Origin of the sequence: uncultured Rothia sp., assembly GCF_963544205.1 — a bacterium.
Classification (GTDB): Bacteria; Actinomycetota; Actinomycetes; order Actinomycetales; family Micrococcaceae; genus Rothia.
In genome coordinates this window covers 230,687-288,357 of sequence record NZ_CAUUDY010000001.1, presented here as the reverse complement: position 1 = coordinate 288,357, position 57,671 = coordinate 230,687, and the positions used below count along the sequence as shown (strand labels likewise).

The following is a 57,671-nucleotide window of genomic DNA, read 5'->3' as shown; positions in this document are numbered from 1 at the left end:
CTGGATTAACGCATACCTGGTGCGCGGCGATCACCCGCTGTACATCGTCCTCTACTTCTTCATGATTATTGGCTTCGCGTACTTCTACGTGGCGGTCACCTTCGACCCGGTGGAAGTAGCGGACAATATGAAGAAGTACGGTGGCTTCATCCCCGGTATTCGTGCCGGTAAGCCGACCGAGCGTTACCTCAGCTACGTACTCAACCGAATTACGTTGCCTGGCGCACTTTACCTGGGTGTAATTTCCATGATTCCCCTGGTAGCGCTTATCCTATTCAACGCAAACCAGAATTTCCCGTTCGGCGGCGCCTCGCTGCTGATTGTGGTGGGTGTTGGTCTTGATACTCTCAAGCAGATCAACGCTCAGCTCCAACAACGAAACTACGAAGGATTGCTCCGATGAACCGTCTGCTCATCGTCGGCCCTCCCGGTGCAGGTAAGGGCACCCAGGCCGTCAAGATCGCTGAAGCGCTGAAGATTCCCGCGATTTCCACCGGTGATATCTTCCGCAAGAACATCAAGGAAGAGACCGAGCTGGGCAAGGAAGCGAAGTCGTACATCGACTCCGGCAACCTGGTTCCCGACTCCGTCACCAACAACATGGTGCGCGCACGCCTGGAGGAGGGCGACGTCGTCAACGGCTTCCTGCTCGACGGCTACCCCCGCAACACCTCCCAGGTGCACGAGCTGGACTCCATCCTCGAAGCCAAGGGCGAGAAGATTGACCGCGTTCTCCTGCTGGTTGCAGACAACGACGAACTCGTCGAGCGTCTGCTCAACCGCGCAGCAGAGCAGGGTCGTACCGATGACAACGAAGAGGTCATCCGTCACCGCCTGAAGGTTTACGAAGAAGAGACCGCACCGCTGATCGCAATCTACCGCGAACGCGGCATCGTCAAGGAAGTTAACGGCCTCGGCGAGATTGCTGAAGTCACCGAGCGCATCCTCGACGCTCTGAAGTAATCTTCTGCTGTACCCCCGCAATTTGAGGTGCATGATGCATCACAAAGACTTGCGGGGGTACAGTGCTGTCTGTAGAGTTCTAAGCTTGGGCGCACCGCCCCTATACCTAAGGAGCCAGAATGGCACGAGTCGAAATCAAAACCAATGCACAGCTTCAGCAGATGGCTCGTGCAGGTGTTATCACCAGCCGCGCACTTGACGCGGCCGTAGCGGCAGCCCGCCCCGGCGTAACTACCGCAGAGGTGAATGCCGCCTTTGAACGCACCATGCTGGAACTGGGCGGTACCTCCAACTTCTACGGCTACTACGACTACCCGGCAACCGTATGCACCTCCGTCAACCACGAAGTTGTTCACGGTATCCCCGGTGACTACGTTCTGAAGGACGGCGACATCCTCTCTATCGATGGTGGCGCGTACGTTATTGACCCCGCCACTAACCGCCAGTGGCACGGCGACTCGGCACGCACCGTTCTGGTTGGTAACAACGTGAGCGAAGCCCGCGCGGAGCTCTCCGCCGTCACTCGCGAGGCAATGTGGCACGGCATCGCTGCCCTGGCAACCGCAAAGAAGGTCGGCGAAATCGGTCTTGCCATCGAGGCGTACGTGACCGAAGAATACGGCGATAAGTACGGCATCATTGAGGACTATGTGGGCCACGGCATCGGCTCGCAGATGCACATGGCACCGGACGTGCTGAACTACGCAGTGCGCGACATGGGTCCGAAGATCAAGCCCGGCATGGCATTCGCCATTGAACCGATGCTCGTCACCGGTTCTATCGAGACCAAGGTGCTTTCCGACGACTGGACAGTTGTGACCGTTGACGGCTCCGACGCCTGCCAGTGGGAACACTCGGTCGCCGTGCACAGCGAAGGTATCTGGGTCCTGACCGCAGAAGACGGCGGCGCAAGCGAACTTGCTCGCTTTGGCGTAACTCCTGTGCCCATCCCCGCCTAGATTCCACTCCGAGGCGTAGGGGAGGGGCATCTACCTCTACAGTAAGAAACCGGCGAATCCGGTCCGGTGCGTGATAGCGCACCCGAAAGCATCCATATCACAAGGAAGAAGCTCTATGAGCGAAACTCTCAACAGCTGCGAGGCAGCCGCACCCGCCGCGACCAAGGTGCCGGTTGAAATCTCGAATGTTCGCCCCGCCCCCGGGCAGATTGCGCTGAAGGCGCCGCGCCGCGCGAAGCCGCCCAAGCACATCGCTGACTTCGACATGGCTGGCCGCCGCGAATTTCTGAAGGAACTGGGCTACCAGTCGTTCCGTGCATCCCAGCTGTCTAAGCACTATTTTGAGCGTCTGGTCACTGACCCGGCTGAGATGACTGACCTGCCGGCTAAGGACCGTGAACAGATGGTTGCCCAGGCTATGCCGCAGCTTCTGACTCCGGTGCGTACTCTTGAAGCTGATGGTGGCGACACCCTGAAGGTTGTACACCGCCTCTTTGATGGCGCGCTCATTGAGTCCGTCATTATGCGCTATGACAACCGCGTGACCATGTGCATCTCTTCGCAGGCTGGCTGCGGCATGAACTGCCCCTTCTGCGCGACCGGTCAGCAGGGTTTGACCCGTAACCTGTCCACCGCTGAAATTGTGGAGCAGGTTGTAGCCGGTGCCCGCTACCTGAAGCAGATGAAGGGTCTGGAAGAAGCAGAAGGCGGCTCTGAGGATACTCGTCCGCTGCGTGTTTCCAACATTGTGTTCATGGGTATGGGCGAGGCGCTCGCTAACTACAAGGCAACTATGGGTGCTGTGCATCGCCTGATTGATCCGGCGCCGGAGGGTCTGGGTATTTCTGCTCGAGGTCTGACCATGTCGACGGTGGGTCTGGTTCCGGGCATCCGCAAGTTTGAGCTGGAAAAGCTGCCCATTACTTTGGCGCTGTCTCTGCACGCTCCGGACGACGAGCTGCGTGATGAGCTGATTCCGATTAACCAGCGCTGGAAGGTCGACGAGACTCTGGATGCTGCGTACGACTACTACCGTACGACTGGCCGCCGCGTTTCCATTGAGTATGCGCTGATTCGCGATATTAACGATCAGGGGTGGCGTGCGGACCTGCTGGGCAAGAAGCTGGCTCAGCGTGGCCGTGGCTGGGTGCACGTGAATCCGATTCCGCTGAACCCGACTCCGGGATCAAAGTGGACTGCATCCCGTAAGGGCGTAGAACAGAACTTTGTGGAGCGTCTGCGTGCTCACGGTATTCCGACGACTATTCGTGATACTCGCGGTTCTGATATTGACGGTGCATGCGGTCAGCTTGCCGCTAAGGAAGACTAGGCAACTGAGCTTTGACCGATAAACGGTGCCCCTTTCCCACGCGAGGAAGTCCTTAAGGCTTTCTCAAAAGTGGGGGAGGGGCTTCTTCCTTTTAAACCTTAAGTGCCTGATGTCATAAATATCACGGTTGTTTTTCCCTGCTCTTTGCCGTAGAGTTAACAGTTGGTTGTTTGTGCCAGTGTTAAGTGCGCCTTAAAACGCCCCAGCACCTCACCGCGGTGAGCTCACAAACAGAAGATACATTTGCCCGCCGCACCTGCGACGGGCACCGACGTTAGCGGAGGATATGGCTAAGAAAGACGGCGTCATCGAGATTGAAGGCTCTGTGGTTGAAGCTCTGCCCAACGCGATGTTCCGTGTTGAGCTGGATAACGGCCACAAGGTTCTCGCACACATCTCGGGCAAGATGCGTCAGCACTACATTCGCATCCTGCCTGAGGACCGAGTAGTAGTGGAACTGAGCCCCTACGACCTTTCCCGAGGTCGTATCGTCTACCGTTACAAGTAAACCCGAGATAAACGTCGCCCCTGGCGGCGTTTAAATCGTGTTCAAAGGGATAACGCAGTTCCCCAACGTAAGTGAGGGAACCTCTTATCTCGCCAGTAATCAAGTTGCAATCAAAAGGAATGCGATGAAGGTCAAGCCGAGCGTTAAGCCGATCTGCGATAAGTGCAAGGTGATCCGCCGTCACGGTGTGGTCATGGTGATCTGCGAAAACCCGCGCCACAAGCAGCGCCAGGGCTAATCCCTAGCAGCTGACTTCATAGTCGCCCCGGTAAGAGGGCGGAATTGTCATAGGCACCGCTCCGAAGCAACGCCCGCGAGGCGCCTTCGGATACCTCCGGACTCAGAGGCCGGGGACCGGGTCAGAACAACCCGGGCAGTGATGCTATAGACCTCTGGAAAACAACAAGGAGAAGCCAGTATGGCACGTCTCGCTGGAGTTGATATTCCCCGCGAAAAGCGCGTGGAAGTTGCTCTCACTTACATCTACGGCGTGGGTAAGACCCGTGCACACGAAACCCTCGCTGCTACCGGCGTCAACCCTGACACCCGCGTCAAGGACCTGACCGACCAGGAGCTCGTGGCACTTCGTGACTTCATCGAAGGCAACTACAAGGTTGAAGGTGATCTTCGCCGCGAGGTTGCAGCTGACATCCGCCGTAAGGTTGAAATCGGTTCCTACCAGGGCCTGCGCCACCGCCGCGGCCTGCCGGTTCACGGTCAGCGCACCAAGACCAACGCACGTACCCGTAAGGGCCCGAAGCGTACCGTCGCAGGTAAGAAGAAGTAAGACACGTTGCTCTGTTGGATATCTCTATCCGACCAACGTATAAGTAAACCTTTGTAGGAGAATCAAAAATGCCTCCCAAGACTCGCGCTGCGGCAGCTCGTAAGACCAACCGCCGCAAGGTTAGCAAGAACATCGTTGCTGGTCAGGCTCACATCAAGTCGACCTTCAACAACACCATCGTCTCCATCACCGATCCCACCGGTGCAGTGATCTCCTGGTCCTCCGCTGGCGACATGGGCTTCAAGGGCTCCCGTAAGTCCACCCCCTACGCCGCACAGCTGGCTGCTGAGGCTGCTGCAAACCGCGCCAAGGAGCACGGCGTCCGCAAGGTTGACGTGTTCGTCAAGGGCCCCGGTTCCGGTCGCGAAACCGCAATCCGCTCCCTGCAGGCTGCAGGCCTCGAGGTCGGTTCGATCCAGGACGTTACCCCCGTTGCACACAACGGTTGCCGTCCCCCGAAGCGCCGCCGCGTCTAATTAGGTTCCTGACCTAATCCCTCGACGGGTACGCTCCACGGAGTTGTGCCCGGAGAGTACAGACACCCGTCTGCTTCCTAAGATATGTTTTCCCCAACCTGTGGGCTCATATAGCGGAGCTCACCGAAAGGAAACAAAGTGCTTATTGCACAGCGCCCCACTCTGACTGAAGAGGTCGTAGCGCCCAACCGCTCGCGCTTCACCATCGAGCCTCTGGAGCCCGGTTTCGGCTACACCATGGGTAACTCCCTCCGCCGTACTCTGCTGTCCTCCATCCCCGGCGCCGCTGTTACTAGCGTCCGCATTGATGGTGTGCTGCACGAGTTCAGCACCGTTCCCGGCGTGACCGAGGACGTCACTGAGATCATCTTGAACATCAAGAAGCTCTCCATCTCTTCTGAGAACGACGAGCCCGTCGTGGCCTACCTGCGCAAGCAGGGCGAAGGTGAACTGACCGCAGGCGACATCGAGGTTCCCGCTGGCGTGGAGATCCACAACCCGGAACTGCACCTGGCAACCCTGAACGCCTCGGCAAACTTCAACGCTGAGCTGGTTATCGAGCGCGGTCGCGGCTACGTGACTGCAGCTCAGAACAAGGTCGGCGATGGCGAGATTGGCCGTATCCCGGTTGACTCCATCTACTCCCCGGTTCTGAAGGTTACCTTCAGCGTGAACGCGACCCGTGTTGAGCAGCGCACCGACTTCGACAGCCTGACCCTGGACGTCGAAACCAAGGAAGCCATCGCACCGCGTGACGCCGTTGCTTCTGCAGGCAGCACCCTGGTCGAGCTCTTCGGCCTGGCACGTGAGCTGAACATTGCAGCTGAGGGTATTGAAGTTGGCCCGTCGCCCGCCGACGAGTCCATGGCCGCTGATCTGGCACTGCCGATCGAGGACCTGAACATGTCCGTCCGCTCCTACAACTGCCTCAAGCGCGAGGGCATCCACACCGTGGGTGAGCTCGTGACCCGCAGTGAAGCTGACCTGATGGACATCCGTAACTTCGGTGCTAAGTCCATTGACGAGGTCAAGGCAAAGCTCATCGAGCTCGGCCTGGCTCTGAAGGACTCCCCTCCCGGTTTCGAGCCTGCTGCACGCCCGCTTGATGACGAAGACGGTTCCGGCGAATAATTTCGACCGAATAGTTCACCCGGTTCCACCGGGATCAGTCAAACTTGATTCCCTAAGAGGCTCCGCTGCTGGGGCGTTAGGGAACGCAACTATGGAGATTTAACTATGCCTACTCCCACTAAGGGTCCCCGCCTCGGCGGTTCCCCGACCCACGAGCGCCACATGCTCAACAACCTGTCGGCGCAGCTGTTCCAGCACAAGCGCATCACCACCACCCTGACCAAGGCAAAGCGCCTGCGTCCGGTGGCTGAGCGCTTCATCACCTTCGGTAAGAAGGGCGACCTGGCTGCTCGCCGTCGCGTGCTGCGTTCGATTGCCGACAAGTCCGTCGTGCACGAGCTCTTCACCGTCATTGCTCCCGCAATGGCAGAGCGCCCCGGTGGTTACACCCGCATCATCAAGATCGGTAACCGCAAGGGTGACAACGCTCCCATGGCAGTCATCGAGCTCGTCATGGAGCCCGTTGCAACCAAGGGTGCAGTTGCTGAGGCAACCAAGGTTGCTGAGAAGGCAGCTGAGGCTCCCAAGGCTGAAGCAGCTGAGGGCCTGCCCGCAGGTTCCCACGCACCCCTGGAGTCCGGCGAGGCTCCCGAGGGCTTCGAGGTTAAGGGTAACGCCGATTCCATGAAGTACCACGTGCCCGGTTCCCGCTGGTACTCCAGCACCAAGGCTGAAATCTGGTTCGACTCCGCTGAGTCGGCAGAGGCTGCAGGTTACGCCCCCGCAGGTGGCGCAGCAGCACAGAAGGTTTCCGAGTAATACGGATCCCAGCTGATTTAGGCTAAGCCTAAAATATGTCAATCCGCCGTCCACTGCTGTGGGCGGCGGATTGGTGTATCTGCATACTTAACAAGGAGACGGTTCTTTGCGTATTCGCTAATACAAGAGCCAATCCGTATTCTTCAACCGTCCTTTACCGCTGAAAGGCACACCAATGCATAACGCTACTGCTTTAGAGAACCGTGAAGAACAGCCCTTCACTGCTACGCACCGCGTGCGAATTGATTGTGCCTACGACGGTTCTCTTTTTAGCGGGTGGGCTGCCCAACCGAACCTGGTTACCGTGCAGGGGGTCATTGAGAACGCCCTTGAACTGATTTTGCGGGCGCCTCACCGCGTGGTGGTCGCGGGCCGAACCGATGCCGGTGTGCATGCGGAAGCCCAGACCCTGCATTGCGATTTGAACGATGAGGATTGGACTCGCCTGCAAGGTCGAACGGGGGAGGACGACCCGACGGCTGCCCTGGGCCGCCGCCTCACCGGTGCTCTTCAGCGTTGTCTTTACGATGCGGAAGAGCAGTTGAACTTGCCGAAGAACGTTCGCGGTATTCTGCAGGGCGCTATTCAGATTCACCGCGTGAGTGAAGTTTCTTTTGAATTTGATGCGCGTTTCTCGGCTACCGGTCGCCGCTACGTATATCGCATTGCAGATGGCGCGGCGGACGGTCTTAACCCTCTGCACCGTACCTACACCTGGGCGGTACCTGAGCACCTGGATTGTGCTGATCTTAACCAGTCAGCGCAGCGGCTACTCGGTCTGCGTGATTTTCTCTCCTTCTGCAAGCCGCGTGAAGGCGCAACCACGATTCGTGAGCTACGAGAACTCAGCTTCACTCGTACTGAAAGTGGCCTTATTGAGGTGCGTGTGGTGGCTGATGCCTTCTGTCATCACATGGTGCGTTCACTCGTGGGTGCGTTGGTGCTCTACGGCACGGGTAAACGTGACGCCGCCTGGTTGCGTGAGCGGATCGAGAACCCGGGACGCGAAGCTTCGCTGACTCTGGCGCCTCCGCATGCTCTGGCACTAGCTGAGATCTACTACCCTGCTCCGGGGTTGTATGGGGAGCAGGCGGAACGTGCTCGAGCAAAGCGCGAGGGACACGAAGCACAGAGCGCTTAACGCCCTGTATATATTGAGCCCTGTCACGTTGCTCATGCGCCGTGAAGCGTCGCGGGGGAGCGCAACTACCTCAGGTGAATTACACAGATGGAATTTAAAATGTGTTTAAGGCAAAAAAAGCCCTATTTTTAAGGCTTTGGCGGTGGATTAAGCACTCGACGTCCTGTATAGTCTTGATATGTTGTGCGTGTTCTACCCGAGCGCGCTCTAAATCGCTGTCTAGTTGCAGGACGTTAAGGCGGTCTAGAGTACGGGCAGAACGGGCGGCAGCTCGGTCCTCACCCGGGTGTTCGTCATGCACGTAAGTAAAAGGCGCGATACCCAACTAAGCGCCGTATGTACATTTCGAGACAAAGGCCAATATTTTGCGCACTTATACTCCCAAGCCCGGCGAAGTCGAGCGCCAGTGGCACGTCATTGACGCCACCGACGTTGTTCTCGGCCGCCTCGCAAGCCAGACCGCTATCCTGCTGCGCGGTAAGCACAAGCCGACTTTTGCTCCCCACGTTGACACCGGTGACTTCGTTATCATCGTGAACGCTGAGAAGGTCGCCCTGACCGGTGCAAAGCTCGAGCAGAAGCGTGCATACCGCCACTCGGGTTACCCCGGCGGTCTGAAGTCCGTGAACTACGCAGAGCTGCTTGAGACCAACCCCGTTCGCGCGGTTGAGAAGGCTGTTAAGGGCATGCTGCCCAAGAACAAGCTTGCTGCACAGCAGCTCAAGAAGCTGAAGGTCTACGCTGGCCCCGAGCACCCGCACGCGGCACAGCAGCCCAAGACCTACGAATTCAACCAGGTCGCCCAGTAATTCGGGCCTACGAAGAAACAATAGGAGAAATCGTGGCTCAGAACGAAGAGCAGATCGTAGTCGAGGAAGAGCTGACCAGCTACACCTCGGAGTCCGCTGCCCCCGCAGCGGCTAAGGCAGCACGTCCGGCACTGACCGTTGCAGGCGCAGCAGTTGGTCGCCGCAAGGAAGCAGTGGCACGCGTTCGCGTTGTGCCCGGTTCCGGTAACTGGACCATCAACGGTCGTAGCCTGGAAGACTACTTCCCCAACAAGCTGCACCAGCAGGACGTCAACCAGCCCTTCAAGCTCCTCGAGCTTGAGGGTGCATACGACGTCATCGCACGCATCAACGGTGGTGGCCCCTCCGGTCAGGCAGGTGCTCTGCGCCTGGGTATCGCTCGTGCACTGAACGAGATCGACCGCGAGAACAACCGCCCCGCACTGAAGAAGGCTGGCTACCTGACCCGTGACGCACGCGTCATCGAGCGTAAGAAGGCTGGTCTTAAGAAGGCACGCAAGGCTTCGCAGTTCTCCAAGCGTTAATCGCTGGTTTTCACGAAGCGTTACGCCCCGTCTCTCCCTAGAGAGCGGGGCGTTTTGCGTATCTACTCACCGTGAACGTTACAAGGTTATAGGGTGCATGTAACTGTTACGTTTGTTCATCGAAGAGCACACCGGTAGAGTTAAAGAGTCAAAGCAGACAGGAAGAAAAGAGTACTCATGGCAGAGCAGAATCCCTCCACCCAGCCCGAAGAGAAGGCTGTGGAGGCTCCTCAGACTGAAGCCCACCAGCACACCGCTGAAGGCGCACACGCACACACCGGTTCTGAGAAGAAACAAGCCATTAAGGAAGCCCTGAAGCCCCAGGCACGCCGCACCTCCGTTGTTGAAGACTACTCGGCAGAGCTGGACGAAATGGCTTCCCTCACCCGTGCCCTCGGCAAGGACAAGAAGGACGACGAGATTTCTCAGGCTTGGAAGAAGGGTTACCCCTACGACACCAAGCTCAGCCGCAAGGCATACGAGAAGGAAAAGCGTGCCCTGCAGATCGAGCTGCTGAAGCTACAGCTCTGGGCTAAGTCCACCGGTCAGAAGATCCTCATCATCTTTGAGGGCCGTGACGCAGCAGGTAAGGGTGGCTCCATTAAGCGCTTCACCGAGCACCTGAACCCCCGTGGCGCTCGCGTTGTCGCACTGGAGAAGCCGACCGATATCGAGCAGACCCAGTGGTACTTCCAGCGCTACATCAAGCACCTGCCCTCCGGCGGCGAAATCGTCCTGATGGACCGCTCCTGGTACAACCGTGCCGGTGTTGAGCGCGTTATGGGCTACTGCACCCAGGCACAGTACTTCGAGTTCATGCGCGAAGTTCCGGACCTGGAGCGCATGCTGGTGAACTCCGGTATTCACATCATCAAGTTCTGGTTCTCCGTCACCCGCGAAGAGCAGCTCGCACGCTTCACCTCCCGCCGTACCGACCCGGTCCGTCAGTGGAAGCTTTCCCCCACCGACCTGGCATCCCTGGACAAGTGGGACGACTACACCGCGGCAAAGGAAGCAATGTTCTTCTACACCCACACCGGTGACGCCCCCTGGACCGTTATCAAGTCCAACGACAAGAAGCGCGCACGTCTGGAAGCAATGCGTTACGTGCTCTCCCAGTTCGACTACCCCGCCAAGGACGAGGCCGTTGTCGGCGAGCTCGATTCGCTGATCGTTCGCTCCGCCTCCGACGTCTTCGAGGACGAGTCCGGCGACTCTCCCGACGGTTTCCCGGTCGTCAAGTAATCGTTGTGAACGGTGCATGAGCCTCGGCTCACCCTACGCGGTATAGCCGCGTAAACAGCTTGCGCTATAAAGGTGCCTGTCTCTCTTTTCCCAACCTCGGGAACGGAGAGCAGGCGCCTTTGCGTGTCTGCAGAAACATTAGCTATGAAGCACATATGTAGCCGCTGAAAATCACTTTCTGATTCTGAAGAAAATGCGGTGTATACGCCTGAGGAGAGTTATGCGCATCGTAAAATAAAAGGGTGACTGAACGACTTTTTGGAACCGACGGCGTACGCGGTCTGGCAAACGATGTAATTACTCCCGCCCTGGCTATGGAGCTCGCGCAGGCGGCCTCTATTGTGCTGGGCTTTGACACGGTAGAAGAGGGCGTACGCCCCCGTGCCGTGATCGCAAATGACTCCCGATCCTCTGCAGACTTTATTGTCTCTGCGATGAAGGCTGGCTTCGCTAGCTCAGGCGTTGACGTGCTGGACGCAGGTATCGTCCCCACCCCCGCAGCAGCGTACCTGGTGGCGCACACCGGAGCTGACTTCGGCGTGATGATTTCTGCATCGCACAACCCCGCAGCGGACAACGGTATTAAGTTCTTGGCACGTGGCGGCCAGAAGCTGGAAGACTCCGTCGAGGACGCTATTGAGCGCGTCTACCGTGAGAAGTCCTTCCGCTACCCGACCGGTGGCGCTGTGGGTACCGTCAAGCCTCTGGAGAACGGTACCGAAGCTTACGTGAAGCACCTGGTTTCCACTCTGCCCGAGGGCAAGCCCCTCACCGGCAAGAAGATTGTTCTGGACTGCGCAAACGGTGCAGCATACGCGGCATCTCCCGCAGCTTTCGAGGCGCTGGGTGCAGAGGTCATCGCACTGGCTGTAGAGCCCAACGGCACCAACATCAACGACGGCGTGGGCTCCACCCACCCCGAGAAGCTGCAGGCAGCAGTGGTTGAGCACGGTGCAGACCTCGGTATCGCACACGACGGCGACTCTGACCGCTGCCAGGCAGTTGACGAGAAGGGCAACCTGGTAGACGGCGACCAGATTATGGCTATCCTGGCTGTTGCCGCTAAGCGCGAAGGCAAGCTCGCCAAGGACACCCTCGTCGCAACTGTGATGAGCAGCCTGGGCCTGGAGCTGTACCTGCGCGAGCACGGCATTACCCTCGGCCGCACCGCTGTGGGCGACCGCTACGTCCTCGAGTCTATGCGTGAGCACGGCTACAACCTCGGCGGCGAGCAGTCCGGCCACGTCATCATGAGCGACTACGCAACCACCGGTGACGGCGTTCTGACCGGCATCCAGCTGGCTGCAGAGGTGGCACGTAGCGGTCAGCCCCTCTCGGAGCTGGCATCCCGCATGCAGCCCACCCCGCAGCGCCTAATTAACGTCAAGGGCGTTGACCGTGGGGCGGTCAAGACCAACGAGGCGCTCGCTACCGCCGTGAGCGAGGCTGAAGGCGTACTGGGTGAGAGCGGCCGCGTGTTGCTGCGTGCATCCGGCACTGAGCCTCTGGTCCGCGTGATGGTTGAAGCTGCAACCCAGGAGCAGGCCGATGAGGTTGCTCAGCAGCTGGCAGACGTTGTGGCTAAGGAACTGGCACTCTAAACGTATTCTCTTCCGGTGCGAAGACCGGAATGGAGGATAGAGAAAGGGCTGGGAAGGTGTTACCTTCCCAGCCCTTCTTCGTTATCTTGGGCGGGTGTAGGGGATAAGGATACGGAAAACCCCCGTATCCACAGGGGATACGGGGGTTTGAAAGTTAGTGTTAGAGAGCAGAGAAATTACTTCTTTGCCAGAGCGTCGCGGATCTCCTTCAGGAGGTCAAGCTCGGTCTCTTCCTTTTCAATAGCCTCGTCTTCAGCCTTCTTCTTAGCCAGCGCGAGTTCAGTCAGCTTCTGAGTGGGCACAACAACTGCGAAGTACACAGCAGCTGCAATCAGGATGAAGTTGACAATAGCGGTCAGGAACACGCCAACCTTGATCTGGCCGAAGACCAGGAAGTTGTCGAAGTTGGGGGAGCCAACCAGCATGGAGATAGCCGGCATCAGGACGGCCTGGACAAGCGAGGTCACCACAGCGGTGAAGGCGGTACCCATAATCAGACCAACTGCGAGGTCGATGACGTTACCGCGGATTACAAAATCTTTAAAACCCTTAAGCATGAGATATAGAATAGCGCCTTTCAGGTGTTCAAAATGCCATATTCTGAGAAAATTTTCACCGTAAAGCATGTGTTTTTCTTCACAATGGTTCTATGGTGCCCAATACTTAAGGTCTATGTCACATGAAGTTGAGTAAAAATCTCTGTAGACCCTGTAAAACCGCGGATTTACGGGTGATATACGCAAGAAAATATGCATATGCTGTGCCTATTTATTTCTGACATGGAAGCTAGAAATACGATACACATCACCGCTCAACGCGCCTGGCGGTACCGCGCGGTTAGCTCAGAGGCTAGTTTGCACTTGCATAATCGGGTGCCGCGCCCGTACCGATAAACTCCTCAAAAGTCTTCGCGCCCGAAGACACATATTCTTGAGCAGTCTGCACACCCACATACCGGTAATGCCACGGCTCAAAACGATAGCCAGTCACTGACTGACGGCCATCAGGGAAACGCAAAATATATCCGTAACGCGGAGCATTCTTCGCCAACCACTGGCCAGCCAGCGTATCGCGGTAACACTCCTCCAGCCGGCACCCCTCAGGAGAAGCGAAATCAATCGCCAAACCTGTCTGATGCTCCGAATATCCGGGACGCGCCGACAACTGATCTGCCACCTGCTGACCGTTCACTGAAACCCAATACTGATAGGTCTGCTGCTGCACCGCATATGAACGATACGCGCTAGAAACAAGCAGGGTCACACCATCAGCAGCAGCCGCATCAATCATCGTGTCCGCTGCCTTAGCCGCCTCGGCACGCAACTGCTGACCATAGAAATCCACCAGGTCACTCGGCTCCCAATCCAGCTGCGCAAAGGGACGCATCTTATTCACAAGACAACGCAGCGAATCCGGCTGAGCCTCAACACTCGGCTGCGCTGGAGCGAGCGTGGCGGATCCCGATGCGCTCGCAGAAGCGGTGGGGGAGGGAATAGTTGAAGAGGCAACACCGGTGGGAGAAGGGATGCCAGAAGCCGAAGCGCTTGCCGCCGAGGGCGAAGATGCAGCAGAGGAAGAGGCTGCAGAAGATGCAGAAGAAGATGCAGAAGAAGATGCAGAAGAAGCTGACGAAGAAGCGCCCTGACCCTGCGAACCGCATGCTGCCAGTAACGCGGTGCCACCAACGCCCAAAGCCGCACCCAGAAGAGTGCGACGGTTCATCACAGAACTTTCAAAAGACCGCTGAGAATCGGATGTGCGGCGCGGGGAATTCACAATAACTCCTAATCATGGTGCGTAACGGTGCATACAAAAAGCGCCGGAAGCCTAAACCCACCCCGCGAGGGAGTGGAGCCTCCGGCGCCTTCTTCTAGAATGCACCACAAATGCATGACACGAGTGGCAAAAGCCGCACAAGAACACTAAAAGCCCAAAAAGCCTCTAATTCTTACGCAGAAGAACCTGCTCCACGGTATGCTCAGCACCCTTCTGCAGAATCAAATGCGCACGAGCACGAGTCGGCAAAACATTCTGCACCAGGTTCGGCTCATTCACGCTCTTCCAAATGCCGGTTGCTACCTCGACCGCCTGCTCATCGCTCAGCTCCGCATAACGCTTGAAATACGACTCAGGATTCGTAAAAGCCGAAGAACGCAGCGTCAAGAAACGATTCACATACCAGCGCTCAATATCCTCAGTGCGGGCATCCACATAAATAGAGAAATCAAAGAAATCACTCAGCGTCAAATCGGAAGTCTCCGGACCCTCAGCCTGCGAAGGCGCCAAAACATTCAGGCCCTCAAGAATCAGCACATCCGGTGCCGTAACCTCAATGTGCTCATCCGGCATGATGTCGTAATACAAATGCGAATACTTCGGTGCCACCACGCGCTCCGCACCAGACTTCACCTGCGACACAAAATTCAATAGAGCGCGGCGATCATATGACTCAGGAAAACCCTTACGGTGCATAATGCCGCGACGCTGCAGCTCCGCATTCGGATACAAGAAACCATCCGTAGTCACCAGCTGAACCTTCGGGGTAGAAGGCCAACGGCTCAATAACGCCTGCAAAATACGCGCCGTCGTCGACTTGCCCACAGCAACAGAACCCGCCACACCAATAATGAACGGGACACGCCGCTGAGACACATGCAGAAAATCATTTGTCATATGGTTCAGTGAAGACGCAGCCGTCACATACAGATTCAGAAGACGAGAAACAGGCAGATAAATACGCTGCACCTCTTCAAGGTCGACAGTTTCACCCAGACCTCGAAGAGACTCAATCTCCTCAGCACTGAGGGGGACAGAAATCTCATCGGCTAGGTGCGACCAACGGGAACGGTCAAGACGCATGAAACGGTCATCGCCAGAAAAATACGGTGCGGTGCTCATTTATCTAAGTGTACGAACTTTCAGCCCGCGGGGAAAATACCTACTCTCACGGTTTGTCCGAAGAAATAAATTTATGGAAAGAAAAGGATAAAACCCGAAAAGCTAGGAAAGCCACAATAAACGTGATGTGTAACGGTATTTCACCGTGCGCATATTCGGATACTTGTGGGATAAACTTATAGCATGTGTGGAATCGTAGGATATGTAGGTCTGGACACTGCTCCGGACGGTAACAAGTTTGATCACAACGCATACGATGTGGTCCTCGAAGGTCTGCGCCGCCAGGAATACCGCGGCTATGACTCTGCTGGCGTGGCACTGGTGTGCCCCGACGGCATCGTATTCCGTAAGAAGGCAGGCAAGCTCCTGAACCTCGAAAACGAGGTCAAGGAAAACCCCCTGCCGGACTCCCAGATTGGTATCGGTCACACCCGTTGGGCAACCCACGGTGGACCCACTGACAACAACGCTCACCCCCACGTTGTCGACAACGGCCGCCTCGCCGTCGTTCACAACGGTATTATCGAAAACTTCGCAGAACTGCGCGCTGAACTGATCTCTGAAGGCGTAGAGTTCGCATCCCAGACCGACACCGAGGTAGCTGCAGCAACCATCGCAAGCATCTACAACAAGCTCGGTACCGGTGACCTCACCGAGGCAGTACGCGTTGCATCCAACCGTATGGAAGGTGCTTTCACCATCCTGGCTGTTCACGCCGACCACCCGGACCGCGTTGTGGCAACCCGCCGCAACTCCCCGCTGGTTATCGGCCTGGGTGAGAACGAGAACTTCCTCGGCTCTGACGTCTCCGCGTTCATTGATTACACCAAGGAAGCCGTCGAGATGGGTCAGGATCAGATCGTGACCATCACCGGCACCGACTACTCCATCATCGACTTCGAAGGCAACCCCGCAGAGGGCAAGCCCTTCCACATCGAGTGGGACGCAGCAGCAGCCGAAAAGGGCGGCTACAACTCCTTCATGGAGAAGGAAATCCACGAGCAGCCCACCGCAGTTGAGCAGACCCTCATGGGCCGCCTCGACGAGAACGGCAACCTGACCCTCGACGAACTGAACATTGACGACTCGGTGCTGCGCTCGATCGACAAGATCATCGTCGTTGCATGTGGTACCGCAGCATACGCAGGCCAGGTGGCACGCTACGCCATCGAGCACTGGTGCCGCATCCCCACCGAGGTTGAGCTCGCACACGAGTTCCGCTACCGCGACCCCATCGTGAACGAGAAGACCCTCATCGTGGCACTCTCGCAGTCCGGTGAAACCATGGACACCCTGATGGCTGTGCGTCACGCACGCGAACAGGGCGCAAAGGTTATCTCCATCTGCAACACCCACGGATCGACCCTGCCCCGCGAATCCGACGCTGCGCTGTACACCCACGCAGGCCCCGAAATCGCAGTGGCATCCACCAAGGCATTCCTGGCACAGATCACCGCAGCATACCTGCTCGGCCTGTACCTGGCACAGCTGCGCGGCAACAAGTACAAGGACGAAATCGCATCGATCCTCGCCGAGCTGCAGAACATGCCCGCAAAGATCCAGAAGGTCATCGACAACGACACCCAGGTCAAGGAACTGGGCGTCGAAATGAAGGATGCTTCCTCCGTGATCTTCCTCGGTCGCCACGTGGGCTTCCCCGTCGCAATGGAAGGCGCGCTCAAGCTCAAGGAAATCACCTACATCCACGCTGAAGGCTTCGCAGCAGGCGAGCTCAAGCACGGCCCCATCGCACTGATCGATGAAGGCCAGCCGGTCATCGTAGTGGTTCCCTCCGCAAACGGTCGCGACTCCCTGCACGGCAAGGTCGTCTCCAACATCCAGGAAGTGCGCGCACGCGGCGCCTTCACCATCGTCATCGCCGAGGAAGGCGACGAGGCAGTCAAGCCCTACGCAGACCGCCTCATCACCGTCCCGGCATGCCCCTCGCTGCTGCAGCCCCTGCTGGCAACCGTGCCCCTGCAGATCTTCGCATGCGCACTGGCAGAAGCTAAGGGCCTGGACGTTGACCAGCCGCGTAACCTCGCAAAGTCCGTGACCGTGGAGTAATCCTCGGAAATTGCCTCAGCGATAACGAAAGGGCGGTGGTTGAGTTCTTAGAGAACTCAACCACCGCCCTTGTCGTTTAACCAGACCCTCAACGAGGGCAGCACCCCAACCAAAATAGAAGCAACGAAATAGGCCGCATCAAGGCGTCATATTTGACGCTAAACCGCCCAAAAGACGCGAACCTCGCTAGACTTAAAACAAGAGAAACCGCAAACAGGACGCGGCCACCACCCCTACCGCAGAAGGTGAAGCTCATGATTATGGGAATCGGCGTAGATACCGTCAACATCGAACGATTCGAACGAATCGTGACCGAAACACCCGCCTTCGTCCGCCGCGTCTTCACCCCCAACGAACGCACCCGGAACGTGCGCTCCCAAGCCGTACGATTTGCCGCCAAAGAAGCCGTCGCAAAAGTACTCGGAGCACCCGCAGGACTCAACTGGCAAGACTGCGAAGTAGCCACCGCCGAAAGTGGCCAGCCCTACCTCATCATTCAGGGCACCATCGCCCGCCGAGCCAAAGAACTCGGCATCAACCGCATCCACCTCTCGCTGACCCACGACGAACCCATGGCTATCGCCATCGCAACCGCCGAATACCTCAGCGACGCAGAACTGGCGCACCTGCAAAAGTTCAACCCCGAAAGCTACCGACTCAGCGTCATCGCCGGAGATGACACCGACGACTAACGCAGAGCCACACCAACACCACACCAGGTGACCCCTAAGGCCCGCACGGTGCCACCCAAGGAGACAGCAATGAAGCTCATCTACACTGCTTCCCAGGTACGCGAAGCAGAAAAGCCCTACATCGAAGCCGCCGACTACGACGGCTACCTCATGCAACGCGCCGCAGACGCCGTCGCAGCCGAAGCGCAGGACCTGCTCCGCGGCAAGGAGAAAGCAAAAATCCTGCTGCTCATCGGCCCGGGCAACAACGGCGCAGACACCATCTACGCCGGTGCCCGCCTCAGCGCCAAGGGCCACCGCGTTGACGCAGTCATCTTCGACTCCAGCGAAAAGAACCTCGAACTCATCGCCCGCGAAGGCGGCGAAGGCACCCGCGTACTCGACCCCGAACACACCCTCGAACACCTTATCGGCTACGACCTGACCATTGACGGCATCCTGGGTACCGGCTCCAGCGGCGCCGTACGCGGTAGCGCCGGCGAATACCTGAGCACCCTGCGCGAAGCCCAGAAGAACGGCAAGCTCGGCGCAGTCCTCGCCGTAGACACCCCCTCCGGAGTCGACAACAACCGCGGAACCGTGCACGAACCCTCCCTGCGCGCCGATCGCACCGTCACCTTCATCGGCCACAAGCTACCGGCAGGCACCTGCCACAGCGTCCACTCCGGAGACATCAAACTCTACGACCTGGGCGTTCCCGAAGCCCTCAACGCCCACAAGCCCGCCCTGCGCGTCCTCGACCGCGAAGACTACCGCGAACTCATCGAAGTACCCGACGAGCACTCCCACAAGTACACCCGCGGCGTACTGGGCATGCTCACCGGAAGCCTCGAATACCCCGGTGCAGCCCTCATGAGCGTACGCGCAGCCCTCAACACCGGCGTGGGCATGGTCCGCTTCAACGCCAACTCTCACGAGCTACGCCAGCTCATGATTGCTCACAACCCCGAAACCGTCTACTTCAGCGGCGCCCCCGCCTTGCAGAGGGTCACCGTCTGGGCCGGCGGATCTGGCTCTAGCCACGACTCGCTGGATAAGAACCGCTACCTGCTCCACTCGCCCGAACCCGCCATCCTCGACGCTGGCGCCTGCGACCTGGCGGCAGAATACCTGGCAACCGGCAAGCACCTCGGCTCCCACAAGATCCTCACCCCGCACGCCGCAGAGCTCGAACGCTTCCTGCGCATCGTGCACGAGCTCGCCCCCGAAACCTGGAAGAAGCACCTGGGTGACGCCATCGTACCCAGCCGCAAGGATATCGACGCAGAGCCCTTCCGCTGGGTGCGTGCCGCCTCCGAGCTTTCCGGTGCCACCGTCATGCTCAAGGGCGGCTACACGCTCATTGCGGCACCCAACGGCGCCACCTACAGCGTTGCCGGAGGAAGCCCCTGGCTCGCCACCGCAGGCAGCGGCGACACCCTCACCGGCATCTACGGCGCCCTGCTCGCCCAAACCGTAGCCGCCTTCGACGCCCGCGGAGAAGCCCTAGAAGGGTGCACCTTCGCCTCCATCGGCGCGCTCGCAGTCTACCTGCACGGTGAAGCAGCACGCGCCAGCGCCACCGGAAGCGTCAAGGACGCTCTGCCCGGCCCGGCACCCGCAACCCGCGTCGCGCAGATGCTCCCCGAAGTCATCGCGCGCCTCATCGCCGAATAGGGGAACAGAACTAGCGCCCTGATGTTCTGACGCTTGTCTAGAAGCGAAGAGCTGACCAGACACCCTGGGCACACAGAAGGGGCGTGAATCCACCGGAATTGGATTCACGCCCCTTCAACGCGCTTATATCAATACACGATGCCGAGCTGCCTGTGCCGGGACAGCATCACTAAAAACCGGCATACGAACCAGCGGGAGAAACTCCCACCATCCTTCTTAGTACGCGCCTTCCTTAGCGAAAACCGCACGGACAGTACGCAGAAGAATAATGAAGTCACCGGTAAGCGACCAGTTCTCAACATAGTAGAGATCCAGACGAACCGACTCTTCCCAGGAGAGATCACTACGACCCGAAACCTGCCACAGGCCGGTAATACCCGGCTTCACCAGCAGACGGCGGTACGCAATGTCCTCGTACTGCTCAACTTCCTCAACCAGCGGAGGACGCGGACCCACCAGCGACATATCGCCAATGAACACGTTCCACAGCTGAGGCAGCTCATCAATCGAGTACTTACGGATGAACTTACCAATGGGGGTAATACGCGGGTCGTCCTTCATCTTGAAGAGCACGCCGTTACCCTCGTTCTGCTCCATGAGGCGCTTCTTGACCTCTTCAGCGTCAGTACGCATCGAACGGAACTTCACCATCTTGAAAAGCTCACCGTTCAGACCCACACGGTTCTGAAGGAAGAAGACCGGGCCGCCATCACGCTTAACCAGCAGAGCAACCACCAGGAACAGCGGAGAGAGCAGAATCAAACCCAGACCCGAGGACACAACGTCCACGGCGCGCTTGAAGAACGCCGACAGACCGGTAATACGCGGAGTCGACACGTGCACCAGCGGCAGACCGTTCAGCGGCTGCATGTGCATACGCGGACCAGCAATATCGGTCGTAGCCGGAGCCATAATCAGCGAAATATGCGCATCCGCCAGCTTCCAACCCAGCAGACGAACCTGATCCGGGCTCAAGTGATGGCCATTCGTAACAGCGACCATGTGAATATCATTCTCGCGGATAGCTTCCATAATGTCAGCCGGAGAAGTGCTGTAACCAAGCACCGGAATCGGCGCACCAGCAACAGTAGTACCGGGAGTGAAACCGGGCAGGTAGAACGCAGCGGGGGACAGGCCGGAAGCAACCACATCCTTCAAGTTCTTATACAGGTGCTGACCGGTCGTCACATCAGAAATAATCATGACGCGAGTCAGCGCGCGACCGCGAGTACGCGAACGCACCAGACCCTGACGAATAACCCAACGCTCCATCAGCAGGAAGAACAGACCCAGCGGATAAGCAATCAGCAGGTACATGCGGGTGACGTCAACCTTGAGGAAGAACGCCACAATAATCAGCAGGCAGAAGAAATAAGTACTGCCGCGAGTAATGAGGCGGTACTCCTCAGTGCCGAAACCCATAATGCGCAGGCTACGGGAGCCGTTCACCTGGAGAATAAACCACCAGCCAACGGTCAGGCCAATACCCAAGAAGATATAGTCCATCGCGGGTACGCGGCCATCGAGAACATTAATAGGCCAAACGTTCACATAGGGCAGGTCAGCATTCTCCCACCCGAAACGAATCAGATGCGCAGCGATAACCGCAACAGCAATGGCGAGAAAATCGCCAAAGTAAAGGGCACGCTGAACCTTGGGATGCCAGCTTCGCTTGATAACGAAGTCTGAACCCCACATTTTTTTAAGACGATCTTGTACTTTCAACGGTGTAATCTTCCCCGGAAATTTGTCCTGTGTCGTGGACTGAGAGCGGCGAATAGGCACATTTACCCCTAATTATCGGTGAATAGGGAAATCGTGTCCTAATCTTTGTTCTGAATGAATGAGTGAACCCTTAATCTTGCTGAGTGAATAATGGCAGAGATTACGGTAAAGGCACTGGTTAGGCGCCTAGTGGAGCGTTATATGAGCCCACAGAGCGCATAAACGTGTTCCGTAAACTATTCTACGGGGTCGGGGGTCTCACGTCTCGAAGAATGAAGAGGCAAAGCCGCTCCGGTGTGATGAAATCAATCACAGAAAAAGAAGAGAATAAGAGCCTCCGGGAAGAATGCCTAGTGGAGCTAAGAAACTCCAAAAACTATCGGTATGTTTCACGCACCTGCAGGAAAACAATAACCGGCATATAAAAAGACAAATCCCGGAGGCTCAATAACAAGCCCTACGCACACGGCGTAAAAGGGACATTAAGGGCGCTCAAGCCCCGCACGATCCAAAATGAAATCAATCATCGGTTCATAGCGACGCGGCGGAACGTTATCATCCATCGGCACACACACCGGCAAATCTCCCTGCTCAGCCGCAACAAACAGACCCGGATCATTACAATCCGCAATGCCAATCGTCAGCAGCTTACGAGTAGACGCCGCATAACCACCCATACCGTGATCCGAAACCACCAGATCCGGGGTCACGCCGCGCGCCTCCAGCTGATTCAAAGCGATGCGCATCGGACCGGGGAAATGCGTATGCTGCAGGTTGCCGTACTGCTCAAACATCACGACATCCATAATCTGGCGGATGTCACCGTCAAGGAAACGCTCGCCCTCCTCAATCTGAAGAACCTCCGCGCCAGCAGCCTTCGCTGCCGCAGCCATCACCGCGTAAATGGGGAACAGACCCGCCGGGTGACCGGTCGCAAACAGAATGCGGGAGCCAGCACGCACTGCCTCACCGAAAATGCGGGCGTACTCCTCCAGGGCGCTGATGCACTGCTCGGCACCAATCGTGTCCTGGCCGTGAGTGTGCGAACGGTCCGGGTTCAGACCCGCGCGGCGGACCATCACCTCAAATACCGAATCGTAATCCCACTCGCGGGTCCACTGAACACCAAACTCAAGGTGCTCATTGCCATCCAGGAAACCCTGAATATGGTCCAGATTATTCTCACGCGGGGTCGCCACCTCGCCGGTAATGCGCACCGAATCCAGGTATGCGGCGAACTCATCGCGGCTCATGGAGAAAGACATCAAAACTCCTCACAACGTCAAAAATAAATTACTGCGAGATACCCTGACGTACCTCGGCATAAGCTTCAAGGGTCCTGCGTGCTGTCTGATCCCAACCCATCGTGCGGGCACGCGCCGCAGCGTTCGCACCCAACGAATGACGCAGATACGGCGCACGGACCAGGCGTTCAATAGCAGCCGCCCAACGCTCCGGAGTACGAGGCGCCACCAGCAGGCCCGTACGGTGGTTCTCCACCGCATAGCGCAGACCGTCAGCATCCGTAGCGAGCACCGCAGCGCCACACGCCTGCGCCTCCAACGCCACCAGACCGAACGTTTCAGAAGAGGATGGGGATGCCACAATATCGGCAGCACGGAAAATATTCGCCAACTCAGACGCCGGAACCGGGTCCTTCAAATGCACCCGATCTGCCACACCCAGCTGCTTCGCGCGTGCCAGCAGACAGCGCTCATAATCCGAATCGGAACGACCAATAATATCCACATCCACCTGCAAATCCTCGGGGAGCAGCGCGAGCGCCTCCACCAGCAGATGCGGACCCTTCAACGGCTGAGGCCTGCCGGCAAAAACAATGCGGCAACGAGTCTCCGAGGTGTCATTGAGCGGATGCACGCCCGGAATCGTATGGAAAATCGAAGTGTCGACACCCGGCGGGATAGTGGCAAGCTTCTGCGCGTCCGTACCGTAGTACTCGCTCATCTGCTGCGCCTCCAGGGGAGTGTTCACAATGACCCGGCTCGCGTAGCTACTCATCAGCCGCTCGGCGCGGTAGCGTTCCTCGGGTTCGGGCGCCTCGCCTTCGCCGCGGCGCGCGTCCTTGGCGGCAGCCGTCGTGTGGGGAGTAAAAAGAACAGGAACGGGGGAGCCGGCACCCTTCGCCGACCACAGCTCGGATGCGCGAGCGGCAGCCTGACCCGACAGCCAATAGTGGGCGTGAATAATATCCGGGGTGTACAGCGCCTGCTCCACGCATGCCTGCGCAAAATCATCGGTGACCGTAGCCAGCTCATTCTTAGAAAGACCACGGGCGGAAGGAAGATCAAGGCTGTGGCGCACAAGGCGCTCGCCGGGCTGAGGCGGCTGACGGAACGGCGAATCAGCCGGAAGCGCCTCACCGCGGTCCAGGGTGAAAACCTCAACCCGTAGCTCCGGGTCCAGCTCCAGCATGGCATGCACCGACCGGGCAATATAGACGTTCATGCCGCCTGCATCTCCGCTACCGGGCTGCGCAAAAGGGTCGGTGTGCATGGAATACATGTGAACCGTCCGAACCGGCGGCAGAGTGCTCATCGATGCTTTCCTCTCTAAAGGGGTACCTGACCTAGTGTAGCGCGACAGGACTTTCGCACAGCGGGAGGTCTAGAATTTACTAGAAGAGAGGCTGCTCAAGTACAGCCTGTAGTACCCGCCCGTCAGAAACGAAGGACCATGACTCACCCTCAGCAGCCTGCCGAACCGCTTTACTGCCCGCCCTGCACTCCCGGCCAGGTGGAACGTAGCGCCACGATTGATCTTGACGCGCTGGAACATAACGTGCGCCGCCTCAAGGAACTCATTGGTGACCGCGTGCTCATCGCTGTGATTAAGGCGGATGCGTACGGTCACGGCGCGTACCCGGTGGCACGTTCGGCTATTGCCGCCGGTGCCGACCTGCTGGGCGTGGTGCACGTGAATGAGGCGCTGGAACTGCGCGCTGACGGTATTGATGCGCCGCTCATGGCGTGGCTGCACACCCCCTCTACCGACTTTGACGCAGCACTGCAGGAGAAGATTCGTCTGGGTGTTTCCGGTTGGGATCTGGAGGCGGTTGCCGCCGCCGCTGAACGCACCGGCGAGCGCGCTATCGTGCATCTGAAGGCTGATACCGGTCTGGGTCGTAACGGCGCCACCGCGGCGGATTGGCCTGCGCTGGTGGCTCGCGCCGCATCTCTGGAGGATGCCGGTCTGATTACGGTTGAGGGTATTTTCAGCCACCTGGCGGTTGCGGATGAGCCGACCCGCGCTGAGACTGCCCAACAGCTCGACACCCTGGATACTTTTGTGGCTCAGGCACGCGAAGCTGGCCTGGACCCGAAGATTGTGCATCTGGCGAATTCACCGGCGACCCTGACCGCCTCCCTGGAGGGTTGGGATACGGAGGAGCGTCTGCTCGGTGACGGTGTGCGTTGCGGCCTTGCTCTGTACGGTCTCTCTCCGCTGCCGGAGGTGACCTCCAAGGAATTGGGCTTGAAGCCCGTCATGACGGTGGGTAGCTACATTGCCGCCGTGAAGGAAGTTCCTGCAGGCCAGGGCGTTTCCTACGGTCTGCGCTACCACACTCCCAAGGCAACCACCCTGGCGCTGGTGCCGCTCGGCTACGCTGACGGCGTGCCGCGCATTGCGGAGAACGCGCCGGTGCGCATCTACCCGGGTGCGCAGAATACGGAGAGCGGCGCCGTGCCCAATAACGCGGAGGGTACGACCTACCGTGTAGTCGGTCGCGTCGCCATGGACCAGATGGTCGTTGACCTGGGCGAACCCGGCCTGAGCGACCCCGCCCTGGGCTACCTGGGTGCCCCCGCCGTCCTCTTCGGTGCCGGCGAAAACCCGCCCGTGGAAGAATGGGCGGAAGCCGCGCAGACCATTAACTATGAAATCGTGACCCGCATTTCTCCTCGCGTGGAGCGCCTCTACGCCGGCGGCTCCTGGGTTGAAGCTGAGCTGAACGAGCTGTGGGGCACCGGCGAGGAGCAGGAGAGCTAATGAGCGCTGAGTACATTTCAGCCGCCCTCGACCTGGACGTGACCGGTCCCGACCATACCCGCCGTCTGGCGCTCACCCTGGCGCAGCACCTGAACGCCGGGGACGTACTGCTCCTCTCGGGTGAGCTCGGTGCGGGTAAGACCACGTTCACCCGCTCCCTGGGCGAAGGCCTGGGCGTGCGCGAGGGCGTTATCTCACCGACCTTCGTGCTCTCGCGCGTGCACCCGAACCTGCCGGATGGCCCCCGACCCGGCGGCCCCGACCTGGTGCACGTGGACGCCTACCGCCTCTCCAGCGCAGAAGAGCTCGACGACCTGGACCTGGAGTTCTCCCTGCCGCGCTCGGTGACCGTCATCGAGTGGGGCCGCGATAAGGCTGAGCACCTGAGCGATTCCCGTCTGGAACTGGACTTCACCCGACTGACCGGCGCGGATGCACGCTTCGCCTACTCGGGCGCCGAAGAGTTCAGCTGGGACGACGAAGCTGAGGACGAAAGCGACGAGGAAACGGACACCCCCGAGCCTCGCCTGCTGCGGGTGCGCGCCTTCGGCCCCCGCTGGGAGCACGCTTTCGACGCCCTGGAAGAGGCCCTGCAGAGCGCCTAGAGCCCGCGCGCTAGAATGATAGAGTGCTAGTACTTGCCCTTGATTCATCCGCCACCGCTTCTGTGGCGCTCGCCCGTGTGCACGGCTCCGAAGCCGGTGCGTCCTTCGAAATCCTCGCCCGCTACGAGAGCGAAGATACCCGCTCCCACGCTGAGGTGATGGGCCCCTACGCGCAGGCTGCCCTGCAGGACGCCGGCGTGCGCGGCGAAGATTTGGATGCGATTCTGACCGGTACCGGCCCGGGACCTTTTACGGGTCTTCGCGCCGGTATCGTTACTGCGCGCGCCCTGGGTTTTGCCTGGTCGGTGCCGGTGTACGGCATGATGAGCTTGACCGCCCTTGCTGAGCGCGCTGTATCTGGCGCGGCTGCAGGGGATACTGCCGGGGAAAGCTCCGGGGAAGAGAACGTAGAACGAGCGTTCGCCTCTGCTGAAGGTGCTGAGCTTGTAGAAGGTGCTGAGCTACTCGTGCTCTCCGACGCGCGCCGCCGCGAAGTCTACTCCGCCCGCTACCGCGTGGAGGCTGCAGGCTACACCCTGGTGGACGGCCCGAACGTATGCCCCGCCTCCGAAATTCTGCCCGGTGAAGGCCCCTCCTACGCCTACGGCTACGGTGCCGGCCTGTACGCCGAGGCCCTCGAAGAGCACGGCTGGACCATCGTCGATTCCGCCCGCAAGGTTCACCCGCACGCCGAGTACCTGGTTGCCGCCGCGGCGCGCCTGGGCGTAGAGAACCTGAGCGAGGACACCTCCGCCCAGTACCTGCGCGACTCGGACGCAAAGGTCCCCGCCGCAATGCTCGCCCGCCAGCAGAAGCAGGCTGCACAGGCTGCTGCCCAGAAGGATAACTAGTGAGCGCTACTGAAAATATCGTGCGGGATGACCTGAATCTGGGCGCCCGCCTGCGCGTTGCCGAACTCGCGGACGTGCAGGCCATGCACCGCATGGAGACCACCCTGTTCCCCGCCGACGCCTGGCACATCGACATGTTCCTTGAGGAGCTGACCCACCCGACCCGCACCTACTACATGCTCGAGCTGCCGGGGGAGAACCCGGAAAGCGGCGAGGGCGACTGGCGCGCCATCGGTTACTGCGGAACCATGGTCGTAGCTGACACCGCTGACGTTCAGACCATCGGTGTGCTCTCCGAGTACGAGGGCCACGGCTTCGGCCGAGCCATGCTCGAGCAGATGCACGAGCGTGCCCGCGAACAGGGAGCCGAGCGCATCCTGCTGGAGGTGCGTGCCGACAACCCGCGCGCCCAGCGCCTCTACGAACGCAACGGCTACCGCGCAATTCATGTGCGCGGCGGCTACTACGATGACGGAATCGACGCCATCATTATGGAATGTACGTTCTAAATATCCCGGTAGGCTAAACCGCAATCCCCGCAATACGGGCGAGCACCCGCCCCTACACCACAGCATCAAGAAGCACTACGCGCAGACAGCGCAACAGAAAGACGAACTATGAGCACTCGCGAACCCCTCGTTCTGGGTATCGAATCCTCCTGTGATGAGACCGGTATCGGCATTGTGCGCGGTGCACAGCTGCTCAGCAACACCATCTCCTCCTCCATGGAAGAGCACGTGCGCTTTGGCGGCGTGATCCCCGAAATCGCCTCCCGCGCCCACCTGGACGCCATGATTCCCGCCCTCAAAGCGGCACTCGCAGAGGCCGACATCACCCTCGATGAGGTGGACGCTATCGCCGTCACCGCGGGCCCCGGCCTGGCTGGCGCCCTGATGGTTGGCGTTTCCGCGGCGAAGGCGCTCGCTATTGCCACCGGCAAGCCCCTCTACGGCATCAACCACCTGGTCGCCCACGTTGGCGTTGGCCTTCTGGAAGATAACGGCACCGAGGACGGCTCCGACCTGCTGGCGAACGCTGGCTCCGGTGGTCTGGGTGCGCTGCTGGTTTCTGGCGGTCATACCGAAATCCTGCAGGTGCGCGACATTACCTCCGATGTGCATCTGCTCGGCGCAACCCTGGACGATGCCGCCGGTGAAGCCTACGACAAGGTCGCCCGCCTGCTCGGCCTGGACTACCCGGGCGGCCCCGCCATTGACCGCGCCGCAGCCGAGGGCAACCGCAACGCCTTCGTATTCCCGCGTGGCCTGTCGAACCGCAAGTTCATGGGCACCGCCGAGGAGCCCGGCGCGCACCGCTACGATTTCTCCTTCTCGGGTCTGAAGACCGCCGTGGCGCGCGTGATTGAGAGCTTTGAGGCCGCCGGTGAAGAGGTTCCGGTTGCCGATATTGCCGCATCCTTCCAGGAGGCTGTCGTAGACGTCATCACCAAGAAGGCTATGCTGGCTTGCCGTGAGCAGGGCATGAAGACCCTGCTGCTCGGCGGTGGCGTGGCGGCTAATTCGCGTCTGCGTGAGCTGCTTGCCGCCCGATGCGCCTCCGAGGGGGTGCGCCTGATCATCCCGAAGTTCACCCTGTGCACCGATAACGGCGCGATGGTTGCGGCGCTGGGCGCCCGCCTGGTCGCCGCCGGTCGTGAGCCCTCGGGCGTGGACTTCACGACGGACTCCTCGCTGCCGGTGACCACTGTTTGTTTCTAAGCGGGCTGTTCTAAACGGTCTGCTTCTAATTGGCAAGGCGAGCGCACCCACGCGGTTCGCCTTGAAAATGCGCGTAGAAATGCCTCGGCACAGTCTCTCAAAGGACTGCGCCGAGGCATTTTACGTATCTAAGTTTTCTTCCCGCGAGGGGTTAGCGCAGTGCTCGCGCACGAGACTGGGCGGCAACGTCCAGCGCCACCTCACGCAGGGAGCCGGTCTTCTCGAAGACCGCACGCTGGCGATCCGCACCCGTACCCTCGGCGAGGATGCGACGCACCTGCGCCAGCTCTATCTCGCAGTCAAGGTCGCGTGCCACCGGCTCCAGCTTGGGCAGAAGCAGCTCGAAGTCCTCGCGCAGGGTACGCTGCACCGGCTCGTTGGAAACCACAATCTTTGCGTCCAGGCCGTAGCGGGCAACGCGCCACTTGTTCTCCTGCGCGTGCCAGGGTGCCAGCACCTCAATGCTTTCGCCCGCCTCAACCTGGCGGGAGAAGTACTCCACCAGGCACTGCGTGAACGCCACGATCGCGGCAACATCCGGCAGGGAGGCCAGACCGTCGCAATAGCGCATCTCAATCGTGCCGTAGCGCGGAACCGGGCGCACATCCCAACGGTCCTCGCTCGGGTCGTTAATTACGTCGGTCGCCACCAGTGAATCCAGGTACTCGCTGTACTGCTCCCACGTATCAAAGTGGAAGGGCAGGCCGTTCGTGGGCAGCTGCTGGTAGAGCTGGGTGCGGTGCGAAGCGTAACCGGTGTCGATGCCCTCCCAGTAGGGGGAGGAACAGGAGAGCGCCAGCAGATGCGGGCCGTAGTTGGTCAGCGCGTCAATGAGCGGCAGAACCTTATCGCGGGAGTCAATGCCCACGTGCACGTGCACACCGTAAATGACCATGTGGCGGCCCCAATACTGGGCGCGCTCAACCACGCGCTGGTAGCGTTCCTTCGCCACGACCGGCTGATCAGCCCAGTGGGAGAAGGGGTGCGTGCCGGCGGGGTAGAACTCAATGCCCAGGTCATCGGTGATTTCACGGATGATATCGGTGAGCTCCTGCAGCTGGCGGCATGCCTCGGCGACGGTGTGGCAGATGCCGGTCACCACCTCGATGGTGTTCTCCAGGAATTCGCCGGTCACGTGCGCGCGGTCGGAGGCGGGCTCGAGTAGCTCGGGGCGGCGCTCGCGCAGGATGGACAGCACCTCGCCGGCGCGCTGGGTCAGTTCGCCGCTTTCACGGTCGATAAGTGCAATCTCCCATTCCACGCCGAGAGTGGACTGCGGGGAGGAAGCAAAGTCGATCATATGGCCTTTCCTGCGTCTGGAAATAGTGTCGTGCACAGTGCCGACTACGGAAGTTTGCTATCGGTGGGTTCTGCCCGGCAGGGTACTAGCTGGTGAGAGCAGGCTCCGCGGGGGAGTACCTCTACTGGGCACCGTATCTTTATCAGGCCCGTATCTTCTCATTAGGCACTGTATCTAGTGTACGGTCTAGCGGTGCTCGGCGCCCTGTCGGGTGCAGAATCCGGAACGGTGCCGTAACGAATCGTCACGAACGGTAATCCGAACTTACAGCCGGATGCGTGGGGCCTGAAAACTAGAGCGGGCGCACGTGCCAGCCGATGCGGCGCGAGTCCCTACCCGAACCGATGCGCGTGAAGACCAGTGTTGCCGGGCGATATGAGGACTCCTGCGCACCCGAAGAAGAATTAGCATTCTTTTTCTGTTTTTTCTTAGAGGTCTTAGAACCTGCAGAACCCAGCAGACGCGCACGCAACTGCTCCGGAACAATATCCACGCCACGCTTCTTAATCGTCAGCGCCGTAAAACCCTGCTCACGCACCCAACGCTTCAGCTGCTTCTCCTGCAGGGGAATCTCCTCCAGCACCTCGTAGCAGGCAACCAGTGGATGCTCCACCGGCTCGGCGGAACACAGGTAGGCCAGGTGCTCATCCAGCAGATGCGCGCCAATACTCTGCGCAAACTCCGCGACCAGGTGCGAGCGTACAATCGCCGGGGCAGGCTCCAGTAGGTATTCGCCCGGCTGCGGCAGGGACACCGGAACCTCCACGCTCTGCTCCGCCTCTGCCGCTGTGAGGGGGCTGCGGAAGCTGACCGCCTCGTAGGGCGGTAGTAGGGCGCTGGTTTTGTTGGAGTCTTCGTTAGAGCTTTCGCTGGGGATTTCCTCGGAGCTTTCACCGAGACCGGCTTCTTCAGCAGGCAGCTCACGCACTGAGGTTGCCGTGCGAGCCACACCCTCCTGTGCCAACGCGTTAAACCAGAGGACGAGTTCGGCGAGGGAACCCTCCGACTGAATCCACTCCGCCTCAACGCGCGGGGCGGGGTTCGCCTCCGAGGCAATGTCCTCGGGGGAGGGGATGCCCTCATGCGGAAAACCGGGGCCCAGCTTCACACCCATCGGCACGCCGGTGCGCGCCAGATTCAGCACGAACGAGAACGGGGGCGAGAACGCCTCCGGGTCAAACAGGCGCTCCGTCTGCGCCTTCTTGGCACCGTGCAACTCGCGGCGTGCCGGGTCCATCCACACAATGCCCACCGGCTCACCGGCAGCGTCCAGCAGCTCACCGTGCACATAGTCGGTCACATCCCCCGAGTACACGCGCGCCTGCGGGCAGAACTCAAGGTTCTTCGCCGCAAAAGAAGCCGTCAGCGGGTCCAGCTCCACCGCAACCACGGCGCCGCGGTCCGCCGCATACACGGCAGAATCCGAGGCAATACCGCACCCCAAATCAGCCACCGTGCCGGCAACCGGGTGCAGACGCTGAGCGCGATAATGCGCAATCACCGGGCGGGTTGCCTGCTCGGCCGCCTCCTGGGTCAGCATGAGGACGCGGGCGCGCTCGCCGAACTTAGCGCGCGCACGGGTACGGGCCTGCGCCAGCGAAATGATCTGCGCGGACTCCTCGGGACTGAAACCGCGCGAACGCAGGGAAGTAACGGCGCTGAGGGTGTCCGACTCCAGCGGGTAGAGCTCATCGGCTGCCGCGAGCGCTTCGGCGCTGAACGGTAGCTCAGCGGCGGGAGTAAAAGGGGAGGTAGGCATGCTCCTCATTTTACGGGGTGGCATGCCACGGGCGCGTCCCAGGTATGCCTGTCGGAACCCCGCAGGAACACCCGCACCGCCCAGCTTTTTGCTCAGCGTTCGCCTTGCGGTGAAACACCCCGGCAGAGCGCCGCTTTTCTTGACCGAAAGCGCAGGTGAAATTAGAGTTGAGGTAGCACTCGAGACAGTTATCGGGCGCGCCACTGCGCCGCTGTCTCGCATTAAACGTCAATCCACAATCCGGAGGAACCGATTATGGCCATCAAGCCGCTGGAAGACCGCGTCGTTATCAAGATCGAACAGGCTGAGCAGACCACCGCATCCGGTCTGGTTATCCCCGAAACTGCGAAGGAAAAGCCGCAGGAAGCACGCGTTGTCGCCGTTGGTCCGGGCCGCGTGGATGAGAAGGGCAACCGCATCCCCGTAGACATCAAGGAAGGCGACGTTGTCGTGTTCTCCCGCTACGGTGGCACCGAGGTCAAGTACCAGGGCGAAGAGTACCTGATTCTCTCCGCACGCGACGTTCTGGCAATCGTCGACTAATACTTTCAGATGCTCATGCGCCGTACCGCTCATCCGGTACGGCGCATGAGCTATCATCTGCCCCCTCAGAATTTTTCCTTTCTGTGACGCACTAGGAGTAGCGAACACATGGCTAAGCAGCTTGAATTCAACGATGCCGCCCGCAAGTCCCTGCAGGCTGGCGTCGATAAGCTGGCAAACGCGGTCAAGGTAACCCTCGGCCCGCGTGGGCGCAATGTTGTGCTCGACAAGCAGTGGGGTGCACCCGTCATCACCAACGACGGCGTGTCCATCGCCCGCGAAATTGAACTGGACGACCCGTACGAGAACCTGGGCGCCCAGCTGGCGAAGGAAGTCGCCACCAAGACCAACGACGTAGCCGGTGACGGTACCACCACCGCAACCGTGCTCGCACAGGCACTGGTCAACGAGGGCCTGCGCAACGTCACCAGCGGTGCAGCACCCGCCGACGTCAAGCGCGGCATTGAGGCTGCCGTGGAGGCTGTCTCCGCACGCCTGCTCGAGAACGCACGCCCCGTGCAGGGCCCCGAGGTGGCGCACGTTGCCGCTATCTCCGCGCAGTCCGAGCAGATTGGTGAGCTGCTGGCTCGCGCCTTCGAGAAGGTCGGCCAGGACGGCGTCATCACCATCGAAGACGGCTCCTCCACCGAAATTGAGCTGGACATCACCGAAGGTATGCAGTTCGACAAGGGCTACCTCTCGCCCTCCTTCGTGACCGACGCTGAGCGCGGCGAAGCAGTGCTGGAGAACAGCCTCGTGCTGCTCTACCAGGGCAAGATTTCCACCATCGCAGAGATCATGCCCGTGCTCGAGAAGATCGTTCAGGCGAAGAAGCCGCTGACCATCATCGCTGAAGACGTTGACGGCGAGGCGCTCTCCGCACTGGTCGTGAACAAGCTGCGCGGCACCATCAACGTGGTGGCTCTGAAGGCTCCCGGTTTCGGTGACCGCCGCAAGGCAATCATGCAGGACCTGGCAATCCTGACCGGCGGTACCGTCGTGACTGGCGAGCTCGGCATTGACCTGCCGCAGGTCACCCTGGAGCACCTGGGTTCGGCACGCCGCGTGACCGTCACCAAGTCCCACACCACTATTGTGGACGGCGGCGGCGACCCCGAGGCAATCGAGGACCGCGTGCAGCAGCTGCGCCGCGAAATTGAGCGCGTGGATTCCGAATGGGACCGCGAGAAGCTCAAGGAACGCCTGGCTAAGCTCGCCGGCGGCGTGGGCGTGATCAAGGTCGGTGCCGCAACCGAGGTTGAGGCGAAGGAACGCAAGCACCGCATCGAGGACGCTGTGTCCTCCACCCGTGCGGCCCTGGAAGAGGGCATCGTCTCCGGCGGCGGTTCCGCGCTGGTTCACGCGCTGAAGGCACTGGACGGCATGGACCTGGGCAACCACGATGCAAACGTGGGTGTACAGATCGTTCGCCGCGCCCTGGTTCAGCCGCTGCGCTGGATCGCTGAGAACGCTGGCGAAGACGGCTACGTCATCGTCTCCAAGGTCTCCGAACTGCCCGTGGGTCACGGCTTCAACGCCAAGACCGGCGAGTACGTGGACCTCATCGAAGCCGGTGTGATTGACCCGGTGAAGGTGACCCGTTCGGCTCTGCAGAACGCATCCTCCATCGCGGCTCTGGTGCTGACCACCGAGACCCTGGTGGTTGAGAAGCCCGAAGAAACTGAAGAAGACTAAATAGTGTGTGTGCCCGGTGCCGCCCCCTCCACCATGGAGGCGGTACCGGGCACTCGCTGTCGGTAGGCTCGGATGCGCTCGCGTTCGTGGGTGCGCTAGAACCTGCCGACAGCCTCCCGCTGAGGGGTGCTTACTATGAGTGCTTCTCAGCAAAGAAACCTTTAGCGGTTTACTATAGAAGGTAAGCTGTTCCCGTTTGCGCTCAAACCACCTTGTGGGGTGCGAGCAGACGGGTCGTACCGCATCTTGACATACGCAACGTATAGGCTGAGCTTCTCACCGATGAAGCCAGCATCCGAAAGGTAGACAATGACCATTCCCACCGCTCTGTCCGAGGATCCCTTCGGCTTCACCGGCCTGACCTACGATGACGTGCTGCTGCTGCCCGGCAACACCGACGTCATCCCCTCCGATGCGGACACCTCCACCCGCCTGTCCAAGCGCATCACCCTGAACACCCCCATCATTTCCGCCGCAATGGACACCGTGACCGACTCCGCTATGGCAATCGCTATGGCACGTCTGGGCGGTATGGGCGTTATCCACCGCAACCTCTCCATCGAGGACCAGGCTGCACACGTGGACCGCGTCAAGCGCTCCGAGTCCGGCATGATCATTAACCCCGTCACCATCGGTGCTGACGCAACCATCGCCGAATACGACGAGGTCTGCGGCTACTACAAGGTCTCCGGTCTGCCCGTCGTCAGCGAAGAGGGCATGCTGGAAGGTATTATCACCAACCGCGATATCCGCTACATCTCCCGCTCCGACTACGAGGGTATTCGCGTCCGCGACATCATGACCCCCATGCCGCTGGTCACCGCGCACCCCAGCGTCACCAAGGACGAAGCATTCGCACTGCTGTCCAACAACAAGATTGAGCGTCTGCCCCTGGTCGACGACGCAGGCAAGCTCGCCGGTCTGATTACCCTCAAGGACTTCGTCAAGACTGAGCAGTACCCCAATGCCACCAAGGACGAGGACGGCCGCCTGCGTGCCGGCGCCGCTATCGGCTTCTTCGGTGACGGCTACGAGCGCGCAATGACCCTGGTCGAGGCAGGCGTCGACGCACTGTTCGTGGACACCGCAAACGGCCATTCCCAGGGCGTGCTCGACATGATCGCCCGCCTGAAGAAGGACCCCGCCGCAGCACACGTGGACGTCATCGGTGGCCAGGCTGCAACCCGCCTGGGCGCACAGGCGATCATCGACGCCGGCGCTGACGGCGTGAAGGTCGGCGTTGGTCCCGGCTCCATCTGCACCACCCGCATCATCGCCGGTGTTGGCGTTCCCCAGGTGACCGCTATCAACGAGTCCGCTAAGGCGGCAATCCCGGCAGGCGTGCCGCTGATTGCTGACGGCGGTATGCAGCACTCCGGCGAGATCGGCAAGGCACTGGTTGCAGGCGCTGACTCCGTGATGCTCGGCTCCCTGCTGGCTGGTACCACCGAGTCCCCCGGTGAGCTGATCTTCATGAACGGTAAGCAGTACAAGGCATACCGCGGCATGGGTTCGCTGGGCGCAATGCAGACTCGCGGCCGCCACAAGTCCTTCTCCAAGGACCGCTACTTCCAGGCTGATGTCTCCAGCGAAGAGAAGCTGATCCCCGAGGGTATTGAGGGTCAGGTTCCCTTCCGCGGCCCTCTCTCCGCAGTGATTCACCAGCTCGAAGGCGGCCTGCGCCAGACCATGTTCTACGTCGGTTCCCGCACCATCGAGGAGCTCAAGTACAAGGGTCAGTTCGTGCGCATCACCCCCGCAGGTCTGAAGGAATCGCACCCGCACGACATCATGATGACCGTTGAGGCACCGAACTACCGCCGCTAAAACGCCTCACCAACGATGATTCGCCGCATGGTGTGCACACCATGCGCCGTTGAGCCCGCCCCATACCCGTTCAGGTATCGGGCGGGCATCGGCGCGAATAACGCCCAGCGGCACCCCTCAAACCGAATTCGAAAGGATTCACCCCATGTCTGAAATTCAGATTGGCCTCTCCAAGAACGCCCGCCCCACCTACTCCCTGGACGATGTGGCGCTGGTGCCCACCCGCCGTACCCGCGACCGCCGCGACGTCGACACCTCCTGGCAGATTGACGCCTTCAAGTTCGACACCCCCATCATTGGCGCGCCCATGGACTCGGTCATGTCCCCGGCAACCGCTATTGCCCTGGGCAAGCTGGGTGGCCTGGGCGTGCTGAACCTCGAGGGCCTGTGGACCCGCTACGAGGACCCGCAGCCGCTGCTCGACGAGATTGTTGAGCTGCCCGAGGCAGATCCCGCCTCTGCAACTACCCGCATGCAGCAGATTTACTCCGAGCCGATTAAGCCGGAACTGATTACTGCACGCCTGGAAGAGATCCGTGACTCCGGTGTGGTTGTTGCCGGCTCCCTGAGCCCGCAGAACACCCAGGAGCACTACGAGACCGTGGTGAAGGCTGGTGTTGAGCTGTTCGTTATCCGCGGTGCGTCCGTCTCTGCTGAGCACATTTCCACCTCTCACGAACCGCTGAACCTGAAGAAGTTCATCTACGAGCTGGACGTTCCGGTCATCGTCGGTGGCGTGGCTGGCTACTCGCAGGCTAAGCACCTGATGCGTACCGGTGCCGCAGGCGTTCTGGTGGGCTTCGGTGGCGGCTCCGCACAGACCACCCGCCAGGGCCTGGGCATCTCCGCACCGATGGCAACCGCTATCGCAGACGTCGCCGCTGCACGTTCGGACTACCTGGACGAGTCCGGTGGCCGCTACGTGCACGTGATTGCTGACGGCTCCCTGGGCCGCTCCGGCGACATGGTGAAGGCGCTCGCACTCGGTGCTGACGCCGTCATGCTGGGTGCTCCGCTGGCTCGCGCATCCGAGGCTCCCGGCCAGGGCTGGTACTGGGGCAACGAGGCGCACTCGCTGGACTTCCCGCGCGGCGTACGCACCCCGCTGGGTGTTGTCGGCTCCCTGGAGGAAGTCCTGTACGGTCCTTCGCACCACGTGAACGGCACCAGCAACATTGTCGGCGCGCTCAAGCGCGCAATGGCTAACTGCGGTTACCTGGACCTGAAGAAGTTCCAGAAGGCGGAACTGACTGTGGTTCCCTCCTACCGCGGCTAATGTAGCTTCATGAAACACCGCTTGGCGGTTGGCAGGTTTTGGTCTGCCGGTCGCCGGGCGGTGCTTTCTTATACCGGCTTTCTTTTATGGGGCGGAATGACCCGCCAATGCGCGGAATAGTTCCCGCGCCGCGGGCGTTCAAGCTCACACCGCGATAGCGTAAAATAGATATATCCCCGCGCAAGTGCGCGGATTAGTACCAACACGTTGAGGTAATTTTCGTGACCAACTCTGTGAACCTGGACCAGCTCGAAGAGCGTCCCGTCCTGGTGGTAGATTACGGTGCACAGTACGCGCAGCTCATCGCTCGTCGCGTGCGTGAAGCCGGCATCTACTCCGAAATCGTCCCCCACTCCATGAGCACCGAGAAGATGCTCGCCAAGAACCCGGCAGCCATCGTGCTCTCCGGTGGCCCCTCCTCGGTCTACGCCGATGGCGCACCCAAGGGCGACAAGGCCCTCTTCGAAGCCGGCGTGCCGATCTTCGGTATCTGCTACGGCTTCCAGGTGATGGCCCAGACCCTCGGCGGCACCGTCGCCCAGACCGGTCTGCGCGAATACGGCGCAACCGACGCTGTGGTCTGCGCTGAGAACTCCTCATTCCTGACCGGCACCCCCACCACCCAGAATGTGTGGATGTCTCACGGTGACTCCGTGACCGAAGCCCCCGAAGGCTTCGAGGTGCTGGCAAAGACCCCCGGCGCATCCGTGGCAGCATTCGTGGACGAGTCCCGCAAGCTCGGCGGCGTGCAGTGGCACCCCGAGGTGAAGCACTCCGACTACGGCCAGGTCGCCCTGGAGAACTTCCTCTACAATGTGGCAGGCCTGAAGCCCACCTGGTCCACCAACAACATCATCGAGGAGCAGGTCGCTAAGATCCGCGAGCAGGTCGGTAGCGACCGCGTTATTTGCGCGCTCTCCGGCGGCGTTGACTCCTCCGTGGCGGCAGCACTCGTGCACAAGGCTGTCGGCGACCAGCTCACCTGCTTCTTCATCGACCACGGTCTGCTCCGTGAGGGCGAGCGTGAACAGGTCGAGCAGGACTACGCAGCGTCCATGGGCATCAAGGTCATCACCATCGACGAGTCGGAGCGTTTCCTCTCCGCACTCGAGGGTGTCACCGAGCCCGAGGCGAAGCGTAAGGCTATCGGCCGCGAGTTCATCCGCTCCTTCGAAGAGGCACAGCGCAAGCTGATTGCCGAGGCTGGCGAAGAGGGCGCAGACATCAAGTTCCTGGTTCAGGGCACCCTGTACCCGGACGTTGTTGAGTCCGGCGGCGGCGACGGCACCGCAAACATTAAGAGCCACCACAACGTGGGCGGCCTTCCCGACGACCTGACCTTCGAACTGGTTGAGCCGCTGCGCACCCTGTTCAAGGACGAGGTCCGCGCTATCGGTCGTGAGCTCGGCGTTCCCGAGAAGATCGTGGCACGTCAGCCCTTCCCCGGCCCCGGCCTGGGCATCCGCATCGTCGGCGAGGTTAACCGCGAGAACCTCGAGACCCTGCGTGCCGCTGACGCTATCGTGCGTGAAGAGCTGACCGCAGCTGGCCAGGACGAGCACATCTGGCAGTGCCCCGTGGTTCTGCTGGCTGGCGTTCGCTCCGTGGGCGTTCAGGGCGACGGTCGTACCTACGGTCACCCGATTGTTCTGCGCCCGGTCTCTTCGGAAGACGCAATGACCGCTGACTGGTCGCGCCTGCCGTACGACCTGCTGGCTAAGATCTCGAACCGTATTACGAACGAGGTCAAGGACGTTAACCGAGTGGTGCTGGACGTTACCTCCAAGCCCCCGGGAACCATTGAATGGGAGTAATCCCTGACTTGGGCTGTGTAGCTTTGTAGCTGAGAGCCCGTGAAGAAGCCGCCCGGTGCATCCTGTTGTGGATGCGCCGGGCGGCTTCTTGCGTATCTTCCTAACGACATGTAGAAGGTCTAAAGATAGAGGGGTTGTCGTAGTACCAAATGGAAAATATAATGTAGCTACGTAGTTACATGCTTTATATTTTCTATGTCATGAGTAGAAGGGGGAAATCATGACCGTTATGACTAGCCGTGAGTTCAACCAGAATCTCGCCAAAGCTCAGAAGCAGGCCCAGCAATCACCCGTTATTATCACTAAGCGTGGTGAACCTACGTATGTCCTTATGACCTACGAAGAGTATTCGCGCAGCCAGCAGGAGGAGTCCTCTCTCTATGACTTCTTCGTTAACTACCCTCAACCTGCTGGGGATGTAGATTTGCCTGAAGATTTTCCTATGGCTGAACGCTCCAAGCATCAGCGCCCCGTCGTAGAGTTCTAGGGGTAACGATGTATCTGCTAGATACCAATATCATTTCTGAGCTGTGGAAACTCTCTCGAGGCAAAGCTGACCCCGTCTTTGAATCTTGGTTTCGTATTTACTCAGACAAGCCGCTCTATATTAGCGTCGTGACCCTGATGGAGCTGGAGCGTGGAGTACTCGCCATGGAGCGTAAGGATCCGGCGCAAGGCGCTTACCTGCGTGCATGGTTTTCAGCAGTCCGAGAGAAATTTCAGAAACGGACTCTTGTTATTGACGGAGCTGTAGCTGATTGTTGCGCAGGGCTTCATGTACCGGATAAAGCGCCCGAGAATGATGCCTGGATTGCTGCAACTGCTTTGACCCATGGTCTTACTCTCGTAACACGTAACGTAAAAGATTTCGAGCGTCTGCATGTTCGGCTCCTGAACCCCTTCGAACCTGCAACCTAAGGTAGCCGTCAGCCCGTGAAGAAGCCGCCCGGTGCATCCTGTTGTGGATGCGCCGGGCGGCTTCTTGCGTAAGAACATGTAGAAAATTTCTGGGCGAATATTTTTTGAATTTATAAAAAATCGTCTATTTATTTAAACTGCGAGTCTAAATAAAACGCACTCCAAATAAATGCCCTAAAAAACTACACCAAGAAATAAACCTATTAGTGCGGGTGATTCGGGTGGCGAATCGAATCACGCCAATGAGCGCTCGACCCCAATCCAAAATGCAGAGCAAAAAACGTGCCAAAGCAGCAGAACCCAAACGCGCACGCCATGTACACGCCGTAGGTCAGCATCATAAACTCAGAATCGTGGCTCACTCCCGAAGCGACATTCAACGCCAACGAAACGCCCAGAATCACAAGCCATGCAGCGCTCGCGGCCGCAATCAGCCACGAGATAGCACTCAGCACTGGGTGCGGGACCCTAAACGTACGTTCAGGACCGCTCATAGGCGCTACGGGCGCAACAGAAGCTACGGTAGTCTCAACCACTATGCTCGAAGTATTAGGGGCTGAGGGAGCCGAAGAAGAACGCCACGGAATATGCACACCGGCATGTTGCCCCTGCGCCTTCGCGGGGGTCTTCACAGAACGGTGAGGGACGCCTCCAGCATCGGGAGGAGAAGAAAGATACGGTTGCTGCATTGCGGGCTCCTGAGCGTATAACCTCGCATGAGAAGAAACAACAGCGCGTCTAATGATGCGAGAAAATGAGTGTCGGCGATAGATTGAAAGAATACGCTGAAAATATATCCTTTCTATATTTCAAGATTAGAAGCGAACCGCATAAAAAACGAGGGTTTGGCGGAATATGATGCAATATGACGCGAAAAATCCGAAAACCACAGAGAAAAAATAATCAACCTCAACCTGAAGGTTCAGGGTAGGGTTATTAGACACGCCCTAACGCGGCAAAAACAGCAGAGCTACAGCGAAAGGAACGAGCATGGGAATCATCCTCCCACTCATCTACCTAGGTCTAGGTCTGGGGCTCGCGCTACTGCTACCCGATCGCTGGAGCACCCGCCTCAAAGAAGACGCCTCAACCCTGCTGACCCGCTGGATCATTCCCGCCGTCATCATCTACACCGTCGCAACCAGCCGTCCCGAGCTGTTCTTTGTTGCCGCCTCCACCATGGTGCTGATGCTCCTTGGCGTGCTCTGCGCCGGGCGCATCACCGGCGACCCCGTGCAGAAGCTCGCCTTCGTGTACCTGAACGCGGGGCTCTTCGGCATCCCTGTGGTTGCCGGATTCTGGGGCGAGGAAGCCGTGCGCGTGTACATTGGCGCGTATATCGGCAACTCCATCATGGGCAATATCCTGGGCACCTCGCTGCTACGCGGTGGTTCCAAGACAGATGCCGAGGCGGGGGAGGGCAACGCACCGGACGCACGAGCCACTAGAAGCCGTGGCGGAACCCTCCGCACGGTGCTGCGGGGTCTGCGTACCAGCCCGCCCGTTATCGCCGTGGTGGTGGGACTGCTCTGCCTGCCCGCAGGACCGTTCCTGAGCCAGCACGGGGCGGGTTTCTACCGGGTGCTCACCTGGGTTTTCAGCTTTATCGGAATGATCGTGCTGGGCATGTGGCTCGGCGCCGCCAAACTGCACCGCGCCGACCTGACCCGCGCCGCCGGATGGGCTCTCATACGCGCCGGGCTCGTGAGCGTCTACAGCGTCGGCGTGCTGGCGCTTGCCCGCTGGGCGCACGATGCGGCGGGCGTGCACTTTGACCAGCTGCTCGCGCATCCGCAGGTGCTCTTCATCCTTGCGGTCCTGCCGCCAGCCGCCAACATCGTCATCCTCGAAACACACTACCGGCACGAAGGCACCGCAGCCCCCGTCATTGCCGCCGGGGCGGTCGTCAGCGTGGGAATGATTGCGCTCGCCGTACCAATCCTGCAGCTCGTATTCGCCAGCTAATTAGAGCCAAGAAAGCACGCTGGGACAACCAAGAATACAACAAGAAAGACAGCAGAAGGAGGGCGGGGCATAAGCCTCACCCTCCTTCAACTGTCTATTCACCTTATCGGCACGCGGTAGCACTCAACGAGCTACAGCGCTTAGCGAACGATGTGGTACACCTTCGCCTCGTAGGGGCGCAGGGTCGAACCCGCATCGTCCTTGTAGTTCGAGCTCACCAGCTCAACACGAGCGCCCGCCTCACGAGCCTCGTTCAGCAGCGCGAAGTCACGCTCCTGCTCCTCAGCGGTGAAGTTCGAAATCACCAGCAGAGACTCATTCGCGGGGGAACCGTCCGCGCCACCGGTACGGGTGTACGCGTACACAGCCTCATCCTCGTTGTGCGGAACCTGAACCGAATCCACCGGAGCGAAGGATGCGTAAACCATCAGGTCCTTCAGCTTGCCGCGGCGCAGAGCCACCAGCTGCTGGTAGTGGTAGAAGATCGAATCCTCATCCGCCAGAACAGCCTCAGCGTTAATCGCCGGGTAGTTCGGGTTCACAGCAATCCACGGGGTAACACCCTCGGGGCTGAAACCGCCGTTAGCGGAGGCATCCCACTGAACCGGGGTACGAGCGTTGTCGCGGCCCTTGATGTAGATCGCTTGCATCGCCTCTTCGTGGCTCAGACGCTTGTGGTCCACGTGCATGTCCTCGTAGAAGCGAATCGAGTCACCATCGCGGTAGTCCTCAATCGAATCGAACTTCACGTTGGTCATGCCAATTTCTTCACCCTGGTAAATGTACGGGGTGCCCTGCATGAAGTGCAGAGTGGTCGCCAGCTGCTTAGCGGACAGGGTGCGGAACTCATCCGAATCGTTACCGAAACGGGAGACCACGCGCGGCTGGTCGTGGTTGTTCCAGTACAGCGAACCCCAGGCGTTACCCTCCAGAGTGGTCTGCCAGTCGTTCAGGATGCGCTTGAGCTCGGTCAGCTTGTACGGCGCGTAGGACCACTTGCCGCCCAGGGAGCCGTTCGGGTCGTTATCCACGCCCATGTGATCGAAGTGGAAGATCATGTTCAGCTCACCGGTGTGGTAGCCAGCCCACAGCTTAGCGTCCTCGGGGCTGGTTGCACTGGTCTCGCCCACGGTCATCACGTCGTAGCGGCTGAAGGTCTCGCGGGTGAGCTCCTTCATCCACGGGTGCACCATGGTGCCGTTGGAGATAACGAACGGAATCGAGGAGGTGTGCTTCTCAAAGTCGGTGGAGGGGTCATCCGGGAAGCCCTCGGGCTTGGAGATGATGTTGATAGCGTCCAGGCGGAAGCCGTCAACACCCTTGTCCAGCCACCAGCGAACCATGGAGTACAGGTCCTCGCGAACCTTCTCGTTCTCCCAATTCAGGTCGGGCTGTTCCTTGAAGAAGATGTGCAGGTAGAACTGGCCGGTCGCCTCGTCCCACTCCCACGCCGGGCCACCGAACTCGGACGCCCAGTTGTTCGGAGGAATCGGGTTGCCGTCCTCGTCGAAGCCCTTCGGGTCCTTCCAGATGTAGTAGTCGCGGTAGGGGTTGTCCTTGGAGGAGCGGGACTCCTTGAACCAGGGGTGCTGGTCGGAGGTGTGGTTAGCGACCAGGTCCATCAGAATCTTGATGCCGTGCTTGTGAGCGGTCTCAAGCATCTCGTCGAAGTCTTCCATGGTGCCGAAGTCACTCATGATGGCGAAGTAGTCAGAGATGTCGTAGCCGTTATCCACGTTCGGCGAATCGAACACGGGGGAGAGCCAGATGACGTTGATGCCCAGCTTAGCCAGGTAGGGCAGCTTCTCGGTGATACCCTTCAGATCGCCGATGCCGTCGCCGTTTGCGTCGTTGAAGGAGCGGGGGTACACCTGGTACACCACGGCTTCCTTCCACCACTGGCGGCCCTCGTAGGAGGGAACCTCGTATGCCTCGGAGTTGCTCATAATTGCCTTTCTGTACCGGCGGGTTACGCCGAAGAGGAAAAAGGTGTCTGTGATTGAAGTATAGGGCGAGGGGGACCGGAATGTCTGTGCCGGATCCCCCTCGCGCATTACATTTTTGGGGCGTGCCTACTTAGCGTTGCCGAAGAGGTAAACCTTCGCCTCGTAGGGGCGCAGCAGGGTGCCCTCGTCGGTGAACTCGCGGTTCTCATCGCGGTAGTTCGAGCTGATCAGCTTCGGAGTGTTCTCGATAGCCTTCAGCTCGGTCGGGGAGAGCGCCTGCGAGTTGGTCAGAACCACCGAATCCAGGTTGCCGCCCGCGTAGTTCAGCTGCACGGTGTCATCGGTGAAGTTGGCGACGACCAACAGGGCGCGCTCGCCGGTTGCAGCGGCGTCCTCGTCAGAGTTCACGCGCAGGTAGGCGTAGACCTGGTCATCCTCTTCATCCAGGAGGCGGTACTCGCCGGTCAGGATGATCGGGTGCTCGCGGCGCAGGCTAATCAGGTCGCGGTAGTGGTAGAACACCGAATCCGGGTTAGCCAGCTCTGCTTCTGCGTTGATTTCGGTGTAGCGTGGGTTCAGCTTCAGCCACGGGGTGCCGGTGGTGAAGCCTGCGTTCTCGCTGGCGGTCCACTGCATGGGGGTGCGTGCGTTATCGCGGCCGGAGGCGCTGATGTAGCGCAGCATGTCCTCGGCGGAGACGCGGCCGGACTCCTCAACGTACTTGCGCCAGGAGTCGTGAATCTCCAGGTCGTTGTAGTCCTTGACGTCGTCGAAGAAGACGTTGGTCATGCCCAGCTCTTCACCCTGGTAGATGTAGGGGGTGCCCTGCATCAGATGCAGTACGGTGCCCAGCATCTTGGCGCTGACGGTGCGGTACTCGGGGGAGTCGTTACCAAAGCGGGAGACGGTGCGCGGCTGGTCGTGGTTGTTCCAGTACAGGGAGTTCCAGCCGCGGCCGTGCAGACCCTCCTGCCAGTGGGTGAGGACCTTCTTGAGGTCAACCAGGTTGAAGCGGCGGTCGGACCACTTGCCGGTCACGCCGCCCTCGGAGGCATCCACATCCATGTGCTCGAACTGGAAGACCATCTGCAGTTCGTTGCGGTCGAAGCCGGTGTAGAGCGCGGCGTCGTCCACGGTCACGCAGGGGGTTTCGCCCACGGTCATGACCGGGTACTTGCTGAGCACCTCGCGGTTCATTTCCTGCAGGAACTCGTGCACGCGCGGGCCGTTAGCAGCGACAGCCAGGGAGTTGTCGAGGCCGCCAGCCAGAACTGCGGGATCCTCGGGGAAGGAGAGGTCCTTGGAAATCAGGTTGATGACGTCCATGCGGAAGCCGTCCACGCCCTTGTCCAGCCAGAAGCGCATGATGTCGTAGACCTCTTCGCGGACCTTCGGGTTCTCCCAGTTCAGGTCGGGCTGCTTGATGGAGAAGTAGTGCAGGTAGAACTGGCCGGTCGTCTCGTCCCACTCCCATACGGAGGGGCTGAAGCAAGAAATCCAGTTGTTCGGCGGAATCGGCTTGCCGTCCTCATCGAAGCCCTTGGGGTCGCGCCAAATGTAGTAGTCGCGGTAGGGGTTGTCCTTGGAGGAGCGTGCCTGCTTGAACCATTCGTGCTCGTCGGAAGTGTGGTTGACAACCAGGTCCATCATGAGCTTGATGCCGTGCTTGTGCGCGGTTTCGAGCAGCTCATCGAAGTCTTCCATGGTGCCAAACTCGGTCATGATCGCACGGTAGTCGGAGATGTCGTAGCCGTTGTCGTCGTTCGGGGACGCGTAGATGGGGGAGAGCCACAGCACCTGAATACCCAGGTTGGCGAGGTACGGAATCTTCTCGGTGATGCCGGGCAGGTCGCCGATGCCGTCGCCGTTGGAGTCGTTGAAGGAACGGGGGTAGATCTGGTAGACAACGGGTTCCTGCCACCACTGGGTCTGGGTCGTCATTGGGGTTCCCTCCTTTGGGGTAGATGAGTGTTGTGCGGTTCGCCCTGCTGCGGTGCGGGCGGTTAAGCCTTGGGTTGTTTAGGACTGGCTGGTGAGGGGCGTAAGGAGGCTCTCCGGCGCCCAGCTGGAGGGGTCAATTTCCAGAAGCAGGCCGCTGTGGTCGGAGATAGCTTCGGGGGAGTTGTCGCGGAAGACTACCGCGTGCGAGTTGACCGTGAGCAGGCGATCTGCGAAGACGAAGTCGATACGCTTGGCATCCGTGCTACCTTCCCACCCGGCGATTTCGCGGTGGACGGTGTTCTCGCCGTCGGTGTGCTCCGCCAGGGAGCGGGTATCAATCATGCCGCTGGAGGTGACCAGCGCGTAGCCTTCATCGCTCAGGTGTGCTGCGGAGTTGAAGTCGCCGCCGAGCAGTACCGGGGCGGTGCGGGCGCACTCGGCAAGCTCCTGCGAGAGGTGTTCGTATTCCTGCGCGAAGAGGGGTTCGCCGTCGAAGTCCCACCAGGACATGTGGGTGGTGGCGCACCAGAAGGTACCCGTCTCAGTCTCGATGAGCGCTGCCTGTGCGGCGCGGCGCTGTACCTGGTGGTAGCCGTAGCCGGGGGACATATTGATGGGCTTGATGCCGCGAATCGGCAGGCGCGAGAGGATGGCTACGCATTCGTCGTAACGGTCCCAGCCGATGTGGGTTTCGGTGAGGGTCCATTCGTAGCGGACGCCCATTTCGTTGAGCGCCTGTACGAGCAGCAGGGCGTAGTTGTCTTCGCGGACCGGAACGCCGGCGCCGCCGCGGTAGTTGAGGGGCTCCTTCACCACGGGGGTGGAGGTGAGCTGATTGACTTCCTGCAACGCAATGACGTCCACCTGCTGTTCAATAATGAACTTGGCGAGGGTACGGATCTTGGCAATCTGGTGGATTTCGCACCAGCTGTGCGTATTGAGGGTGAGGAAGCGCATGTATTAAGTCCGGGGTATGTGTGAGGTTGAAGAATGATATGCGCACCGCGTATTGAGGTGGTGAGTGTTTATGCACTCTGACCTATGGGTGCACTGTTTATGCTATCGATTCTGTGGGCTGAGTAATAGGGGAAAAGTCGCATCCGCCCTCAGTATTTTTAACCAGTGCCGGGAGATGTTTCAGGTTCTGAAAAACTCTTTCAAAACTCACAGTTTTGGTACCTGCGGGTAGGTAATACCTGGCATTATTGTTTCTGTCTAAAACACATTCGGCATTTAGCGCACGCAGGATATGTGGCACCCGTCTCATATACTTTCGTTTGGAGGTATAAAGATGCGGCGTGACCATCGCAGGCTGGCAATGATCGCCAACCCCTGCGTCCGCTCACTCGACAACCCGAAAGGGCGTATAGCCTCATGATGGAAAAAGTACAGAGGTTCGGCTCTGCCATGCTGGCACCCGTTCTTCTCTTCGCATTCGCTGGCCTCGCGGTCGGTATTGCGATCATTGCACAGAACGGCGACCTGATCCCCCTCGCTGCTGACAAGGAAAGCGCGTGGAACCACTTCTGGTCCGTTTGGGAGTCCGGCGCATGGACCGTCTTCAACCAGATGGAACTGCTCTTCGTGATTGGTCTGCCCATTGCACTGGCAAAGACCGCTAACGCACGTGCAGTGATGGAAGCTGCAATGGTCTACCTGACCTTCAACTACTTCGTCGGCACCATGCTCAAGGTATGGGGCAAGGGCGGCACCGGTTTCTTCGACCTGGACTACACCACCGACATCTCTAAGAGCGCGGCAGGTACCGGTCTGAAGATGATCGCCGGTATCAAGACCATGGACACCGGTATCTTCGGTGCAATCATCATCTCCGCAATCGTGGTGTGGGCACACAACCGCTGGTTCGACAAGAAGCTGCCCGACTTCCTCGGTATCTTCCAGGGTTCCCAGTACGTCTACGGCGTCTGCTTCTTCCTGATGATGCCCGTGGCATTCCTGTTCTCCTGGCTGTGGCCCTACGCTCAGCACGGCATCTCCTCCCTGCAGGGCTTCTTCATCGCATCCGGCGCACTCGGCGTGTGGGTTTACACTTTCCTCGAGCGCTTCCTGATTCCGACCGGTCTGCACCACTTCATCTACTCCCCGTTCGTCTTCGGTAATGTTGTTACCCCGAACGGTATTGCTAAGGACTGGCCGACCCACCTGACCGAGTTCGCAAAGAGCGACAAGCCCCTGAAGGAACTGTTCCCCGGCGGCGGCTTCGCACTGCACGGTAACTCCAAGGTCTTTGCACCCATCGGTATCGCAGCGGCGTTCTACACCACTGCTCGTCCCGAGAAGCGCAAGGAAGTTCTCGCTCTGATGATCCCCGTCTGCCTTACCGCAATCCTGATTGGTATCACCGAGCCCCTCGAGTTCACCTTCCTGTTCCTGGCACCCCCGCTGTTCCTGGTCCACGCAATCCTGGCAGCATCCATGGCAGCAATCATGTACCAGCTGGGTCTGGTTGGTTACATGGGTGGCGGTCTGCTTGACTTCCTGTTCCAGAACTGGATTCCGCTGTGGGCAAACCACTCCGGCACCTACCTCATGCAGATTGGTGTGGGCCTGTGCTTCACCGTCCTGTACTTCCTAATCTTCCGCTTCATGATTCTGAAGTTCGACTTCAAGACCCCCGGTCGTGAAGAAGACGGCGGCGAGACCAAGCTCTACAGCAAGGCAGAGTACAAGGCAGCTAAGGCTGCTGAGAAGAACGGCGGCGCAGCTGCTGAGTCCGCTGACGGCGACCTCTACGCACCCCGTGCAGCTGGCTTCCTCGAACTGCTCGGTGGCGCAGAGAACATCACCACCGTGAACAACTGCGCAACCCGCCTGCGTGTCTCCGTTGCTGATGAGTCCCTCGTCAGCCCCTCGGATGCAGACTTCAAGAATGCAGGCGCTCTGGGTCTGGTCCGCAAGGGCAAGGCATTCCAGGTCATCGTCGGTATGGACGTTCCCCAGGTTCGCGAGCGTTTCGAGACCATGGTGAACGAAGCTAAGACCCTCTCCTAAGAGGTATCAGCTTTCAACCGCCTGACGGTATGACGCCTCATAAGGTATAGACTTCGCCGGCGGTATCGGATAACACCGATGCCGCCGGCGAAGCTGTACCCGGGCGCGTGCCTGGACTCAAATCTGCACGAGGCACCCACCCAAAGTGAGATACGACCACCCCCACCCACCCTGGCCGATGACCCTAGAGCGTGTACTATTTATATATTGCTCACCATCGGATTCAGGAGCTTTGAGTGGATTTACAAGACGTCGTGAATGCGAACCAGCACCGATTCAGTGAAACTGAACGGGAAATTTTGGCATTCATGCTAGAAAATGAAGAGTTCGTTGCGGAGTCAACGATCAACTCTTTGGCACATAAAACGTATACTTCGACCAGCTCAATTATTCGCCTGACGAAGAAGCTGAACTTCTCCGGATTTGCTGAGTTGAAGTACTTCATTAAGTCCTCTCTGAACCGCAGCGAACCCTTCAACCCGCGGTTCATTGAGAGCGGCCGCGAAGATATTCAGCGCACCTACGACTACCTCGAGCACATGGAACTGAGCGGACTGCTCAAGCGCATCCATGAGGCTCGCACTGTGTACTGCTTCGGTACCGGCTACGCTCAGCGCAATGCCGTGCAGGAATTTGCCAAGTCCATGCAGGTTTGCGGTAAGTTCTGCCAGGTCATCCCGGCACGCAATGAGTTCGAAAGCGCCATGAACAATATGACCCAGGACGACGTGGTCATCATTGTGTCCTTCTCCGGTCAGACCGAGAACATGCGCGAACACATTAAGATGCTGGCGCTGCGCCGCATCCCCATGATTGCGGTGACCGCTATTGGTGTGAACTACATGTCCTCGCACGCTGAGTACTCCCTGCACTACCAGACCACCCCCACCCACATCAGCACCCAGCGTAAGCCCTACTACTCCTTCGTTGCGCTGTCGGTGCTGCTGGACTACATCGTGCGCCGCTACATTGAACACGTTGAGAATGAGCGCCGCGAATCTCTGCAGGACCAGGTGGACGACGCCCTCAACGCTGGGGACGAAACCGACGCCTGACAAGGCATTACTGTGCCTACCTGCACCCTCTGCTCATCCTCCTGAATCCGACCGAATCCGCCTGAGACCATCTGAAAGAGACACCCTGTGACCGCAATTTTCGCGCTCATCGAAAACACCGAGAAGATGCGTAAGTACCTGTTCTGGTACCTCATGATTATCCCCGCGCTGTTGCTGCTGTGGATTGCACTGGGCGCAGCGAACTCCCAGATGGATTTCCAAGCAGCCCTGAAGATTCCCTTCTTCACCGTGGCGTTCCTGAACGCCTGCCTCAGCCTGCTGCTGGGCGGCACCCTCAAGTTCGCAGGTGCAGAGAATGAACGCACCGAACGAGCCTACGCCCTGTACCTGACCATTCTGCTGGTCATCATCGGTAACCTGCCCGGCGCGATTCTGAGCTTCTTCCTCTTCCGCTCCCTGCGCTTCGGCAACCTGGAAGGCGAGCTGGCGCCCAAGTACCGTTGGGCGCTTCTGCCTGCCCTGGTCTTCTACGTATTGGTGACCGTAGTGCTGCTCGTCGCCAACCTCGCAATGTGGTCGAAGTAAGCACCCTGCGTATTAAGCACACAGGAGCATTGAGCATACGGGCGTGCGCTGACACCCGCCCCGCTTAAAGCACCGCATGAGGCACACCGGGCAGAGGACCCCGGAAGAACCACCATCTTCGGTGTGTACGCGCAAACGTACACCGCACTGACCCACAAGGACACTCACGACGTGAACCAGATTCCCGAGCCTACCGACGCGCAGCACGCACCCGGCACCCCGGCTGACAACACTCAGCCCGCCGCAGCCGCCGCGACCTCAGCAGAGGAAACCCACGAAGTAGCCGACGAAATCAACATCGCCGAGCTGCCCGCACACCTGAACCCCGCCCACGAGGACTTTGACCCCTCGGCGGGGCTTGAGCGCTGGGCGGAACAGATGGACGTCTACACCGGCCCCGACGCGATGCTCGACTTCAACCAGGTCGACTACGTGCACATCGACCTGTCCGAGGCGAACCCCTCCGGTCTGGCACAGCTGCTCGCCGGACGTAAGACCCGCCTCTCCACGATCCTGCGCGACAAGTCGCAGCTGGAGGCGGGCATGCGCTCCGCACGCACCCTGCGCACCAAGATCTACGAACTCGCCACCGACCACGGCCTGGACTCCGGCTACTTCGTGGCGGGTACCGCCTCCTGGCTGTCGCACGACACCCGCGAGGATGCTGCCGCCTACGAGAAGCGCTTCATCGCGCCAATCCTCATGGCGCCGCTGAGCATCACCCCGCACCCGAAGGACGACGACTTCGAGCTGCGCCTCGCCGGTTCCGCGCGCCTGAACCCTGCGATGGTTCGCCAGATCAAGCAGGAGTACGGCATCGACCTGGGCACCATGGACGTGGCGCAGCTGGCGAACTCCATGTCCCGTCTGGACCCCGAGCCGGTCATTGAGCGTATGCGCGCATCCGCCGGTCGTATTCCGGGCATGACCATTGAGTCGAAGTACTTCATCTCCACCTTTGCTGACCTGAAGGAAAGCCTGGGCGAGCTGCCGCACACCGCCATCACCCCGCTGGTGCGTGACCTGGCGGCACTGAAGGTTCCCGGCGTGAAGCCGCGCGAGCTCAACGCCCACAACCTGCAGCAGCCCCTGGACCAGCGCGACCCTGCAGAAGAAATGCTCTTGCTGGACGCTGACGCGAACGCCCAGGAGATTATCGACACCGCGGTCAGCGGTTTCTCCTTCACTATCACTGCGGCACCCGGCACCGAGCCGTTGCGCACCGCCGTGAACATTGCATCCGCGCTGATGGGTCGCGGTAAGTCCGTGCTCGTCGTGGGCGAGAAGCGCTCCACTCTCGCCGAATTCTCTGCGCTACTCAAGCGCACCGGCATCGAGAGCCTGCGCTACGACCTGCTTGCCGAGCACGATTCTGAGGCTCAGCGAGCCGAATTCATTCGCGCGATTGTGCGCAACGAGAGCGCGGAAGAGCCGAACTCCGAGGACCTGAACGAAGAGCTCGTCGCGACTCGCGCCGCCCTGCTCGACCACACCCGCGCCCTGTTGAACAAGGACGCGAACTGGCAGATTTCCGTCTACTCGGCGCTGCAGCGTCTGGCTGAGCTGACCGCATCCGAGGACGGCCCGGCCACCCGCGTGCGCTTTGACCGCCCCATGCTGGACTCCCTCCTGGAGCGTGAGCAGGTGCGCGCCGAGCTGGTGCGCCTGGGCGAGATTGACGGATTCGCCGCGGCCTCGCGTACCTCGCCGTGGTACCGCGCCCGCCTGGTCAATGACGAGGAGGCTGCGGAGGCCTACGCCCTGGTCATTACCCTGAAGTCCTCCCTGCTGAACCTGCGCGAGGCCATGAACCGTATGGCTGCCATGCTGGGCCTGCGCCCGGGCCGCACGATTGCCGAGTGGGAGTCGCAGCTGGCGATCCTGATGCGCATTCGCGAGACGCTTAAGCGTTTCCGCGCCGATGTGTACGACCGCCCCGTGACCGATCTGATTGCCGCAACCGCCTCCGGTGCGTGGCGTCGCGAGAACGGCATCGAGATGAGCAGTATGCAGCGCTCTCGCCTGCGTCGCGCGGCTAAGGAGTACATCCTGCCCGGCGTGAACATCGGGGATTTGCACGAACAGCTCAAGATTGTGCAGACCGAACGTGCCGAGTGGATTCGCCATATCGAGGCACCCCGCACCCCGCAGATTCCGCAGAACCTGGATCAGCTGGCCGACGCCCTGAATTCCCTGGTGTCCGAGCTGGCGGGCCTGGGTATCGTGCTTGCCGATACGATCGACGGCACCGACTTTGTGCGCACCGACCTGGACGTTTTGGACGCCCGCCTGGACGTCCTTATGGGCGACCGCGTCCTGCTCATGACCCTGCCCGAACGTGACGCGCTCCAACAGAAGCTTCACGAACGCGGCCTGTCCGAGTTGCTGGATGACCTGTACGCCCGTCAGGTGCCCACCGAGACGGTGGCCGCTGAGCTGGAACTCGCATGGTGGCAGTCCGCGCTGGAGTTCCTGCTGGAACGTCACGAGGGTAAGCTGCTGGACGGCGACCGCCTGCGAGACACCGAATCCCGCTTCCGTCGCGCTGACTACGCCCACATGACCAGCGCCCCGGCCCGCCTTCTGGCAAAGGTCGCGCGCGTGTGGACCGACCGCATCGAATCCGAGCACGACCAGGCGGCCTACCTGAAGAGCCAGCTGCGCGGCTACGAGTTCGTGCTGGAGGAGCTGCTGACCCACGCCCCGGTCATGGCGCGTACCCTGCTTCCGCTGTGGACCGCGAGCCCCTTCGCCCTGGCGCGCAAGGTTCCCGCATCCATGCGTTTTGATACGGTGCTGCTGCTGGATTCTGAGTCGACCCCGTTGGCGGCGAACCTGCCGGCGATTACCCGCGCCGACCAGGTGATTGCCCTGGGCGACCCGCACTCGGGTTACCCCTCGCCGTTCATCGTGTCCGCGCCGACTTTCGGTGCGCCCGAGCCGACCGACGAGCAGCTGGACAGCACCTTCGACGTGCTCGCTACCGTACTGCCCAACCGCACCCTGGCGATGCTGCACCGCAGCATGGACCCGGTGATTCTGGACTACCTGAACCGTGAGTTCTACGGTTCGCAGCTGCATGCGGCTCCGGTGAGCCGCGCCTCCGCCCAGCCTGCCGGCTCTCTGACCGTTGAGTACATTGATACTCGCGGTAAGGTCAGCGATAACGCGAACCTGGATTCGCCCGGTGTTGAGGTGGAGCGCGTCACGAACCTGGTGCTCGAGCACGCGTACCGCACCCCGGACCGTTCGCTGGCGGTTGTGACGGCTAGCCCGAAGCACGCCCAGCGTGTGGCTGAGTCGGTGCGTCACGCCCTGAGCCTGTACCCGCAGCTGGCGCCGTTCTTCGCCGCCGGTGAGGAGTCTTTCCGCGTGGTCGACCTGACCCGCGCTGAGAGCCTTGAACGCGATACCGTGATTTTCTCCCTGGGCGTGGGTCGCGCCCGCCTGGGCCAGGCATCGTACGATTTGGGTCAGCTGTCTGCCGAACACGGTCGTCAGGGCTTTGTGGTGGCGTTGACTCGTGCCCGCCGTGCGCTGCGCATTGTTTCGTGCATTGACCCGTCGGAGCTGGATCCGCAGAAGCTGCACCATGGCGCGGTGGACTTCTACCACCTGCTGCGTGAGCATGCGGAACGTCAGGCGCGTGAAGAGGTGGAGGCGAAGGCACAGCGCGTGCCGGAGACCCTGCCGCGTAACGCGTTCTTGGCGGCTGACGATGCGGACACCCCGGATCTGGGCGACTGGCTGCTGAACGATTTGGTGGTGCGCCTGCAGGCTCGCGGTGTGCGCGTGACCCGCGGCGAGGGCGATATCGCTCTGATTGCACACGCCCCGGAGAAGCTGGCTGCTGAGCCGGTTCCCGCGCTGGGTGTAGCTCCCGTGGTCTCGTCGAACCCGAGCGTTCCGGCGGCTATGCCGCTGGTGGCGTGCTCCGATGGCGAGCCGAACTATGCGCGTGCTTCGGTGCGTGAGCGTACCCGCCTGGTGCCGGAGCGTCTGAGCCGCACGGGCTGGAACTACATCACCCTGGGCACCCTGGAGGTGTTCGCCGATCCGGATGCCGTGGTGGCGCGCGTGCTGCACTACCTGGATATGGATGAGGGCGCTGAGGTTCGTGGCTAGTTATTCGTCAACGCCGAAGCCTCGCCGTGGGCACCGCCGTGTGAGCGGCGGCGGCTCGGTGAGCGGGGCTGAACCTCTGCTGGTGGGTGTGACGACGCCGCCGGTTGTGGCTTCGGGTACCTCGTCTGCCGCGGGTGCTTCCGCGAAGAAAACCGGTGCTCAGCAACAGAACCCCCAGAAGGCCGGTACCAAGAAGGCGACCGCTTCCGCGCAGCCGCTGACCCCGGAGGAGCGTGAGCGTCTGGAATGGATGCGTCAGCAACGTCCTCCGCACTGGGGTAACAATATCGTGTAGCGTCTTCCCGCGGGGGAGTGCTTCTTAAAACGCCGAGGGGCGGGGCAACCTGTGTTGCCCCGCCCCTCGTTTTGGCTGGTGTGGAACCCCGTTTAGGAGTTGCCCTTGTCGGTGCTGTAGAAGCCGGAACCCTTGAAGGTCACGCCGACGGTGTTGTAGCGCTTGCGCAGGGTTTCTTCGCCGCACTGCGGGCAGACGCGCAGCGCATCGTCGCTAAAGGACTGGCGCTGTTCAAAGACGTGGTTGCAATTCTTGCACTGGTAAACGTAGACCGGCATTTTGTCCTTCTGTATCCGTTTTCGCTGGGATGGTTTATTAACGTGGTTTGAGTGTACCGCTTTTGAAACGTTGGGAGCTATTTGCGTTTTCTTCTCAAAAAGCTATTTCTGGTTTCTTTTTGCCTTTTTCTTGGGTGATTTTGTGGGTGTGTCCCGCATATCTTTGTGCTTTTGCATAAAGATTCGGGGTGTCAATCAAGGGCGAAGCAGGCACAAGAGAACCGGGTACTTTTAGACCTGCTAACGGGTGCGGTAGATACCCTGCTCGGTGAGGATGACCGGCAGAATAGCATCCCACTGGTCGTAGGGGACAGCCTCGTAGATTTCGTCGCTGAAGACGATACCGATGCTCTGCTCCTCCAGCTGTTGTGCGCTGAGCAGGGGAATAATGCGGTCGTAGTAGCCGCCTCCCTGACCGAGGCGGTGCCCGCCGGCATCAAAGGCGAGTGCGGGGATGAGGCGCAGGTCGGCGTCGACGAAGGCGCGTTCGTCCTGTTCTTCGCCTTCGGGTTCGGGGATGCCCATGGGGCTGAGCGGGTGCTCGACGGCGGGGTCCCAGTGTACCCAGGCGAGTTTCCTGCCGGGGCGTACGACGGGTACGAGGATGCGGTGTCCGTCCTTGTGCAGGCGGGTTAGTGCTTCGATGATGGGCGGCTCGGACTTGGTGGGCAGGTACGCCGCAATGGTGCCGGGGGAGTGGAGCCGCTGCGCAACCGCCTCGAGGATATGGGCGGTGAAGAGCTCCTGCATCTGCTGCTGGCCGTGTTCGCCGCGGTGGCTGCGCGCGGTGAGGCGGCGCGGGCGGATCTGGGAGCGGAGAATGTCTTTATCCAGGGAGATATCGTCTGCGCTGGCACCGGCATCGGAGTTGCTGGCGGCGGGTGCGGTGTTGAGGTGCATGGTGTGTCCCATCGTCGTTGCGGGTCTTGTGTGAAGTATCGGGGTGCCCTGTAGAGAGCGGAGTGTGTTGGTCCTGTGCGGGGAGATGTCCTGAGAACTATCCGCGGGCGGGGTAAAGACATCCTAGTAGGCGGCGAAAATACCCGATTCTGCAGGGGTTGTAGATTCCATTTTTTAGTATAGGGTTTGAGAAAAATAGCGCTGAGTTCTGCGGGGTGGTTTTTCTTTGCGCACCGAAGAATGTGCCACATATGGATATGTAGTTAGTCACGTTGAAGTTTTTTTCATGTCGTAGTGTCTATAAAACGCCTTAAGTACTTTACAACTTAGGGTATTCTTGTGGCATGGCTACTGAAATTAAGTCTGTTACTAAGGCAGTTATTCCTGCTGCTGGTCTGGGCACCCGATTCCTGCCCGCAACGAAGGCAACCCCCAAGGAAATGCTCCCCGTCGTCGATCGCCCCGCGATTCAGTACGTGGTGGAGGAAGCAATCCGTGCCGGTCTGAATGACGTTCTGATGATTACCGGCCGTAACAAGCGTGCTCTCGAGGATCACTTCGACCGCGTTCCCGTTCTGGAGCAGCAGCTTGCTGAGCAGGGTAAGGACGCTCTGCTCGCTTCTGTGGTAGCTACCAATGAGATGGGCGGCGACCTGCACTACGTACGTCAGGGCGACCCCAAGGGTCTGGGCCACGCTGTTCTGCGTGCAAAGCGCCACGTCGGCGACGAGGCATTCGCTGTTCTGCTCGGTGATGACCTGATTGACGAGAAGGAAGACCTGCTCTCTCGCATGGTGGAGGTTCAGGAGCGCACCGGCGGTTCCGTCGTTGCTCTGATGGAGGTCCCCCGCGAGGCTATTTCCGCTTACGGTGCAGCTGCTATTGAGGCTGTTGAGGGCGAAGACGGTTTCGTGAAGATCACCGGCCTGGTTGAGAAGCCCGCTGCTGACGAGGCTCCCTCGAACTACGCTGTGATTGGCCGTTACGTTCTGAGCTCGAAGGTCTTCGAGGTTCTGGAGAACACCGCTCCGGGCCGCGGCGGCGAGATTCAGCTGACCGACGCTCTGCAGACCCTGGCTCAGGGCGAGGGCGAAGGTGAAGGCGTCTACGGTGTGGTCTTCTCCGGCCGCCGTTTCGACACCGGTGACAAGCTGTCCTACCTGAAGGCAAACGTTATTCTTGCTGCTGAGCGCCCCGAGTTCGGTGACGACCTGCGCGCATGGCTGAAGGACTTTGTTGCAGAGAACTGCTAATTACTCTGCATCCGCTCTCTGACGAGGGCAACCGATAAATACCAACCACGCTGAGGAAGGCGTTCTTTCCGGTGGGGCGTTAGTCCCCAAGGGAGGGCGCCTTCCTTTGCGTCGTTCGTGTCCGTTATGTGCGTGGCGTGCTACTGGGTGAGGGCTCAGGGTATGTCTGGTTCAGGGATGCGGCGACGTTGTGTGCATATTCCTTCTGGGGTATATGCGCATATCCAGCCCGATTCTTTCCTCTTATGGAAAGCATTGGGAATATAAGGGTATGATTAAAGTCTAGGGATAAAGGGACGATAGAGGGCGACCTGATATGACGCTTTTGAACACCTCTGGTGTGTTGGTAATTCTGACCGTGATTTTGTTGCTGTGGTTTGTGCCCAGGAGCTTGCGTCGCGCGCCCGCAGGTCCTGTCATGGAGCCTGAGCGTCCCCTGATCAGTGCCGAGCGTACCGCGGAGGATATTCTCGCCTCCGCTGGCGTGCTGTTGAACGAATCGGAGGCGTACCAGTCCTCCGATCACGCGGTGGCGCCGGGTACTTCCCTGCCTTCTTCTGCTCTTCCGCAGGCTTCTTCCCGTTCCTCTCACGCTGTAGAGGATGCCGTTCAGCCTGCCCCGGATACGGCTTCTATCTCGCAGATTCGCGATTCTTCCCCGACTGCTCCCTACACCGATGAAATTCCGGTGGTGGAGGAGCCGAAGCCCTCGCCGCTGTCCTACTTTGATACCTCGAGCCCGAGCGGTATTGCCCTGCTGGTTGCGGCTG

Annotated in this window: 52 protein-coding genes (2 of these 52 running past the window's edge); 38 read left to right on the top strand and 14 right to left on the bottom strand. The window is 59.9% G+C overall.

Annotated elements, in window-relative coordinates:
• The 15 genes from secY to glmM all read left to right on the top strand — a co-directional run.
• A protein-coding gene (gene secY, locus RWZ58_RS01150; RefSeq protein WP_314656872.1) for a preprotein translocase subunit SecY crosses the window boundary here: on the top strand, window positions 1–403 show its end. Its footprint begins 905 nt before the window's first position; 403 of the gene's 1,308 nt are visible here — the last part of the coding sequence; its start codon lies off the left edge, out of view; its stop codon occupies window positions 401–403.
• Window positions 400–963 (top strand): adenylate kinase, encoded by a 564-nt coding sequence (locus tag RWZ58_RS01145; protein ID WP_049327567.1) that lies wholly within the window; start codon window positions 400–402, stop codon window positions 961–963. The genes secY and RWZ58_RS01145 overlap by 4 nt, the downstream gene beginning before the upstream one ends.
• A 119-nt stretch (window positions 964–1,082) precedes the next feature.
• Entirely contained in the window at window positions 1,083–1,922 is an 840-nt protein-coding gene (map, locus tag RWZ58_RS01140; protein ID WP_314656870.1) for a type I methionyl aminopeptidase, read from the top strand.
• 115 nt (window positions 1,923–2,037) lie between these two features.
• Complete coding sequence (gene rlmN / locus RWZ58_RS01135) at window positions 2,038–3,252, top strand: 23S rRNA (adenine(2503)-C(2))-methyltransferase RlmN (RefSeq protein WP_314656868.1); 1,215 nt, start codon at window positions 2,038–2,040, stop codon at window positions 3,250–3,252.
• Window positions 3,253–3,538: 286 nt separating this feature from the next.
• The gene (gene infA, locus RWZ58_RS01130) at window positions 3,539–3,760 is read left to right on the top strand and encodes a translation initiation factor IF-1 (protein WP_005505018.1); all 222 of its coding nucleotides are present in this window, start codon (window positions 3,539–3,541) and stop codon (window positions 3,758–3,760) included.
• A 124-nt stretch (window positions 3,761–3,884) separates the two neighbouring features.
• Window positions 3,885–3,998, top strand: a complete 114-nt coding sequence (rpmJ, locus tag RWZ58_RS01125) for a 50S ribosomal protein L36 (protein WP_004005257.1) — start codon at window positions 3,885–3,887, stop codon at window positions 3,996–3,998.
• Window positions 3,999–4,178: 180 nt separating this feature from the next.
• Window positions 4,179–4,547 (top strand): 30S ribosomal protein S13, encoded by a 369-nt coding sequence (gene rpsM, locus RWZ58_RS01120; RefSeq protein ID WP_005505026.1) that lies wholly within the window; start codon window positions 4,179–4,181, stop codon window positions 4,545–4,547.
• A gap of 68 nt (window positions 4,548–4,615) precedes the next feature.
• Window positions 4,616–5,023: a 30S ribosomal protein S11 gene (gene rpsK, locus RWZ58_RS01115; RefSeq protein ID WP_005505028.1), complete on the top strand. Its 408-nt coding sequence runs from the start codon at window positions 4,616–4,618 to the stop codon at window positions 5,021–5,023.
• A gap of 138 nt (window positions 5,024–5,161) precedes the next feature.
• Window positions 5,162–6,154, top strand: coding sequence for a DNA-directed RNA polymerase subunit alpha (locus tag RWZ58_RS01110; protein WP_005505031.1), 993 nt, complete (start codon window positions 5,162–5,164; stop codon window positions 6,152–6,154).
• Between the two features lie 105 nt (window positions 6,155–6,259).
• A complete protein-coding gene (gene rplQ, locus RWZ58_RS01105; RefSeq protein WP_298700072.1) occupies window positions 6,260–6,913 on the top strand; it encodes a 50S ribosomal protein L17 in 654 nt (217 codons plus the stop codon).
• Between the two features lie 175 nt (window positions 6,914–7,088).
• Window positions 7,089–8,054: a tRNA pseudouridine(38-40) synthase TruA gene (gene truA / locus RWZ58_RS01100; protein ID WP_314656864.1), complete on the top strand. Its 966-nt coding sequence runs from the start codon at window positions 7,089–7,091 to the stop codon at window positions 8,052–8,054.
• Between the two features lie 365 nt (window positions 8,055–8,419).
• Entirely contained in the window at window positions 8,420–8,863 is a 444-nt protein-coding gene (gene rplM, locus RWZ58_RS01095) for a 50S ribosomal protein L13 (RefSeq protein WP_005505035.1), read from the top strand.
• 32 nt (window positions 8,864–8,895) lie between these two features.
• Complete coding sequence (gene rpsI / locus RWZ58_RS01090) at window positions 8,896–9,387, top strand: 30S ribosomal protein S9 (protein WP_005505036.1); 492 nt, start codon at window positions 8,896–8,898, stop codon at window positions 9,385–9,387.
• A gap of 177 nt (window positions 9,388–9,564) precedes the next feature.
• The gene (gene ppk2, locus RWZ58_RS01085; RefSeq protein WP_314656862.1) at window positions 9,565–10,632 is read left to right on the top strand and encodes a polyphosphate kinase 2; all 1,068 of its coding nucleotides are present in this window, start codon (window positions 9,565–9,567) and stop codon (window positions 10,630–10,632) included.
• Window positions 10,633–10,874: 242 nt separating this feature from the next.
• A complete protein-coding gene (glmM, locus tag RWZ58_RS01080; protein ID WP_314656861.1) occupies window positions 10,875–12,233 on the top strand; it encodes a phosphoglucosamine mutase in 1,359 nt (452 codons plus the stop codon).
• Window positions 12,234–12,409: 176 nt separating this feature from the next.
• On the opposite strand, the gene mscL is transcribed toward glmM, so the two are convergent.
• The 3 genes from mscL to coaA form a co-directional block, all read right to left on the bottom strand.
• Entirely contained in the window at window positions 12,410–12,790 is a 381-nt protein-coding gene (gene mscL, locus RWZ58_RS01075; RefSeq protein WP_049327571.1) for a large conductance mechanosensitive channel protein MscL, read from the bottom strand.
• 292 nt (window positions 12,791–13,082) lie between these two features.
• Entirely contained in the window at window positions 13,083–13,955 is an 873-nt protein-coding gene (locus tag RWZ58_RS01070) for a M15 family metallopeptidase (protein ID WP_314656858.1), read from the bottom strand.
• A gap of 219 nt (window positions 13,956–14,174) precedes the next feature.
• A complete protein-coding gene (gene coaA / locus RWZ58_RS01065; protein WP_314656857.1) occupies window positions 14,175–15,131 on the bottom strand; it encodes a type I pantothenate kinase in 957 nt (318 codons plus the stop codon).
• A 183-nt stretch (window positions 15,132–15,314) separates the two neighbouring features.
• On the opposite strand from coaA, the gene glmS reads away from it, so the two are divergent.
• From glmS to RWZ58_RS01050, 3 genes are all read left to right on the top strand, one after another.
• Window positions 15,315–17,198 (top strand): glutamine--fructose-6-phosphate transaminase (isomerizing), encoded by a 1,884-nt coding sequence (gene glmS, locus RWZ58_RS01060; protein ID WP_314656856.1) that lies wholly within the window; start codon window positions 15,315–15,317, stop codon window positions 17,196–17,198.
• A 254-nt stretch (window positions 17,199–17,452) separates the two neighbouring features.
• The gene (locus RWZ58_RS01055) at window positions 17,453–17,890 is read left to right on the top strand and encodes a holo-ACP synthase (protein WP_005505045.1); all 438 of its coding nucleotides are present in this window, start codon (window positions 17,453–17,455) and stop codon (window positions 17,888–17,890) included.
• Window positions 17,891–17,959: 69 nt separating this feature from the next.
• Complete coding sequence (locus RWZ58_RS01050; protein WP_314656854.1) at window positions 17,960–19,546, top strand: bifunctional ADP-dependent NAD(P)H-hydrate dehydratase/NAD(P)H-hydrate epimerase; 1,587 nt, start codon at window positions 17,960–17,962, stop codon at window positions 19,544–19,546.
• A 216-nt stretch (window positions 19,547–19,762) separates the two neighbouring features.
• On the opposite strand, the gene RWZ58_RS01045 is transcribed toward RWZ58_RS01050, so the two are convergent.
• From RWZ58_RS01045 to RWZ58_RS01035, 3 genes are all read right to left on the bottom strand, one after another.
• The gene (locus RWZ58_RS01045; RefSeq protein ID WP_314656851.1) at window positions 19,763–21,244 is read right to left on the bottom strand and encodes a sugar transferase; all 1,482 of its coding nucleotides are present in this window, start codon (window positions 21,242–21,244) and stop codon (window positions 19,763–19,765) included.
• Between the two features lie 509 nt (window positions 21,245–21,753).
• The gene (locus RWZ58_RS01040) at window positions 21,754–22,536 is read right to left on the bottom strand and encodes a phosphatase (protein ID WP_314656848.1); all 783 of its coding nucleotides are present in this window, start codon (window positions 22,534–22,536) and stop codon (window positions 21,754–21,756) included.
• A 28-nt stretch (window positions 22,537–22,564) separates the two neighbouring features.
• On the bottom strand, window positions 22,565–23,827 hold the full coding sequence (locus tag RWZ58_RS01035) for a glycosyltransferase (RefSeq protein ID WP_314656847.1): 1,263 nt from the start codon (window positions 23,825–23,827) through the stop codon (window positions 22,565–22,567).
• 138 nt (window positions 23,828–23,965) lie between these two features.
• Here RWZ58_RS01035 and alr point away from each other — a divergent pair, with 138 nt between their 5' ends.
• The 5 genes from alr (at window position 23,966) to tsaD (ending at window position 28,453) form a co-directional block, all read left to right on the top strand.
• The gene (alr, locus tag RWZ58_RS01030) at window positions 23,966–25,279 is read left to right on the top strand and encodes an alanine racemase (protein WP_314656845.1); all 1,314 of its coding nucleotides are present in this window, start codon (window positions 23,966–23,968) and stop codon (window positions 25,277–25,279) included.
• Window positions 25,279–25,884, top strand: a complete 606-nt coding sequence (gene tsaE / locus RWZ58_RS01025) for a tRNA (adenosine(37)-N6)-threonylcarbamoyltransferase complex ATPase subunit type 1 TsaE (RefSeq protein WP_314656844.1) — start codon at window positions 25,279–25,281, stop codon at window positions 25,882–25,884. The genes alr and tsaE overlap by 1 nt, the downstream gene beginning before the upstream one ends.
• A gap of 23 nt (window positions 25,885–25,907) precedes the next feature.
• Complete coding sequence (gene tsaB / locus RWZ58_RS01020) at window positions 25,908–26,735, top strand: tRNA (adenosine(37)-N6)-threonylcarbamoyltransferase complex dimerization subunit type 1 TsaB (protein ID WP_314656839.1); 828 nt, start codon at window positions 25,908–25,910, stop codon at window positions 26,733–26,735.
• Window positions 26,735–27,244: a ribosomal protein S18-alanine N-acetyltransferase gene (gene rimI, locus RWZ58_RS01015; protein WP_314656838.1), complete on the top strand. Its 510-nt coding sequence runs from the start codon at window positions 26,735–26,737 to the stop codon at window positions 27,242–27,244. The genes tsaB and rimI overlap by 1 nt, the downstream gene beginning before the upstream one ends.
• A 108-nt stretch (window positions 27,245–27,352) precedes the next feature.
• Window positions 27,353–28,453, top strand: coding sequence for a tRNA (adenosine(37)-N6)-threonylcarbamoyltransferase complex transferase subunit TsaD (gene tsaD, locus RWZ58_RS01010; protein WP_314656836.1), 1,101 nt, complete (start codon window positions 27,353–27,355; stop codon window positions 28,451–28,453).
• A gap of 151 nt (window positions 28,454–28,604) precedes the next feature.
• Here tsaD and RWZ58_RS01005 read toward each other — a convergent pair whose 3' ends face one another.
• Both RWZ58_RS01005 and RWZ58_RS01000 read right to left on the bottom strand, forming a co-directional pair.
• Window positions 28,605–29,753 (bottom strand): glutamate--cysteine ligase, encoded by a 1,149-nt coding sequence (locus RWZ58_RS01005; protein ID WP_314656834.1) that lies wholly within the window; start codon window positions 29,751–29,753, stop codon window positions 28,605–28,607.
• Window positions 29,754–30,045: 292 nt separating this feature from the next.
• Window positions 30,046–31,521, bottom strand: a complete 1,476-nt coding sequence (locus RWZ58_RS01000; RefSeq protein WP_314657041.1) for a THUMP-like domain-containing protein — start codon at window positions 31,519–31,521, stop codon at window positions 30,046–30,048.
• Window positions 31,522–31,767: 246 nt separating this feature from the next.
• Between RWZ58_RS01000 and groES the strand changes: the two genes are divergently transcribed.
• The 7 genes from groES to RWZ58_RS00965 all read left to right on the top strand — a co-directional run bounded on the left by groES (window position 31,768) and on the right by RWZ58_RS00965 (window position 39,585).
• Window positions 31,768–32,055: a co-chaperone GroES gene (groES, locus tag RWZ58_RS00995; protein WP_005505066.1), complete on the top strand. Its 288-nt coding sequence runs from the start codon at window positions 31,768–31,770 to the stop codon at window positions 32,053–32,055.
• Window positions 32,056–32,163: 108 nt separating this feature from the next.
• Window positions 32,164–33,750, top strand: a complete 1,587-nt coding sequence (gene groL / locus RWZ58_RS00990) for a chaperonin GroEL (RefSeq protein WP_049327584.1) — start codon at window positions 32,164–32,166, stop codon at window positions 33,748–33,750.
• A 309-nt stretch (window positions 33,751–34,059) separates the two neighbouring features.
• Window positions 34,060–35,577, top strand: a complete 1,518-nt coding sequence (gene guaB / locus RWZ58_RS00985) for an IMP dehydrogenase (protein WP_314656833.1) — start codon at window positions 34,060–34,062, stop codon at window positions 35,575–35,577.
• Between the two features lie 145 nt (window positions 35,578–35,722).
• Window positions 35,723–36,853, top strand: a complete 1,131-nt coding sequence (locus tag RWZ58_RS00980; protein WP_070690995.1) for a GuaB3 family IMP dehydrogenase-related protein — start codon at window positions 35,723–35,725, stop codon at window positions 36,851–36,853.
• Window positions 36,854–37,074: 221 nt separating this feature from the next.
• The gene (gene guaA, locus RWZ58_RS00975; protein ID WP_049331985.1) at window positions 37,075–38,667 is read left to right on the top strand and encodes a glutamine-hydrolyzing GMP synthase; all 1,593 of its coding nucleotides are present in this window, start codon (window positions 37,075–37,077) and stop codon (window positions 38,665–38,667) included.
• A gap of 220 nt (window positions 38,668–38,887) precedes the next feature.
• Window positions 38,888–39,154: a type II toxin-antitoxin system Phd/YefM family antitoxin gene (locus tag RWZ58_RS00970; protein ID WP_314656832.1), complete on the top strand. Its 267-nt coding sequence runs from the start codon at window positions 38,888–38,890 to the stop codon at window positions 39,152–39,154.
• 8 nt (window positions 39,155–39,162) lie between these two features.
• On the top strand, window positions 39,163–39,585 hold the full coding sequence (locus tag RWZ58_RS00965; protein WP_314656830.1) for a type II toxin-antitoxin system VapC family toxin: 423 nt from the start codon (window positions 39,163–39,165) through the stop codon (window positions 39,583–39,585).
• 203 nt (window positions 39,586–39,788) lie between these two features.
• On the opposite strand, the gene RWZ58_RS00960 is transcribed toward RWZ58_RS00965, so the two are convergent.
• Complete coding sequence (locus RWZ58_RS00960; protein ID WP_314656828.1) at window positions 39,789–40,040, bottom strand: hypothetical protein; 252 nt, start codon at window positions 40,038–40,040, stop codon at window positions 39,789–39,791.
• A gap of 535 nt (window positions 40,041–40,575) precedes the next feature.
• On the opposite strand from RWZ58_RS00960, the gene RWZ58_RS00955 reads away from it, so the two are divergent.
• The gene (locus tag RWZ58_RS00955; protein ID WP_314656826.1) at window positions 40,576–41,550 is read left to right on the top strand and encodes a permease; all 975 of its coding nucleotides are present in this window, start codon (window positions 40,576–40,578) and stop codon (window positions 41,548–41,550) included.
• Window positions 41,551–41,690: 140 nt separating this feature from the next.
• On the opposite strand, the gene RWZ58_RS00950 is transcribed toward RWZ58_RS00955, so the two are convergent.
• The 3 genes from RWZ58_RS00950 to RWZ58_RS00940 form a co-directional block, all read right to left on the bottom strand.
• On the bottom strand, window positions 41,691–43,496 hold the full coding sequence (locus tag RWZ58_RS00950; protein ID WP_314656824.1) for an alpha-glucosidase: 1,806 nt from the start codon (window positions 43,494–43,496) through the stop codon (window positions 41,691–41,693).
• Window positions 43,497–43,622: 126 nt separating this feature from the next.
• Window positions 43,623–45,437, bottom strand: a complete 1,815-nt coding sequence (locus RWZ58_RS00945; protein ID WP_314656823.1) for an alpha-glucosidase — start codon at window positions 45,435–45,437, stop codon at window positions 43,623–43,625.
• Between the two features lie 78 nt (window positions 45,438–45,515).
• On the bottom strand, window positions 45,516–46,394 hold the full coding sequence (locus tag RWZ58_RS00940) for an endonuclease/exonuclease/phosphatase family protein (RefSeq protein WP_314656821.1): 879 nt from the start codon (window positions 46,392–46,394) through the stop codon (window positions 45,516–45,518).
• Window positions 46,395–46,811: 417 nt separating this feature from the next.
• Here RWZ58_RS00940 and RWZ58_RS00935 point away from each other — a divergent pair, with 417 nt between their 5' ends.
• The 5 genes from RWZ58_RS00935 (at window position 46,812) to RWZ58_RS00915 (ending at window position 54,470) form a co-directional block, all read left to right on the top strand.
• Window positions 46,812–48,449 carry an alpha-glucoside-specific PTS transporter subunit IIBC gene (locus RWZ58_RS00935; RefSeq protein WP_049353733.1) on the top strand — a complete coding sequence of 546 codons (1,638 nt, stop codon included), beginning with the start codon at window positions 46,812–46,814 and terminating at the stop codon, window positions 48,447–48,449.
• Window positions 48,450–48,685: 236 nt separating this feature from the next.
• Window positions 48,686–49,504: a MurR/RpiR family transcriptional regulator gene (locus tag RWZ58_RS00930; protein WP_314656820.1), complete on the top strand. Its 819-nt coding sequence runs from the start codon at window positions 48,686–48,688 to the stop codon at window positions 49,502–49,504.
• A gap of 87 nt (window positions 49,505–49,591) precedes the next feature.
• Window positions 49,592–50,050: a cell shape determination protein CcmA gene (locus RWZ58_RS00925; protein ID WP_314656819.1), complete on the top strand. Its 459-nt coding sequence runs from the start codon at window positions 49,592–49,594 to the stop codon at window positions 50,048–50,050.
• Between the two features lie 123 nt (window positions 50,051–50,173).
• Complete coding sequence (locus RWZ58_RS00920; protein ID WP_314656818.1) at window positions 50,174–54,175, top strand: DNA helicase; 4,002 nt, start codon at window positions 50,174–50,176, stop codon at window positions 54,173–54,175.
• Window positions 54,168–54,470, top strand: coding sequence for a hypothetical protein (locus RWZ58_RS00915; RefSeq protein WP_314656816.1), 303 nt, complete (start codon window positions 54,168–54,170; stop codon window positions 54,468–54,470). The genes RWZ58_RS00920 and RWZ58_RS00915 overlap by 8 nt, the downstream gene beginning before the upstream one ends.
• Before the next feature lie 92 nt (window positions 54,471–54,562).
• Here RWZ58_RS00915 and RWZ58_RS00910 read toward each other — a convergent pair whose 3' ends face one another.
• Window positions 54,563–54,748, bottom strand: coding sequence for an FmdB family zinc ribbon protein (locus RWZ58_RS00910; RefSeq protein ID WP_005505091.1), 186 nt, complete (start codon window positions 54,746–54,748; stop codon window positions 54,563–54,565).
• A 240-nt stretch (window positions 54,749–54,988) separates the two neighbouring features.
• On the bottom strand, window positions 54,989–55,648 hold the full coding sequence (locus RWZ58_RS00905; RefSeq protein WP_314656814.1) for a 5-formyltetrahydrofolate cyclo-ligase: 660 nt from the start codon (window positions 55,646–55,648) through the stop codon (window positions 54,989–54,991).
• Window positions 55,649–55,992: 344 nt separating this feature from the next.
• Between RWZ58_RS00905 and galU the strand changes: the two genes are divergently transcribed.
• Window positions 55,993–56,901: a UTP--glucose-1-phosphate uridylyltransferase GalU gene (gene galU / locus RWZ58_RS00900; RefSeq protein ID WP_314656812.1), complete on the top strand. Its 909-nt coding sequence runs from the start codon at window positions 55,993–55,995 to the stop codon at window positions 56,899–56,901.
• A gap of 316 nt (window positions 56,902–57,217) precedes the next feature.
• A protein-coding gene (locus RWZ58_RS00895) for a hypothetical protein (protein ID WP_314656811.1) crosses the window boundary here: on the top strand, window positions 57,218–57,671 show its start. 1,196 nt of this gene lie beyond the right edge of the window; the window shows 454 of its 1,650 coding nt (coding positions 1–454); the start codon lies at window positions 57,218–57,220; its stop codon lies off the right edge, out of view.

What these genes read in the sequence shown, in the direction of transcription:
- RWZ58_RS00940 (WP_314656821.1), bottom strand. Translation starts at nt 46,394, where the DNA reads ATGCGCTTCCTCACCCTCAATACGCACAGCTGGTGCGAAATCCACCAG.
- rplQ (WP_298700072.1), top strand. Translation starts at nt 6,260, where the DNA reads ATGCCTACTCCCACTAAGGGTCCCCGCCTCGGCGGTTCCCCGACCCAC.
- RWZ58_RS00945 (WP_314656823.1), bottom strand. Translation starts at nt 45,437, where the DNA reads ATGACGACCCAGACCCAGTGGTGGCAGGAACCCGTTGTCTACCAGATC.
- tsaE (WP_314656844.1), top strand. Translation starts at nt 25,279, where the DNA reads ATGAGCGCTGAGTACATTTCAGCCGCCCTCGACCTGGACGTGACCGGT.
- RWZ58_RS00935 (WP_049353733.1), top strand. Translation starts at nt 46,812, where the DNA reads ATGATGGAAAAAGTACAGAGGTTCGGCTCTGCCATGCTGGCACCCGTT.
- groES (WP_005505066.1), top strand. Translation starts at nt 31,768, where the DNA reads ATGGCCATCAAGCCGCTGGAAGACCGCGTCGTTATCAAGATCGAACAG.
- RWZ58_RS01055 (WP_005505045.1), top strand. Translation starts at nt 17,453, where the DNA reads ATGATTATGGGAATCGGCGTAGATACCGTCAACATCGAACGATTCGAA.
- coaA (WP_314656857.1), bottom strand. Translation starts at nt 15,131, where the DNA reads ATGAGCACCGCACCGTATTTTTCTGGCGATGACCGTTTCATGCGTCTT.
- map (WP_314656870.1), top strand. Translation starts at nt 1,083, where the DNA reads ATGGCACGAGTCGAAATCAAAACCAATGCACAGCTTCAGCAGATGGCT.
- RWZ58_RS01040 (WP_314656848.1), bottom strand. Translation starts at nt 22,536, where the DNA reads ATGTCTTTCTCCATGAGCCGCGATGAGTTCGCCGCATACCTGGATTCG.
- mscL (WP_049327571.1), bottom strand. Translation starts at nt 12,790, where the DNA reads ATGCTTAAGGGTTTTAAAGATTTTGTAATCCGCGGTAACGTCATCGAC.
- glmS (WP_314656856.1), top strand. Translation starts at nt 15,315, where the DNA reads ATGTGTGGAATCGTAGGATATGTAGGTCTGGACACTGCTCCGGACGGT.
- RWZ58_RS01000 (WP_314657041.1), bottom strand. Translation starts at nt 31,521, where the DNA reads ATGAGGAGCATGCCTACCTCCCCTTTTACTCCCGCCGCTGAGCTACCG.
- infA (WP_005505018.1), top strand. Translation starts at nt 3,539, where the DNA reads ATGGCTAAGAAAGACGGCGTCATCGAGATTGAAGGCTCTGTGGTTGAA.
- guaB (WP_314656833.1), top strand. Translation starts at nt 34,060, where the DNA reads ATGACCATTCCCACCGCTCTGTCCGAGGATCCCTTCGGCTTCACCGGC.
- RWZ58_RS00980 (WP_070690995.1), top strand. Translation starts at nt 35,723, where the DNA reads ATGTCTGAAATTCAGATTGGCCTCTCCAAGAACGCCCGCCCCACCTAC.
- RWZ58_RS01045 (WP_314656851.1), bottom strand. Translation starts at nt 21,244, where the DNA reads ATGTGGGGTTCAGACTTCGTTATCAAGCGAAGCTGGCATCCCAAGGTT.
- ppk2 (WP_314656862.1), top strand. Translation starts at nt 9,565, where the DNA reads ATGGCAGAGCAGAATCCCTCCACCCAGCCCGAAGAGAAGGCTGTGGAG.
- RWZ58_RS00970 (WP_314656832.1), top strand. Translation starts at nt 38,888, where the DNA reads ATGACCGTTATGACTAGCCGTGAGTTCAACCAGAATCTCGCCAAAGCT.
- RWZ58_RS01070 (WP_314656858.1), bottom strand. Translation starts at nt 13,955, where the DNA reads ATGAACCGTCGCACTCTTCTGGGTGCGGCTTTGGGCGTTGGTGGCACC.
- RWZ58_RS00910 (WP_005505091.1), bottom strand. Translation starts at nt 54,748, where the DNA reads ATGCCGGTCTACGTTTACCAGTGCAAGAATTGCAACCACGTCTTTGAA.
- RWZ58_RS00905 (WP_314656814.1), bottom strand. Translation starts at nt 55,648, where the DNA reads ATGCACCTCAACACCGCACCCGCCGCCAGCAACTCCGATGCCGGTGCC.
- alr (WP_314656845.1), top strand. Translation starts at nt 23,966, where the DNA reads ATGACTCACCCTCAGCAGCCTGCCGAACCGCTTTACTGCCCGCCCTGC.
- rlmN (WP_314656868.1), top strand. Translation starts at nt 2,038, where the DNA reads ATGAGCGAAACTCTCAACAGCTGCGAGGCAGCCGCACCCGCCGCGACC.
- RWZ58_RS01035 (WP_314656847.1), bottom strand. Translation starts at nt 23,827, where the DNA reads ATGAGCACTCTGCCGCCGGTTCGGACGGTTCACATGTATTCCATGCAC.
- RWZ58_RS01005 (WP_314656834.1), bottom strand. Translation starts at nt 29,753, where the DNA reads ATGATCGACTTTGCTTCCTCCCCGCAGTCCACTCTCGGCGTGGAATGG.
- RWZ58_RS01145 (WP_049327567.1), top strand. Translation starts at nt 400, where the DNA reads ATGAACCGTCTGCTCATCGTCGGCCCTCCCGGTGCAGGTAAGGGCACC.
- RWZ58_RS00950 (WP_314656824.1), bottom strand. Translation starts at nt 43,496, where the DNA reads ATGAGCAACTCCGAGGCATACGAGGTTCCCTCCTACGAGGGCCGCCAG.
- galU (WP_314656812.1), top strand. Translation starts at nt 55,993, where the DNA reads ATGGCTACTGAAATTAAGTCTGTTACTAAGGCAGTTATTCCTGCTGCT.
- rpsM (WP_005505026.1), top strand. Translation starts at nt 4,179, where the DNA reads ATGGCACGTCTCGCTGGAGTTGATATTCCCCGCGAAAAGCGCGTGGAA.
- RWZ58_RS00955 (WP_314656826.1), top strand. Translation starts at nt 40,576, where the DNA reads ATGGGAATCATCCTCCCACTCATCTACCTAGGTCTAGGTCTGGGGCTC.
- groL (WP_049327584.1), top strand. Translation starts at nt 32,164, where the DNA reads ATGGCTAAGCAGCTTGAATTCAACGATGCCGCCCGCAAGTCCCTGCAG.
- rpmJ (WP_004005257.1), top strand. Translation starts at nt 3,885, where the DNA reads ATGAAGGTCAAGCCGAGCGTTAAGCCGATCTGCGATAAGTGCAAGGTG.
- tsaD (WP_314656836.1), top strand. Translation starts at nt 27,353, where the DNA reads ATGAGCACTCGCGAACCCCTCGTTCTGGGTATCGAATCCTCCTGTGAT.
- RWZ58_RS01050 (WP_314656854.1), top strand. Translation starts at nt 17,960, where the DNA reads ATGAAGCTCATCTACACTGCTTCCCAGGTACGCGAAGCAGAAAAGCCC.
- truA (WP_314656864.1), top strand. Translation starts at nt 7,089, where the DNA reads ATGCATAACGCTACTGCTTTAGAGAACCGTGAAGAACAGCCCTTCACT.
- rpsK (WP_005505028.1), top strand. Translation starts at nt 4,616, where the DNA reads ATGCCTCCCAAGACTCGCGCTGCGGCAGCTCGTAAGACCAACCGCCGC.
- RWZ58_RS00965 (WP_314656830.1), top strand. Translation starts at nt 39,163, where the DNA reads ATGTATCTGCTAGATACCAATATCATTTCTGAGCTGTGGAAACTCTCT.